The organism is Mycobacterium sp. BK086 (assembly GCA_004362315.1).
In the GTDB taxonomy this organism is placed as follows: Bacteria; Actinomycetota; Actinomycetes; order Mycobacteriales; family Mycobacteriaceae; genus Mycobacterium.
On the sequence record SNWL01000008.1, the window covers coordinates 1 to 57,671 of the forward strand.

The 57,671-nt window shown below is 66.9% G+C and carries 51 protein-coding genes, 1 tRNA gene and 2 pseudogenes (1 of these 54 running past the window's edge); 25 read left to right on the top strand and 29 right to left on the bottom strand.

The features are described 5' to 3' along the window. Window positions 1-351 (top strand): annotated as a pseudogene (locus tag EV580_RS26400) (ABC transporter ATP-binding protein); the annotation flags it as partial. A 6-nt stretch (window positions 352-357) separates the two neighbouring features. Beyond that, window positions 358-468 (top strand): hypothetical protein, encoded by a 111-nt coding sequence (locus tag EV580_RS26405; protein WP_133695084.1) that lies wholly within the window; start codon window positions 358-360, stop codon window positions 466-468. Between the two features lie 517 nt (window positions 469-985). Here EV580_RS26405 and EV580_RS26410 read toward each other — a convergent pair. From EV580_RS26410 to EV580_RS26450, 9 genes are all read right to left on the bottom strand, one after another. Continuing rightward, window positions 986-2,137, bottom strand: coding sequence for a nucleotidyltransferase family protein (locus EV580_RS26410; RefSeq protein ID WP_133695086.1), 1,152 nt, complete (start codon window positions 2,135-2,137; stop codon window positions 986-988). Then, a complete protein-coding gene (locus EV580_RS26415) occupies window positions 2,134-3,804 on the bottom strand; it encodes an ABC transporter ATP-binding protein (RefSeq protein ID WP_133695088.1) in 1,671 nt (556 codons plus the stop codon). The genes EV580_RS26410 and EV580_RS26415 overlap by 4 nt, the downstream gene beginning before the upstream one ends. After that, complete coding sequence (locus EV580_RS26420) at window positions 3,804-4,478, bottom strand: glycosyltransferase family 2 protein (RefSeq protein WP_166654910.1); 675 nt, start codon at window positions 4,476-4,478, stop codon at window positions 3,804-3,806. The genes EV580_RS26415 and EV580_RS26420 overlap by 1 nt, the downstream gene beginning before the upstream one ends. After that, window positions 4,471-5,154 carry a glycosyltransferase family 2 protein gene (locus EV580_RS26425; protein WP_133695092.1) on the bottom strand — a complete coding sequence of 228 codons (684 nt, stop codon included), beginning with the start codon at window positions 5,152-5,154 and terminating at the stop codon, window positions 4,471-4,473. Before EV580_RS26425 ends, EV580_RS26420 begins: the two co-directional genes overlap by 8 nt. Continuing rightward, complete coding sequence (locus tag EV580_RS26430; protein ID WP_133695094.1) at window positions 5,147-6,241, bottom strand: glycosyltransferase; 1,095 nt, start codon at window positions 6,239-6,241, stop codon at window positions 5,147-5,149. Before EV580_RS26430 ends, EV580_RS26425 begins: the two co-directional genes overlap by 8 nt. Next, window positions 6,238-7,224: a phosphoenolpyruvate carboxykinase (ATP) gene (locus EV580_RS26435; protein WP_133695096.1), complete on the bottom strand. Its 987-nt coding sequence runs from the start codon at window positions 7,222-7,224 to the stop codon at window positions 6,238-6,240. Before EV580_RS26435 ends, EV580_RS26430 begins: the two co-directional genes overlap by 4 nt. After that, window positions 7,221-7,622 (bottom strand): PqqD family protein, encoded by a 402-nt coding sequence (locus EV580_RS26440; protein WP_166654911.1) that lies wholly within the window; start codon window positions 7,620-7,622, stop codon window positions 7,221-7,223. Before EV580_RS26440 ends, EV580_RS26435 begins: the two co-directional genes overlap by 4 nt. 73 nt (window positions 7,623-7,695) lie before the next feature. After that, on the bottom strand, window positions 7,696-8,514 hold the full coding sequence (locus EV580_RS26445) for an SDR family oxidoreductase (protein ID WP_133695100.1): 819 nt from the start codon (window positions 8,512-8,514) through the stop codon (window positions 7,696-7,698). A 95-nt stretch (window positions 8,515-8,609) separates the two neighbouring features. After that, window positions 8,610-8,680 (bottom strand) — tRNA-Gly (locus tag EV580_RS26450). A 227-nt stretch (window positions 8,681-8,907) separates the two neighbouring features. On the opposite strand from EV580_RS26450, the gene EV580_RS26455 reads away from it, so the two are divergent. The 6 genes from EV580_RS26455 to EV580_RS26480 all read left to right on the top strand — a co-directional run bounded on the left by EV580_RS26455 (window position 8,908) and on the right by EV580_RS26480 (window position 15,734). Beyond that, window positions 8,908-10,659 (top strand): glycoside hydrolase family 64 protein, encoded by a 1,752-nt coding sequence (locus EV580_RS26455; RefSeq protein WP_133695102.1) that lies wholly within the window; start codon window positions 8,908-8,910, stop codon window positions 10,657-10,659. 20 nt (window positions 10,660-10,679) lie between these two features. Next, the gene (gene dcd / locus EV580_RS26460; protein WP_133695104.1) at window positions 10,680-11,261 is read left to right on the top strand and encodes a dCTP deaminase; all 582 of its coding nucleotides are present in this window, start codon (window positions 10,680-10,682) and stop codon (window positions 11,259-11,261) included. Between the two features lie 155 nt (window positions 11,262-11,416). After that, window positions 11,417-13,174, top strand: coding sequence for a DUF7159 family protein (locus EV580_RS26465; RefSeq protein WP_133695105.1), 1,758 nt, complete (start codon window positions 11,417-11,419; stop codon window positions 13,172-13,174). Between the two features lie 84 nt (window positions 13,175-13,258). Continuing rightward, a complete protein-coding gene (locus EV580_RS26470) occupies window positions 13,259-14,587 on the top strand; it encodes a UDP-glucose dehydrogenase family protein (RefSeq protein ID WP_133695107.1) in 1,329 nt (442 codons plus the stop codon). Between the two features lie 10 nt (window positions 14,588-14,597). Continuing rightward, window positions 14,598-15,362 (top strand): maleylpyruvate isomerase family mycothiol-dependent enzyme, encoded by a 765-nt coding sequence (locus EV580_RS26475; protein ID WP_133695109.1) that lies wholly within the window; start codon window positions 14,598-14,600, stop codon window positions 15,360-15,362. An 18-nt stretch (window positions 15,363-15,380) separates the two neighbouring features. Next, window positions 15,381-15,734 (top strand): nuclear transport factor 2 family protein, encoded by a 354-nt coding sequence (locus EV580_RS26480; protein ID WP_133695111.1) that lies wholly within the window; start codon window positions 15,381-15,383, stop codon window positions 15,732-15,734. 32 nt (window positions 15,735-15,766) lie between these two features. Here the strand turns inward: EV580_RS26480 and EV580_RS26485 are convergent, their stop codons facing one another. Next, the gene (locus EV580_RS26485; RefSeq protein WP_133695112.1) at window positions 15,767-17,011 is read right to left on the bottom strand and encodes a YibE/F family protein; all 1,245 of its coding nucleotides are present in this window, start codon (window positions 17,009-17,011) and stop codon (window positions 15,767-15,769) included. 31 nt (window positions 17,012-17,042) lie between these two features. Next, window positions 17,043-18,334: pseudogene (locus EV580_RS26490) on the bottom strand (pyridoxal phosphate-dependent aminotransferase). Between the two features lie 168 nt (window positions 18,335-18,502). On the opposite strand from EV580_RS26490, the gene EV580_RS26495 reads away from it, so the two are divergent. After that, on the top strand, window positions 18,503-18,925 hold the full coding sequence (locus tag EV580_RS26495; RefSeq protein WP_133695116.1) for a hypothetical protein: 423 nt from the start codon (window positions 18,503-18,505) through the stop codon (window positions 18,923-18,925). Window positions 18,926-19,037: 112 nt separating this feature from the next. Further along, window positions 19,038-19,946 (top strand): acyl-ACP desaturase, encoded by a 909-nt coding sequence (locus EV580_RS26500; RefSeq protein ID WP_133695117.1) that lies wholly within the window; start codon window positions 19,038-19,040, stop codon window positions 19,944-19,946. On the opposite strand, the gene EV580_RS26505 is transcribed toward EV580_RS26500, so the two are convergent. From EV580_RS26505 to EV580_RS26515, 3 genes are all read right to left on the bottom strand, one after another. Continuing rightward, window positions 19,943-22,876 (bottom strand): heterodisulfide reductase-related iron-sulfur binding cluster, encoded by a 2,934-nt coding sequence (locus tag EV580_RS26505; protein WP_502703947.1) that lies wholly within the window; start codon window positions 22,874-22,876, stop codon window positions 19,943-19,945. The genes EV580_RS26500 and EV580_RS26505 overlap by 4 nt on opposite strands. 240 nt (window positions 22,877-23,116) lie before the next feature. Next, window positions 23,117-25,609, bottom strand: a complete 2,493-nt coding sequence (gene iniR / locus EV580_RS26510; protein ID WP_133695120.1) for an isoniazid response ATPase/transcriptional regulator IniR — start codon at window positions 25,607-25,609, stop codon at window positions 23,117-23,119. Window positions 25,610-25,615: 6 nt separating this feature from the next. Then, the gene (locus EV580_RS26515) at window positions 25,616-27,502 is read right to left on the bottom strand and encodes an Hsp70 family protein (RefSeq protein WP_133695122.1); all 1,887 of its coding nucleotides are present in this window, start codon (window positions 27,500-27,502) and stop codon (window positions 25,616-25,618) included. A 204-nt stretch (window positions 27,503-27,706) separates the two neighbouring features. On the opposite strand from EV580_RS26515, the gene EV580_RS26520 reads away from it, so the two are divergent. From EV580_RS26520 to EV580_RS26530, 3 genes are all read left to right on the top strand, one after another. Then, window positions 27,707-28,255 carry an Rv0340 family IniB-related protein gene (locus EV580_RS26520; protein WP_183507360.1) on the top strand — a complete coding sequence of 183 codons (549 nt, stop codon included), beginning with the start codon at window positions 27,707-27,709 and terminating at the stop codon, window positions 28,253-28,255. Window positions 28,256-28,477: 222 nt separating this feature from the next. Then, window positions 28,478-29,461 (top strand): IniB N-terminal domain-containing protein, encoded by a 984-nt coding sequence (locus EV580_RS26525; protein ID WP_133695124.1) that lies wholly within the window; start codon window positions 28,478-28,480, stop codon window positions 29,459-29,461. Window positions 29,462-29,554: 93 nt separating this feature from the next. Further along, window positions 29,555-31,414 carry a dynamin family protein gene (locus tag EV580_RS26530; protein ID WP_166654912.1) on the top strand — a complete coding sequence of 620 codons (1,860 nt, stop codon included), beginning with the start codon at window positions 29,555-29,557 and terminating at the stop codon, window positions 31,412-31,414. Here EV580_RS26530 and EV580_RS26535 read toward each other — a convergent pair. Continuing rightward, window positions 31,386-31,826 carry a hypothetical protein gene (locus tag EV580_RS26535; protein ID WP_133695126.1) on the bottom strand — a complete coding sequence of 147 codons (441 nt, stop codon included), beginning with the start codon at window positions 31,824-31,826 and terminating at the stop codon, window positions 31,386-31,388. The two genes, EV580_RS26530 and EV580_RS26535, sit on opposite strands and share 29 nt — an antisense overlap. Before the next feature lie 57 nt (window positions 31,827-31,883). On the opposite strand from EV580_RS26535, the gene EV580_RS26540 reads away from it, so the two are divergent. Then, window positions 31,884-33,365 (top strand): dynamin family protein, encoded by a 1,482-nt coding sequence (locus tag EV580_RS26540; RefSeq protein WP_133695128.1) that lies wholly within the window; start codon window positions 31,884-31,886, stop codon window positions 33,363-33,365. Here EV580_RS26540 and EV580_RS26545 read toward each other — a convergent pair. From EV580_RS26545 to EV580_RS26560, 4 genes are read right to left on the bottom strand one after another with little or no spacing between them, the layout of a single operon-like run. Further along, a complete protein-coding gene (locus EV580_RS26545; protein ID WP_133695129.1) occupies window positions 33,362-33,943 on the bottom strand; it encodes a hypothetical protein in 582 nt (193 codons plus the stop codon). The two genes, EV580_RS26540 and EV580_RS26545, sit on opposite strands and share 4 nt — an antisense overlap. 18 nt (window positions 33,944-33,961) lie before the next feature. Further along, window positions 33,962-34,597: a hypothetical protein gene (locus EV580_RS26550; RefSeq protein WP_133695131.1), complete on the bottom strand. Its 636-nt coding sequence runs from the start codon at window positions 34,595-34,597 to the stop codon at window positions 33,962-33,964. A gap of 48 nt (window positions 34,598-34,645) precedes the next feature. After that, the gene (locus EV580_RS26555; protein ID WP_133695133.1) at window positions 34,646-35,578 is read right to left on the bottom strand and encodes an LLM class F420-dependent oxidoreductase; all 933 of its coding nucleotides are present in this window, start codon (window positions 35,576-35,578) and stop codon (window positions 34,646-34,648) included. A gap of 10 nt (window positions 35,579-35,588) precedes the next feature. Next, window positions 35,589-36,131: a hypothetical protein gene (locus EV580_RS26560; protein WP_502703948.1), complete on the bottom strand. Its 543-nt coding sequence runs from the start codon at window positions 36,129-36,131 to the stop codon at window positions 35,589-35,591. A gap of 172 nt (window positions 36,132-36,303) precedes the next feature. Between EV580_RS26560 and EV580_RS26565 the strand changes: the two genes are divergently transcribed. Beyond that, window positions 36,304-38,043, top strand: coding sequence for an acyl-CoA dehydrogenase family protein (locus tag EV580_RS26565; protein WP_133695137.1), 1,740 nt, complete (start codon window positions 36,304-36,306; stop codon window positions 38,041-38,043). Window positions 38,044-38,045: 2 nt separating this feature from the next. On the opposite strand, the gene EV580_RS26570 is transcribed toward EV580_RS26565, so the two are convergent. The 3 genes from EV580_RS26570 to EV580_RS26580 are packed head-to-tail and all read right to left on the bottom strand — an operon-like array spanning window position 38,046 to window position 40,997. Next, window positions 38,046-38,471, bottom strand: a complete 426-nt coding sequence (locus tag EV580_RS26570) for a protease inhibitor I42 family protein (protein WP_133695139.1) — start codon at window positions 38,469-38,471, stop codon at window positions 38,046-38,048. After that, complete coding sequence (locus EV580_RS26575; RefSeq protein ID WP_133695141.1) at window positions 38,468-39,325, bottom strand: SDR family oxidoreductase; 858 nt, start codon at window positions 39,323-39,325, stop codon at window positions 38,468-38,470. The genes EV580_RS26570 and EV580_RS26575 overlap by 4 nt, the downstream gene beginning before the upstream one ends. 31 nt (window positions 39,326-39,356) lie before the next feature. Continuing rightward, window positions 39,357-40,997 carry an alkaline phosphatase family protein gene (locus tag EV580_RS26580; RefSeq protein WP_166654913.1) on the bottom strand — a complete coding sequence of 547 codons (1,641 nt, stop codon included), beginning with the start codon at window positions 40,995-40,997 and terminating at the stop codon, window positions 39,357-39,359. 105 nt (window positions 40,998-41,102) lie between these two features. Between EV580_RS26580 and EV580_RS26585 the strand changes: the two genes are divergently transcribed. The 3 genes from EV580_RS26585 to EV580_RS26595 are packed head-to-tail and all read left to right on the top strand — an operon-like array spanning window position 41,103 to window position 44,150. Continuing rightward, window positions 41,103-42,122 carry a TIGR03617 family F420-dependent LLM class oxidoreductase gene (locus EV580_RS26585; protein ID WP_133695144.1) on the top strand — a complete coding sequence of 340 codons (1,020 nt, stop codon included), beginning with the start codon at window positions 41,103-41,105 and terminating at the stop codon, window positions 42,120-42,122. Between the two features lie 52 nt (window positions 42,123-42,174). Further along, window positions 42,175-42,927 (top strand): GAP family protein, encoded by a 753-nt coding sequence (locus EV580_RS26590; RefSeq protein ID WP_166654914.1) that lies wholly within the window; start codon window positions 42,175-42,177, stop codon window positions 42,925-42,927. Between the two features lie 5 nt (window positions 42,928-42,932). Then, on the top strand, window positions 42,933-44,150 hold the full coding sequence (locus EV580_RS26595; RefSeq protein WP_133695147.1) for an MFS transporter: 1,218 nt from the start codon (window positions 42,933-42,935) through the stop codon (window positions 44,148-44,150). On the opposite strand, the gene EV580_RS26600 is transcribed toward EV580_RS26595, so the two are convergent. Next, window positions 44,147-46,222, bottom strand: a complete 2,076-nt coding sequence (locus EV580_RS26600) for an alpha/beta hydrolase (protein ID WP_133695149.1) — start codon at window positions 46,220-46,222, stop codon at window positions 44,147-44,149. The two genes, EV580_RS26595 and EV580_RS26600, sit on opposite strands and share 4 nt — an antisense overlap. A 170-nt stretch (window positions 46,223-46,392) precedes the next feature. Between EV580_RS26600 and EV580_RS26605 the strand changes: the two genes are divergently transcribed. Genes EV580_RS26605 through EV580_RS26615 form a run of 3 tightly spaced genes read left to right on the top strand, consistent with a single transcriptional unit; the run spans window position 46,393 to window position 49,323 of the window. Continuing rightward, window positions 46,393-47,541 carry a lipase family protein gene (locus tag EV580_RS26605; protein WP_208114667.1) on the top strand — a complete coding sequence of 383 codons (1,149 nt, stop codon included), beginning with the start codon at window positions 46,393-46,395 and terminating at the stop codon, window positions 47,539-47,541. Beyond that, window positions 47,481-48,908 carry an alpha/beta hydrolase gene (locus tag EV580_RS26610; protein ID WP_286171865.1) on the top strand — a complete coding sequence of 476 codons (1,428 nt, stop codon included), beginning with the start codon at window positions 47,481-47,483 and terminating at the stop codon, window positions 48,906-48,908. The genes EV580_RS26605 and EV580_RS26610 overlap by 61 nt, the downstream gene beginning before the upstream one ends. Before the next feature lie 46 nt (window positions 48,909-48,954). Beyond that, window positions 48,955-49,323: a WXG100 family type VII secretion target gene (locus EV580_RS26615; RefSeq protein ID WP_133695152.1), complete on the top strand. Its 369-nt coding sequence runs from the start codon at window positions 48,955-48,957 to the stop codon at window positions 49,321-49,323. 30 nt (window positions 49,324-49,353) lie between these two features. Here EV580_RS26615 and EV580_RS26620 read toward each other — a convergent pair whose 3' ends face one another. Together EV580_RS26620 and EV580_RS26625 are read right to left on the bottom strand one after the other, a co-directional pair. Further along, the gene (locus EV580_RS26620) at window positions 49,354-49,638 is read right to left on the bottom strand and encodes a hypothetical protein (protein ID WP_286171866.1); all 285 of its coding nucleotides are present in this window, start codon (window positions 49,636-49,638) and stop codon (window positions 49,354-49,356) included. Further along, window positions 49,635-49,940, bottom strand: coding sequence for a hypothetical protein (locus tag EV580_RS26625; protein WP_133695154.1), 306 nt, complete (start codon window positions 49,938-49,940; stop codon window positions 49,635-49,637). The genes EV580_RS26620 and EV580_RS26625 overlap by 4 nt, the downstream gene beginning before the upstream one ends. 811 nt (window positions 49,941-50,751) lie before the next feature. Between EV580_RS26625 and dnaK the strand changes: the two genes are divergently transcribed. From dnaK to EV580_RS26645, 4 genes are read left to right on the top strand one after another with little or no spacing between them, the layout of a single operon-like run. Next, complete coding sequence (gene dnaK / locus EV580_RS26630) at window positions 50,752-52,599, top strand: molecular chaperone DnaK (protein WP_133695155.1); 1,848 nt, start codon at window positions 50,752-50,754, stop codon at window positions 52,597-52,599. Continuing rightward, window positions 52,596-53,228, top strand: coding sequence for a nucleotide exchange factor GrpE (gene grpE / locus EV580_RS26635; RefSeq protein ID WP_133695157.1), 633 nt, complete (start codon window positions 52,596-52,598; stop codon window positions 53,226-53,228). The genes dnaK and grpE overlap by 4 nt, the downstream gene beginning before the upstream one ends. A gap of 34 nt (window positions 53,229-53,262) precedes the next feature. Next, complete coding sequence (gene dnaJ / locus EV580_RS26640) at window positions 53,263-54,447, top strand: molecular chaperone DnaJ (RefSeq protein WP_133695158.1); 1,185 nt, start codon at window positions 53,263-53,265, stop codon at window positions 54,445-54,447. Then, a complete protein-coding gene (locus tag EV580_RS26645) occupies window positions 54,447-54,818 on the top strand; it encodes a heat shock protein transcriptional repressor HspR (protein WP_133695160.1) in 372 nt (123 codons plus the stop codon). The genes dnaJ and EV580_RS26645 overlap by 1 nt, the downstream gene beginning before the upstream one ends. A 79-nt stretch (window positions 54,819-54,897) precedes the next feature. Here EV580_RS26645 and EV580_RS26650 read toward each other — a convergent pair whose 3' ends face one another. The 4 genes from EV580_RS26650 to EV580_RS26665 all read right to left on the bottom strand — a co-directional run. Beyond that, complete coding sequence (locus tag EV580_RS26650) at window positions 54,898-55,800, bottom strand: aldose 1-epimerase (RefSeq protein ID WP_133695162.1); 903 nt, start codon at window positions 55,798-55,800, stop codon at window positions 54,898-54,900. A 9-nt stretch (window positions 55,801-55,809) separates the two neighbouring features. Continuing rightward, window positions 55,810-56,064 (bottom strand): hypothetical protein, encoded by a 255-nt coding sequence (locus EV580_RS26655; RefSeq protein WP_133695164.1) that lies wholly within the window; start codon window positions 56,062-56,064, stop codon window positions 55,810-55,812. Between the two features lie 70 nt (window positions 56,065-56,134). Then, window positions 56,135-57,307, bottom strand: coding sequence for an FAD-binding oxidoreductase (locus tag EV580_RS26660; protein ID WP_133695165.1), 1,173 nt, complete (start codon window positions 57,305-57,307; stop codon window positions 56,135-56,137). Between the two features lie 23 nt (window positions 57,308-57,330). Beyond that, on the bottom strand, window positions 57,331-57,671 hold the 3' portion of the coding sequence (locus EV580_RS26665; protein ID WP_133695167.1) for a GAP family protein. 328 nt of this gene lie beyond the right edge of the window; 341 of the gene's 669 nt are visible here — the last part of the coding sequence; its start codon lies beyond the right edge, outside the window; its stop codon occupies window positions 57,331-57,333.

Sequence of the window (57,671 nt, forward strand, 5' to 3'; positions counted from 1 at the left end):
CGTGAGGTGCTGTTGACCTCCGAGGAGCCGGTGGTGCGTCAGTTCCTCAACGGCCGCCGTATCGGTCCGATCGGTATGTCGGAGGAGAAGGACGAAGCCACGATGGCCGAGGAGCAGGCCCTCGTCGATGCCGGTCACCACGATGGTGGTGTCGAGGAGATCGAGGGTGTGCCCCCGCAGCTGACTGTCACCCCGGGCATGCCCGAGCGTGACGCGGTGCGCCGCCGCCAGGAACGGGTCCGCCAGATCCTGCACACCCTGCCCCCGGCCGCCCAGGAAGCCATCCGCGACGACCTCGACGGCACCCACGCACGCCCGAGTGCTGAGGCGGCACTCGGTGGAAGGAGTTAGAGAACAATGGATCCCAGTCCTGATTACGACGCCAGCGACGAAGTCGAGTATTTCTTCAACTGGTTGCCCTGGGCTCTTCGTGGCGTCTACCCACCGCCCGCGTATCCGCCCGTGTAGCCAAGTAGCGCCAATATGAGTAGCAGAGTGATGGCTGTATTGCCATGGGAGAGAGATGCATTCGTCGATATCGCACAAGGGGAGTTGTTGTAGATGCGCAAACGACCCGATCGCCTACGGATACCCCCACCACCAGTACCTCGCCCGAAGATCGATTTGAACCTACCCCGATTGGCCTGGGACCTGGTGGACCAGCGTCGCTCCTGCCTGGGCGAAGTCGATCTCGAGCGCGTGTTCATCCAGCTCGGCGTCGGGGAGTATGCGTGGGTCATCAGAGCCGTGCTAGAAGCCTCGAAATCGTCACGTGAGCCCTTGCCCAGACGATTGTTCGACGACGTCTTGAAGTGGGTCGACGGGTACGCCGCGCATGACGACTACCCTCGCCTCCGTCAGCTCGTGACCGGTGCGCTCTTACAGCCAACAATGTGACGGCGCCTGGGCTAGTTCAAAGACGACGAACCGCTGATGATCGCGGCAGGTGCTGTCGGTGAGCTTCAGGTGCAGATCATCGAATTCTTCACCTGAGTTGGGTGACCGGGGCTGGTGCCCGCAGCCGCTGGACGACGTCGCGTCGCCGTCCGGATTTCTTCCCGGTGACCTGCGCTAGATGTCCGAGGAGATCCCAGGGCACATCCGCGGGATATCGCAGGCGCCGGGCACGATGCTGTTCGAGGTGGTAGAGCAAGACGCGGCCTGGTCGTCGGCCATCGCACACCGCCCAGTGGTTTCCACGTTCACGCCAGCCGACGGGTCGTCGCCGCAATTCGGCCACGACGCGGCTCGGGACGGGAGCGGCGAACTCCCTGACCAAGAAGGCCAATCCGTCGGCCAGGGCCAGCGTCAGTCCGGGCCGTGCCGCTCGCTGCACTACATAGTCCCAATCGATCGTCGAGTTCTCGAGCAACAACATTGCATCGGCGATCCAGCGCAGCGGCGAGCCCGACCATCCACAACTGAATGCGCCGCCGACCGCGCCGACAAGGCACTCGGTCGGTGAGGGGACCAGGACACCACGACCCAGCAACGTTGCCGGGCAAGCGGTCTCGAAGACCGCCCGGTCGTCGCCGGCAACCTTGAACGCCCACCAGTGCAGGTCAATTTCGACGCCGGCCGCGTCTCGAAATCCGACGGCATGCTGGGCTCCGATGGCCGTATGGTCCGCCTGCAACGTCGGCTGGTAGCCGGCTCCGCGCATGATGGCCACGGCTCGAGCTGCGTCGGCTTCAGGGATCAGGACGTCCACATCATTGGTGCGGCGCAACCCAATCCGTCCGCCGGCCATGGCGATCATGGCCGCACCCTTGATGAACACCATCGGGATCCCGGCGGCGGCAAGCGGTTGCGACATCTCCAGGCCGGCGGCGAGGGTGACGGCATTGTGCGCGAGCGTCTGGCGATAGACGCCCTTGAGCAGTGCGAGGTCGTCGTCGCCAATCCCCGCCGACTCGTGGTTGATCCACAATTGCGAGAACAACCGGCCGGATGCTTCGTCAACCTCTTCCAAAGCAAGGCCGCGGGCCTTCCACCTGCGCCAGGCAGGTGCCGCGGCATCGGCGCGCAAAATTGCCGCCTTGGCCAGATCGAGCTGCGCTGCGGTCGGGAACGGCAACTCGGTGGGGGAAACTTTCGGGAGGTCCAGCGAGGCTAGTCGGGCTAGAGCGCTCCTCATGGCCGCTCGGCCATCAGCGACTCGGGTGTGACATCGCCGGATTCGAGGCGCACCACCCGGTCGGCCCACCCCGCGATGGCCGGGTCGTGGGTAATGATCAGGACGGCGGGTCGAGGATCCATCGCGTCCACCGCATGTTGCAGACGGGTGATCGAAGCCGAGTCGAGATGATTCGTCGGCTCATCGAGGATCAACAGGCGCGGATCGCCGAGCAGTGCACGAGCTAGCGAAATCGCTTGCCGCTGACCGCCACTGAGGCGGGACCCGTCGTCGCCGACATCGGTGTCCACGCCATCGGGAAAGCGGTGGTCGAGCATGTCGGTGATCCCGGCCAACGAGAGCGCCCGCTCAACCTGTGCAGTCGTGAGATCGGGTCGGCCGAAGGCGACGTTCTCCCGGATCGTGCCGGCCCGGATGATGGTCTCCTGCAGCACCACCCCGATCTGTCGGCGCAACGCTGCGACATCAAGCTCGTCGAGCCGGTGGCCGCACATGATGACCTCTCCGCTCCACGGTCGATCCAGCCCAAGTACCAAGCGCGCCAGTGTCGATTTGCCCGCGCCGTTCTCGCCGATCACCGCTACTCGCTCACCGGACGCGATCTCGAAGTCGAAGTCCCGCAGCACCGGGGCCGTGCGGTATCCGAAGGTCACGCCACGCAGTGCGACGGAGCCGTCGAACGGTTCGCGACGGCAACCGCTGTACACCGGAGGGAGCGGATCGGCGACGATCGCTTGGAGCGGCGACAGCGCCGCGGCCGCGACCATCAGACTCGAACCGGCGCCCGCGGCCCCGGTCACGCTGCGCAGCAGCAGTATCAGGACGGCGTAGAACGCCATCAACGTGCCGATCGACAATGCTCCGGTGGAGGCCGCGACACCCCCGACGACGAGGATGATGCTGCCCGCGATTCCGGCGATCGCTCCGTTGACGATGGTCGCGACGCTGGAAGCCCACGCCTTGCCGAAGCTGTTGGCCTCGAGCGCCAATACGCGCTTGTCGCCATCGGCTTGTTCGATCTCGTCGACGCCGCGGGTGCGAATGAGGCGCATCGACCTCAAGGTCCCCAGGACGTGTCCGGCGTAGGCCCGGTGCGTGCCCATCCAGCGTTTGATCGCTTCCTCGGTGCGCTGTTTCAGCCTGGAATTCAATACCAGCAGCGCTACGGCGATCAGGGCCGCCACCCCGGCGAGCAATGGGCTGACGACGATCGCGACGACCGTCAGCGGGACACCGACGACGATTGCTTGCGCCACCATCACGATGGAGGGGAGTGAGGCTTCCAGGCGTTCGCCGTCGAGCACGAGCGCCGCGTGCAGCCGTCCGATATCTTGGCGCTCATGCCAGGCCAGCGGCAGGTCATGCAGCCGTGCCAAGACCTGTCGTCGAAGTGTCGAGACACTCTTGAACAACCCGATCAGGATTATTCGCCGGGCGAGCAGAGACAACAGTGCGGAGGCGGTGAAAAGCGCCAGAACCCCCAGACCGCTGATCAGCACCGCACGGCTGTTCGCGGCCGGAATCTGGATGGCAAAGATGTTGTGCACCAACAGCGTAATGGGTAGCAGCGCGGCGGACTGTAGGCCCAGAAATCCGATGCCGGTTGCGAAGCGCACTCGGTGGCCTCGCAGCAGTGTCCACAGTGCTCGCATGTCGGTTCGGCCCATTACGAGCCTCCCGAGGTGTGCCGTTGGCCGGCAACCCGCTCTCGCGCCAGGCTGAGATAGGCCTGGTGCAACTCGGGGCGGTGGACCCGGCTGAGGTTACCGGCGTGCGAACGGCGGAACAGCATGACGTCGGACAGCTCCAGCGTGGGGACCCCGAGTTCTGCGGCTCGCAGCAGCCAGCGCATCTGTGCCACCAAACTGTTGCCGAACGGGCCGATGTGATCGACGGCGTCCCGTCGGGCCAGCACCGCGCCCAAAATCGGAGCGGGGGCGATTGCTGAAAGCAGGCAGCCATTTTCGTCCATCGCCTGCTGGCGACCGATGACGAGCTGAGTGCCCGGCGCCGCACCGGCGGCACGTAGGCCGGTGCTGATCCGCCCCGTCGGCCACCGGTCGTCCGCGTCGAGAAATGCCAACCACGGTGCAGTTGTGTGCAGCACTGCTGCGTCCAGATTCTCGCCCGCCGACGGGCCGTGAGAACACACCAGGCGAACCCGCGGGTCAGGGTGGTCCCTCACGAGTTGCGCTGTCGGCGAATCGGATTGATGCGTGGCGACGAGAACTTCGACGACCTCCGGTTGGGCCAGTGTCGATTCGATCGCCTCACCGAGGAATGGTTCCTTGGGGCGCGCCGGAATCACGGCAGCGACAGCTGTATGCGAGTCATCAGGCACGTCGAACCCTCTTCCTGGCCAGCGACGAACGAACGATCGCCAGGTGTTCGCGCGCCCGTAGCTCGGTGTCGCCGGAGGCATTTCGCGCGTGCACGCGGCGCTCGACAAGTACCTCATCCACGACTCCACTGCGAAGGCCCATGTCCTGAGCGCGTGCCGTCCACGCCATGTCCTCGGAAATCACGACTGGATCCGCTGTGAATCCTCCTGCGGTCGCGAAGGCAGATCGACGGTACAAGGTGGCGCTCGGCAGTAGCGACGGCTCTGGGATGCCGTTGTCCCAGGCCGGTTTCCACCACGCAGGCCGAGGTGTGCCCGGCTGGAGGAAGACCGAGCACAGGGCTCCAACGAAGCTCACATCGCGGTTGGCTGCGAGATAGTCGGTCTGGCGTTCGAGCTTCTCGGGTAGCCATCGATCGTCCTGATCGAGCAGGGCCAGCACGTCGCCATGGACGGCGGCGATCCCGTGGTCGCGGGCAGCGGCCTGGCCCACACGGTCAGTGTTGAGGATTCGCGCACCGAACGATCGCAACAGCCGTTGGCTGTCATCGGTGGAGCCATCGTCCACCGCGACGACGTCGCAGGGTTGGACGGTCTGGGAAGCGATCGAGTCCAATGCTTCGCGCAGGAAGCTCCCGCCGTTGAAGACGGGCAACACGACACCGATCTCAGCCATGACACTCCAGCGCGGCGCACAGGGCGGCTCGGTTGACGTCGTCGTTGAATCGTGCCCGTAGCAACTCGGCGGCGCGATCGGCGAGTTCGGTTCCCAGCGTTGGACTTTCCACTAGCTGGGCCACGCAGCCGGCCATGTCGCTGTCGCTCTGTGCGTACAGCGCGTGGACCCCGTGTACCGCGGGAATGCCGCGTAGGCCATCGGCGGTGGCGACCACCGGGAGGCGTCGCGCGAAGGCATGCAGCACTTTGGTTTTCACTCCGGACCCGCCGGTGAGCGGAACCACCATCACCGCCGCCTCCCGTAACGTCCGATCGATGTCTGCCAGCTGCCCGGTGACCGCGAGGCGCGGTCGGTCGGCTGCGGCGGCGAGCAGCCACGCGGGCGCTGCCGCGCCGATCACCGTCAACCTGGTGGGACCGGCGACGGACTCGATCAGCGGCCATACGCGATCGACCAGTCGGCGGACCGCTATCTCGTTCTCGGGCATACCCAGGTACCCGAGGAACACGATCCCGGTCCGCGGCCCTGTTGCGAGATCCTCACTGTCCCCGTGGGCGTGCACCGCCGGAACGATGTGGATGTTGGCCTCGGCGTCGAGCCCGCGCAGTTCACCCGCGTCTTCCTCGGAGACGGCGACAACCGCATCGGCGGCGGCGACGACCTTGCGTTCGGCTGACTTGTCCTGGACGGCGGCCGCCAGAAGCGGTCGATTGCCGGTGAGCTTGGCCAGGCGGTACTTGGCCAGGTACTCCACATGTGTGGCGTCGTAGACGAATCGGCTTGTCGGGCTGAAGGTCTTGACGATCGGCAGGACTTCGTCCGCCACCGGCAACCTGCTCGCGATGACGATGTCGGGAGTGTGGGTGACGAGCCAGTCGTCGATGGGGCACCGCACGGTGGTGACGCCAAGGCTGGCTAGCTGCTCCTCGGGCCCGGCCTGGCTGGATGCACGTGGCCGCCGACTCGCGAACGTGACGCTGTGGCCGTCATTGCGGAGTAGCCGCAGCAGAGCAACCATCCGGGCCGCGCCACCGTCCCGGCAGGCCTGCGGCGGTTCCTGGTCCACGACGAGTACCTGGCTCATGCCGCGACCGCTTCTGCGATGGCAGGGACACCACGATCGGCGCCGAGGTTCAGGTGATAAGCGGGCGCGGCACGTGCCAGGTCGGCGAGCAGTCCCAGACTCGGCTTTCCTTCTGCCGGGGCCTGCAGCAGGGTGGACGGTGCCAGAGCGCGGAGCGCCTCGGCGGGGCTGGTCGGGGTGAGAGTCGAGTGGCGGGCGTTCACGACGCGGGGGAGCAGGATGGCCGCGACGTCGAGAAAATCGGTCGTGGCACCGGGCAGGTCGTCCCCCACGATGAGGGTCCGGCGATCATCCCGATCTGCCGGTCCGCGTTCGCCGACCTTGATCGAGTTGTACAGATTCCAGGCACGCGCACGGCCGTCGTCGAGTTCGATAACCGAGTAGTCGTCACCGACGACTTGCAGCCCTGCCAGGAGGCAGGCCATGGTCGTCGTCGACTTGCCGGAGCCGCCGGGACCGGCCAGTAGAGCACCTCGCCCGTCGGAACCGACTGCGGCCGAATGGATGAGCTGATGCCTTCGGCCCGTCAACGCGAAGTGCAGGGCCGTACGAAACGGGGCTGCGCGGTCCCACCGAGTCACGCCGCGGGCGCCGGCGAACCAACAGCAGGCCAAGCGTCGCTCGTTGTCCCACAGGACCAGGCTGGTCTCATCGGGTGCCGCACAGGTCCGGACGGGCCCGTGGGAAAGGCCGGCGACTGAACCGCCACGGCCCAAATGTGAAGGGCCCCAGGGAAAGGGTCCTAGTGGCGTGCTCCACGCGACGAGCTGGACTATGGGGGCAGACGTCGGTTCGCACAGGTGATGACGTAGCGCAGGCATCAGCGCGCTATCCAACTCTGGGTCGGCAATGTTGAGTTGGATGGTGATTCCGGCGATGCGCAGCCATAGCGCCGGTACCGACGACGCCGCATGCAGGGCGCGGTTTACGACCATCCCCCGGAATGCCTGCGGGGCGGCGGCCAGTTGCCCCGCAGTCGTCACGGACTGCTTGGAACGGTCGGCCAGCCTGCGCCGCGCTCGACATCGTGGACGGGGTCGAGCAGGAGGTGCTCCCGCAGATCGTCATAGACACGCAAGGTCGGGATGGTGAAGGTGCCAAGCGCGCCGCCGCCGTCGGGCGCTGCGGGAGGCGACACCGTGAGCAATCCATGGTCGAAGAGTTGCTGATGGAACGCGACGATCGCCGCTGTCATCGCGACGGAATCTGCGTCGTGCGCGGTGGCCAATGCCGATGCCGACTGCGCAGGGCTCTCGCCGGTCAGGAGACGGGCCCACAAGTCGGCGCCCGAACCCTCCAGGCTGAAGTAGGTGCCGCGGGCGAGGTCGATGATGACCGTCTCTCCGTCGAGGGTTTCGTGCACCACCTGATCACTTAGCACAATTGCAAATTACACAGCATCCTGGCTGTTCAGGCATCTTTTATCGAAACTTTCCGCGTTGCCGGATTCGCGGTCAGGGTCTGCGGCCCCGGCTGACGACCCCGATGGCGCGATCGATCAGCCCGGGTCGGACAGACGTTCGGCTCGGCTGTGCCATCAACGCCATGCCGCCGTCGACGTGGTAGCGCGAACCGGTGACATACGACGCCTGCGGCGAGACCAGAAAACGGACCACTGCCGCGACTTCGGCGGGCGCGCCGTAGCGCCCCGTCGGAACGCCGTCATGCGGCAGAAGTTCGGCGTCCTCGCCGTCGTGGCCTGTCATCCGGGTGGCGATCGGCCCCGGCGCGACGGTGTTGACCGTGATTCCCTGTGGAGCAAGCTCCAGTGCGAGCCCCTTCGCCAGACCGCCCAGGCCGTGCTTCGCGGCCGTGTACCCGAGCGCGCTGCGAAGCGGAATCTCCTCGTGGACAGATGTCACCACCACGATGCGGCCACCGGTGCCCTGTTCGCTCAGTACGGCGGCGCCGGCGAGCAGGACAGCCGACATGCCCATCAGATTGATCTCGACGACCCGACGAAAAGACGCGAAATCCGTTGCGTACTCCGCGCTTTCGTTGTATCCGGCGCTGCCCACCAGGATGTCGAGACCGCCGAGGCGTCCAGTCAGGCCGGCGATCACGCCGGCGGTGGCCTCTGGTGTGCCGAGGTCGAGCCGTGCCAGGGCGGTCGACGCGCCGATCGACTGCAATTCGGCTGCCGTGCGGGTGGCCTCGCCTTCGTCGCGGAACCAGGTGAGGCCGATATCGCAGCCGTCGGCGGCAAGTGCGTGCGCAATCGCGTGGCCGATCCCGCCTTCGACCCCAACCAGAATCGCGCGACGACGGTTCATGGCGTCACCCTATCGGCACTGGGGCGCAAGGATTCGGCCGTTTCTTCGGCGCTGTCTTATCGGCGCGATCTCGGGGGCATCGCATTTTTCGTGAGAGCCGATGACGGGAATCGAACCCGCGTATTCAGCTTGGGAAGCTGATGTTCTGCCATTGAACTACATCGGCGATGGACACAGAGGTTAGCACTGTGGCCACCTGCCGTGTGAAACGCGTCGACGCGGCGGTTTCGGGGGAAGGGCAACGCCGTCTGGGTCGCGGCGCGCGGGCTTCGCCCGACATGATCAGCAAAGTGCAGTGCGCCGGCCATCACGCGAAAATGCCCACCATTTTGTGGTGCCAGGGCTAGATTCGGATCGAGATCAGTCGCATCCAGCTACGTCGAATGGAACCCGATGAAGTACGTCGCGCACGCTGGTTGGCTCGGGGGAACTGCGGTGGCCGTCGGGATCGGTGCCGCACTGCTGGCCAACCCTGCGACAGGTCATGCCGAAACCTCGGATTCCGGCACTGCTGGGAAGCCATCGGTGTCGCGTACTCATACCACTGCCTCCAGCGCGCGGGCGACCGTGCATACGACGGCGACAACGCCGAAATCCCGTGCCACCCCGGGCCTGCGCGCAGCCCAAGCGGCGCAACGCAATTGGTACCAACGCACCTTCGAAGCCGTCACTCCGACATTCCCACCACAGACCCAACCGGAAGCACTCGATCCGGGCGAGACCAGTGATCCGTTCCCGCTCGGCGGCGTCGACACCGACGGGCGCCGACTGACCTACACCGTCCGCGGCACGGGCTCAGGCGGCGGCACCCTGAACATCTCCGGCACCGACGCGACCTACACGCCATCGGCCAGCTGGACCGGTTCCGCCCCCTACACCGACACCTTCCAGGTCACCACCACCGACTTCTGGAGCGGACCGCACATCCACGGCCTCTCCGGTCTGGTCAACCTCCTGACCTTCGGCCTGCTCGGCTCCAGCGGCCACACCGCGACCGGCACGCTCACCGTCGCCGTCGAGCCGTACAACGCGGCGACCTTCCCGGTCGACTTCGTCAACAGCTCGCCCTACGCCAGCAGCCAGCTTTACATCACCGCTATCGGTCAGACCTCCAAGGACCAGTGGGCCTGGGTGGACCAGACCGGAACCACGCACGCCATCAACCACGACGACGCCAACGCGCCCGGCCATCTCGTCAAAGACGGCGTGAACTACGCCAACATGTCCTACACCCTGAATGCGGCCGGCAACCTACGGATGCCGCCCGAACTGCAGGGCGCCCGGATCTATGTCTCGGTCGGCCAGCCGCTCTACATCGCCATCAGCCCGGACAACACCGGCTGGACCGTGCCCGACCCCGTCGGCGTCACCAATCCCAACTACGGCACCGTCTACGACTGGTTCGAATTCGCCTACCAGTACGGCGGCGTGCCCTTCGGCGGCAACACCACTCAGGTCGACCAGTTCGGCCTGCCGCTGAGTTTTACCCTCGCGCAGGGCTCGTTCTCCGAGAGCCGCGGCACCACCGTCAGCCGGAACCAGGTGTTCACCACCTACCTGGAATCGGTGCCAACCGAATTCCAGCAGCTCGTCATCAACGACGGCCAGGGCAACCCGCTGCGCATCGCCTCGCCTCGCTCGACACAGCCCGGGGGATTGGCGCACTACCTCGACGACCCGATCGACGACTTCTGGAGCAAGTACACGACGCAGACGTTCACCTTCACCTCGCCTGGCACCTACACCGTCACCGGCCACGTCAACGCCAACAACCAATTCGCCTACATCGTCACCGCCCTCAACCCGGCCGGGGTCTCGGGAAGCTATGCGATGGACAAGCCGACCACAGGGCAGGTCTTCGCCGGCGACGGCCCGTTCGTCGGGACCCATGAGCAGGGCGCCTTCCTGGCTCAGCTCGACGCGGCGTTCAACCGCGGGGTCGCCGCCTCGCCGGATCAGTGGGAGAACGTGGCGGCGTACTACCCGGCTGACACGAAATACAACTCGTATGCACGGGTCTTCCACGAGCTCGGGCTGGACGGGAAGAACTACGGCTTTCCCTACGACGACGTGAACAGCCAGAGTTCGGTGCTCATCCTCACCAATTCGCAGCCGCCCGACGCGGTCACCATCACGATCAACTGATCCGCCGCTACGCTCGTCGCGTGCTGCTCTCCGATCGTGATATCCGCGCCGCCATCGCCGACGGACGACTGGGCATCGACCCCTTCGACGACACCCTGGTGCAGCCGTCGAGCGTCGACGTCCGGCTCGACAGCCTGTTCCGGGTCTTCAACAACACCCGCTACACCCACATCGACCCCGCCAAACAGCAGGACGAGCTGACCAGCCTGGTCGAGCCCGCCGACGGCGAGCCGTTCGTGCTGCATCCCGGCGAGTTCGTCCTCGGCTCGACGCTGGAGTGCTGCACCCTGCCCGACGATCTCGCCGGTCGGCTGGAAGGCAAGTCGTCGCTGGGCCGGCTCGGCCTGCTCACCCACTCCACCGCGGGCTTCATCGACCCCGGCTTCTCCGGGCACATCACCCTGGAGCTGTCGAACGTCGCCAACCTGCCGATCACGCTGTGGCCGGGCATGAAGATCGGTCAGCTGTGTCTGCTGCGCCTGACCAGCCCGGCCGAAAACCCCTATGGCAGCGCCAGCGTCGGCTCGAAATACCAGGGTCAGCGCGGGCCGACGCCGTCGCGCTCGTATCAGAACTTCATCCAGTCCAGCGCGGGCGAGTAGCCTCGGAGCTCCAGGGTCAGCTGTCAGCCACTAGCTAACCCGTTTGGCTGTAACGACGTCGCCACCTGCGGCGATGAACTTTCTAGTCGAGCGGCTCTATCAGGGTGGAGCGCAGCAGCGGGTCGGGGGACCCAGCAAACAACCTTGGAGGGGTAGTGGACATCGCACTCGGTGTGTCCATGACACCGACGACGGTGCGCATGGTGCTGGTCGAAGGCGAGAAAGCAGATGGCGTCACCGTCGACAACGACACCTTCGATCTCGCGACCGGCGACGGCGCGGCAACCGCGGCGGAGCAAGTCGTCGCAGCGATCCTCGGAACCCGGGAGAGTGCCACCGAAGGTGGGCACCGCCTGGTTTCGACCGGCGTCACATGGACCGACCATGCCGCGGCGGCCGGCCTGCGCGATGCGCTCAAGGCTCGCAAGATCGACGACGTCGTTCTCGTCTCTGAACTTCACGCCGCCGGTGCGCTGGCTCAGGCCGTCGGACAGACGGTCGGCTACGACCGCACCGCACTGATGCTCCTCGACCGCGACACGGCGACCGTGGCCGTCGTCGAAACCGCCACCGGCGCGATCGTCAAGGTGCAGACCGAAAGCCTGCACGCCGACGATGCGGTCGCCGAACTGCAGCGCATGATCGCCGGCCTGGAAGGCATCGAGGCGCCGCCGCAGGGCCTGTTCGTTCTCGGCACGGGTGTCGATGTCGCCGCGGTGAAGTCGCAGCTCTCGTTGGGCACCACGTTGCCCGTGCACGCCCCCGAGGAAGCCGGACTGGCCCTGGCGCGCGGCGCTGCACTGGCCTCGGCCGCCGCACCCCGCTATGAAGCCTCGACCGTCGGCCTGGGCTACGCCCGCGATCCCGACGGCACCACCGCCGGCAAGGTGTACCCGGCCGGCGAGGACACCCAGATGTCGGAAGCCGGGATGGCGGAAGCCGGCACCCAGATGGCCGCCGCGGGTTACATGGCCCCGCTCGGCTACAGCGAAGTGCCCGACGAGCTGGACGGGGAGCTCGGCTACGACTCGATTCCCGCCGATCCCGACTTCACCGTCGACGAGCCGGAGCGCAAGCCGTTCCTGCTGGTCGGCAGCTCACTGGCGTCGATCTTCGTGATCGGTGTGGTGGCGTTGGTGATCTCCCTGGCGGTCAGCATCCGCCCGACCGTCAATCAGCGGCCCAACCCGGCCGAGAGCGTGATCGTGCCCAGCAGCCAATCGGCAGCGCCCGTGGTTCCGGAGGCGGCTTCGCCACCGGCCCCGTCGCAGCCGTCGGTGCCCGACACCATCCAGGAGCCGGTCCCGGTCGTCCAGCAGGCACCGCGGACCGTCTACGTGACCCCGGCCCCGCAGGCCCCGGCACCCGCTCCCGCAGCTCCCGCGCCGGCACCCGAGGCCCCCGCGCCCGCGCCGGAAGCGCCGCCGCCAGCACCGGTTCCGGTTGCGCCGGTGATCCCGGCACCGATCATCGCGCCGCCGGTGATCGTCCTTCCGCCGCTGCTGCCGCCGTTCCTGCGGCCGCCGCGGGCTCCGCACTACCCGACGTACCCGTCGTCGCCGAGCTATCCGTCTGAGCCGTCGACGCCGTCGTACCCCACGACGCCCTCGACACCGTCGTATCCCTCTACTCCGTCCGTGCCGTCGACGCCGTCGGTGCCGCAGGAGCCGTCGTACCCCACGCAGGCCCCGCAGCAGCCGTCGTCGCCGGTCGTCACCCAGGCGCCGCAGAGTCCGCCCAGCGCGGCCGCCGGCTCGGGCGGGTACGGCTCGGGTTCCGGCGGCTACGGATCGGGCGGTTCGAGCTCGAGTTCGGGGTCTGACGGCGGCTCCCGGTCCAGCGGTGGCTCCGGTAGCTCTGGCCGTGGGTCGGGCAGTAGCCCGCTGTGGCCGTTCCCCAGCTTCGGCCACTGACTTCAGTTCCGAGTTCACCGGCCGTTAGCCTCACGCTCAGTGTCGCGATGCAGCCAGATCATCGGGGCTGCGTACAGAGGCAGTATGCGTTGCACTGTCTTTGGCACCGGTTATCTGGGAGCAACCCACGCCGCTGGAATGGCCGAGCTGGGTCATGAGGTGGTCGGGATCGACATCGATCCCGGCAAGATCGCCAAACTGTCCTCCGGCGATATCCCGTTCTACGAGCCCGGACTGGCAAAGATGTTGCGGGACAATCTTTCTGCCGGTCGCCTGCAGTTCACCACCGACTACGACGCGGCCGCCGACTTCGCCGATGTGCACTTCCTCGGCGTCGGAACTCCGCAGAAAAAGGGCGAATACGGCGCCGATCTGCGCCATGTCAACGCCGTGATCGACGAGCTGGTGCCCCGGTTGACCCGGCCTTCGGTGATCGTCGGTAAGTCAACGGTTCCCGTCGGTACGGCCGCGGAACTGGGCCGGCGGGCTAAGGCACTGGCCCGTGACGGAGTGGACGTCGAAGTGGCCTGGAATCCGGAGTTCCTGCGCGAGGGCTTCGCCGTGCAGGACACACTGCACCCGGACCGGATCGTCGTTGGCGTACAGCCCGATTCGACGCGCGCCGAGGCGGTGCTGCGCGACATGTACGCACCCCTGCTCGCCGAGGACATTCCGTTTCTGCTGACCGACCTGCAGACCGCCGAACTGGTCAAGGTATCGGCCAATGCGTTTCTGGCCACCAAGATCTCGTTCATCAACGCCATTTCCGAGGTATGTGAGGCCGCCGGCGCCGACGTCCGGGTACTGGCCGATGCGTTGGGCCACGACCCGCGCATCGGGCGCCGATTCCTCAACGCGGGACTGGGTTTCGGCGGCGGCTGCCTGCCCAAGGACATCCGCGCCTTCATGGCTCGCGCCGGTGAGCTCGGTGCCAACCACGCGCTGACCTTTCTGCGCGAGGTGGACAGCATCAACATGCGCCGCCGCACCCGGATGGTCGAATTGGCCACCACCGCGTGCGGAGGCTCGTTGCTGGGGGCCAACGTCGCGGTGCTCGGTGCGGCGTTCAAGCCCGAGTCCGACGATGTGCGGGATTCTCCTGCGCTCAACGTGGCCGGGCTGTTGCAGCTCAACGGCGCCACCGTGAACGTCTACGACCCCAAGGCGATGGAGAACTCGCAGCGGCTGTTCCCGACACTGAACTACTCGACGTCGGCGCTGGAGGCCTGCGACCGCGCCGACGCTGTGCTGGTGGCCACCGAATGGCAGGAGTTCGTCGACCTCGACCCCGACGAACTGGCCCAGCATGTTCGGGCCAGAGTCATTGTGGACGGCCGTAATTGCCTCGACGCCGCACGCTGGGCCGCCGCCGGATGGAACGTTTACGCGTTGGGCCGCCCGGTGGTGACGTAGGTTCGGAGGCGTGGACTTCACCAGCGCGCTGATCGCCGAAAATGCCGCCTTCGCTGAGCTTCTGCGCAACGCCGACCTGTCGATCCCGGTTCCGACCTGCCCGGAGTGGACACTTCAGCAGTTGATGCGTCACGTCGGTCGTGGTGACCGGTGGTGCGCCCAGATCGTCGCCGAACAGTCGATGGATTACATCGACCCGCGCACCGTCGCGGGCGGCAAGCCGCCGGAAGGTCGTGACAACGAGATCGATTGGCTGCTGGCAGGTCCGCGCCAGCTCGTCGACGCCGTCGCGCAGACCGGCCCCGACACCGAAGTGTGGACATTCCTGGGCCCCAGGCCCGCCACGTGGTGGATCCGCAGGCGCCTGCACGAGGTACTGGTCCATCGCGCCGACGCCGCGATCGCCCTGGGCGTCGAGTTCGACGTCGACCCGGCCCTGGCCGCCGACGCCATCACCGAATGGTTGGAGCGGGTGGTGATCCAGGCCGACGAGGAAGGCCCCGCCGGTGGCGACCGGCCGCTGGGTGACGAGCAGTCCCTGCACCTGCACGCCACCGAGACCGACCTCGGGGAGGCCGGTGAGTGGACTCTCCTCGGGCGTCCCGACGGCATTGCGATGGTGCATGAACACGGCAAGGCCACCGCCGCGCTGAAGGGTCCGGCGCGCAACCTGCTGATGGCCGTCGTACGGCGCGGCACCGCGGCCGCGGAAGGGCTCGAGGTATTCGGCGACGCAGGTGTCTGGGACACCTGGTTGGCCCGCACGCCCTTTTAGACCGGTAGTTTTAGCCCAATGAGCACTTCGGAGATCGCCACCGTCCTGGCCTGGCATGACGCGCTGAGCACCGCGGACCTCGACACCCTGGTCTCGCTGTCCAGCGACGACATCGAGATCGGCGACGCCGGTGGCGCCGCCCAGGGCCATGCCGCGCTGCGGGACTGGGCGCAACGCTTCGCCGGACCCGTCGAAGTCGGCGAGATCTACTACCGCGACGGCGTCGTCGTCGTCGAAGAGCGGCGCGATGCGGGCACCGTGGCATCGGCCTTCCGGGTGGTGCACGACCACGTCACCTCGGCGTTCCGCCACGACGACCTGGCGTCGGCCCTGGCCGCCACCGACATGGCCGAGGAAGACCTGCAGGCCTGACCGACTGGCGCGGGATCAGCCTGACCGGCGGGTCAAGTCGGGCTGTGGCGATTACCCGATGAAGCTGCTGGACCAGGGGTAGCCAGTACCGCGGCGATCGCGGTGGTCAGCGGCACCGACAACGCCAGCGCGATACCGCCCACCGCCGACCGCGCGATCTCGATGGCCACGCTCTCACTGGTCAGCACGTCGAACAGCGAGCGGTTGGCCACGCTGAACAACAGCAGCAGCGGAAGCGAACTGCCGGCGTAGGCGAGCACCAGGGTGTACACCGTGCTGGCGATGTGATCGCTGCCAATTCGCATGGCGCGCACGAAGATCTGACGACGTGTGGCATCACCGGCGTTGGCGAGTTCGAACACCGCCGACGCCTGGGTGATCGTCACGTCATTGAGCACACCCAGTGAGCCGATGATGAACCCGGCCAGCAGCAAGCCTTGGATCGACACGTGCCCCATGTAGGCCGCGACCTCGTTGTTCTGATCCTCCGACAGGCCGGTCAGATGCGCGAGTTCGATTGCCGCCCAAGACAGTCCCGCCGCCAGCAGCATCGCCGTCAACGTGCCGAGCAGGGCCGCACTGGTGCGCAGACTGACCCCGTGCGCCAGATAGATGACGGCGAACAGGATGACCGCAGAGGCGACCAGTGCGACGGGAACCGCTGGGGCGCCGTCTCGTAACGCCGGAAGCAGGAAGGCCACCAGCACCACGAAGGCCACGACAATCCCGACCAGAGCCCGCAGGCCGCGCCACCGCGCCACCGCCACGATGACGATCGCGAACACCGCCGCCAGCGCAATCAACGGCCAGGTGCGCTCGTAGTCGTAGAACGCGTAGCTGGTCGTGCCCTGCTCGTCGACCTGCCGAAAGATGCGAATTGTGTCGCCGGCCAACAGGTTCGGCTGACCCGGCCCGGGGGAGAACTCCAGCATCGTCGACGCGCCCTGGTTCGGCCCGCTGTCGATCGCCACCACCGTCTGCACGCAGCTGCCGCTGCCGGCTATCCCAGGGGCCGGCGATGCGGTGAGCACCTGGCCGGCTGACGGACTGCCACAGTCGGCCAGACTGCTGGACGTCACGTGACCACCCTCGGTGGTAACCGCGCCGCCAGCGCCGTTCTGGAACGGCAACGGAATGTCGACCTTCGAGCCGCTCGGCCACAGCAGGACCGCCCCGATCACCGTCGCCAGACCGATCACGGCCAGTGCGATCACGACGATCCGCGCGGCCAGCGGACTCAGCGGGGCCGGCCCGGTGTGTGAATGCGAATGCGACACCGGTGACAGGGTAGTGGCAGTGCTTGTGGGCTTACTGCCGGTAGCTGGCCAGGAAGTTGCCCAGCCGTTCGATGGCGCGGGTCAGATCACGGGCCCACGGCAGTGTCACGATCCGGAAGTGGTCGGGAGCCGGCCAGTTGAAGCCGGTGCCCTGGGTGACGAGGATCTTCTCTTGCAGAAGCAGATCCAGCACCAGCTGCTCGTCGTCGTGGATGTCGTGTACTTCGGGGTCCAGGCGCGGGAAGGCATACAGCGCGCCGGTCGGCTTCACGCACGACACCCCGGGGATTTCATTGAGCTTGGTCCACGCGACATCGCGCTGCTCGAGCAGCCGCCCACCGGGCAGGACCAGATCGTCGATGCTCTGGTGTCCGCCCAATGCGACCTGAATGGCATGCTGCGCAGGCACATTCGGGCACAGCCGCATATTGGCAAGGAGGCTGATGCCCTCGATGAAACTGCTGGCGTGTTCCTTGGGTCCGGTGATGACCAGCCAGCCGGACCGGTAGCCGGCCACCCGATACGCCTTGGACAGACCGTTGAACGTCAGGGTCAGCAGATCCGGCGCCAGTGAGGCCAGGCTGATGTGCTTGGCGTCGTCGTAGAGGATCTTGTCGTAGATCTCGTCGGCCAGCAGCAGCAGCTGATGCTTGCGCGCCAATTCGACCATCTGCTCGAGGACTTCGCGGCTGTACACCGCGCCGGTGGGGTTGTTCGGGTTGATCACGACGAGCGCCTTGGTGCGGTCGGTGATCTTGGATTCCAGGTCGGCGACGTCGGGCATCCAGCCGTTGGTCTCATCGCACAGGTAGTGCACCGGGGTGCCGCCGGCCAGTGCGGTCGACGCCGTCCACAGCGGATAGTCCGGCGCGGGGATGAGTACCTGGTCGCCGTTGTCGAGCAGCGCCTGCAGGGTCATCGTGATGAGTTCGGAGACACCGTTGCCGAGGTAGACGTCGTCGATGTCGAAGCGGGGGAAGTTCTCGACCAGTTCGTAGCGGGTGAAGACCGCGCGGCGGGCGCTGACGATGCCCTTGGAGTCGGAGTAGCCCTGTGCGTCGGGCAGTGAGGCGATCATGTCGCGCATGATCACGTCGGGCGCCTCGAAGCCGAACGGGGCCGGGTTACCGATGTTCAGCTTGAGGATCCGATGACCCTCGTTCTCCAAGCGATTGGCGTGCTCGTGGATCGGTCCGCGGATCTCGTAGAGAACGTCCTGCAGCTTGGTCGACTGCGTGAACGTGCGCGGCCGAGGATGCTGGCTCGTGCCGTGCCACGGTAACTGGTGAGTAGTCACTGCACGATTGTCCCATTCCGGTGCAACTTCGTTTCTTCCGTGACCGATTGTGGCTTTGCTGTGACGCGCGGAAGTCACGATTGAGGGACACCTCGGATACAACTGTGACTCTGCTGTGTAGTCGGGGCTATTGGGGTCGAAATGACTGCTAGCTTGAGCCGTTACCAACGGTCCGACGGCGCAAAGGGATGAACGTGAAGATCACCCGCACATTGACGACTGCTGCTGTGCTGGCGGCATCTGCCGCACTGGGCTTTGCTGCTTCGGCGGTTGGCGATCCAGGATCCATCACCGGCACCTACGCCGTGCGGGGTGGGGACGACGGAGCGGTCGTCACGGCGGCCTCGTCTTGCGTTCCCGTGGTCAACGGCTGTACCGCGAACCTGACCAGCACTGTCGGCTGGACCAGCGTCGCCACCTATACCGACGGGCGCTGGAACTTCACCGTGACCAAGCCCGACGGGATCGTCTGCGACAACGGCAGCTACGCGCCGGTGCGCATCGCCTACTCGGTGGACGCGGCGACGATGAACGGGACCATCACGGCGGACTCCAACGGTGACTGCCCGGGAGGCCAGATCACCCAGGCGCCGTTCCAGCTGGTCAAGGTCGGCTGAGCCCACTCCAACAGCAGAGCCCACGTCGTCGCCGGCGTGGGCTCTCTTGTCGTCTGCGCTAACCTACGGTACCGTAACCTACGCTACCGTAGGTTGCCGGGAGGGATGCCCCATGGACGCACAAGTGGCTGTGTTGCACGAGCTCGAACCCGTCGTCGCCGAGAACATCGACCGCCATCTGTCGGTGGCGCGCGAATGGTTCCCGCACGACTACGTCCCGTGGGGCCGGGGGCGCGATTTCGCGTTCCTGGGCGGGGAGGACTGGGCGCCGGAAGACTCGCCCCTAGATCCCGTCGCCAAGGTGGCCATGACGGTGAACCTCCTCACCGAGGACAACCTGCCGTCCTATCACCGGGAGATCGCCACCCGGTTCACCCGCGACGGAGCCTGGGGCACCTGGGTGGGGCAGTGGACCGCGGAGGAAGGTCGCCACAGTATTGCGCTGCGCGACTACCTGGTGGTGACGCGCGGCGTCGATCCTGTTCTCCTGGAACGTCTTCGCATGGAACACACGGTTGCCGGCTACGACTCGGGTGACAAGGACCCGTTGGCCGTGCTGGCCTATGTGTCGTTCCAGGAACTGGCCACCCGCATCTCGCACCGCAACACCGGCCGGGCGTCTGGCTGCCCGATCGCCGACCAGCTCCTGGCCCGCATCGCGGCCGATGAGAACCTGCACATGGTCTTCTATCGCAACCTGATGAGCGCGGCCCTCGACATCCATCCCGACGCCGCGATGGTCGCCATCCGCGACGAGGTGTTCAACTTCGCGATGCCCGGCCAGGGCTTGACCGACTTCGCCAAGAACGCGATCACCATCGCCAAGGCCGGGATCTACGACCTGCGCATCCACCATGACGACGTGCTGGTGCCGGTGCTGCGGTTCTGGAACATCTTCGACCGCAACGACTTTGGCCCGATTGGCGAGAAGGCCCGCGAGGAACTCATCGGATTCCTCGGCCTGGTCGACGAACGGGCGCGCTACTACGAGGAGAAGGCCGAAAGCCGCGTGTCGGCTTAGCGCTTACCCGGCGGGCGTGCGCCCTTCGCCATTCCCAGACCCTTCACCGGCGGCTGCTCGGCCTTGGGCTCCTCAGCCTTCGGCTCGGGCGCGGCAGCCGCTGCAGGCTCAGGCTCAGGCTCGGCCGCGGGTGCGGCGGCTTCGGCCGGAGCGGGTGCGGCAGCCGGGGCCTTCTTGGCGCCCGGACGACGAGCGCCGGCAGCGATGCCGAGACCCTTCACTTCCGGCTCGGCCTTGGCGGGCTCGGCAGGGGCTTCCGCGGCAGGAGCGGCAGCCGGAGCTTCGGCGGCAGGCGCGGCGGCAGCCGGTGCGGCAGCCTTCTTCGCTCCCGGGCGCTTGGCGCCCGCGGCGATGCCGAGCCCCTTGACGGGAGCCTCTGCGGCCGGAGCTGGTGCCTCCGCGGCGGGTGCCTCGGCAGCGGGTGCTGCCGAGGCGGGTGCGGCTGCCTTCTTGGCGCCGGGTCGCTTTGCGCCCGCAGCCATTCCGAGTCCCTTGACCGGGGCGGCTGCCGGAGCCTCGGCGGCCGGGGCTTCAGGGGCAGCGGCGGCCGGCTCGGCGGCCTTCTTCGCGCCGGGACGCTTGGCTCCACCCGCGATACCCAGACCCTTGACCGGAGCGGCTTCCTTGGCGGGCGCCGCCGGCGCGGCTGCCTCGGCGGCGGGAGCCTCCGGCTCGGCCTCGGGCTCCGGGGGAGCCTCGGCCGGTGCGGCCGCGGCAGCAGCTTCGGCGGCAGCCTCCGCTTCCTTTGCGGCGGTGCCCTTCTCCGGCAGCTTCACGCTGCTCAGATCCAGCGAGCCCAGCAGCAGCTGTGCGACGTCGAGCACCTCGACCTTTTCGATATCGCGTGCCGCAGCGACCTCGTCGACGCCGTCGGTGATCATCACGCGGCAGAACGGGCAGCCGGTGGCGACCTTGGAGGCACCGGTGTCGATGGCTTCCTCGGTGCGCTCGGTGTTCACGCGCTTGCCGATGTGCTCTTCCATCCACATCCGCGCACCGCCTGCGCCGCAACACAATCCGCGGTCGGCGTGGCGGGGCATCTCGGTCAGCTTCGCGCCGGACGCACCGATCAGCTCACGAGGCGCGTCGTAGACCTTGTTGTGCCGGCCCAGGTAGCACGGATCGTGGTAGGTGATGTCCTGCCCGACGGGCTTGACCGACACCAGCTTCTTGTCCCGCACCAGGCGGTTGAGCAGCTGGGTGTGGTGCAGCACGGTGAAATTGCCGCCCACTTGCGGGTATTCGCGGCCCAGCGTGTTGAAGCAGTGCGGGCAGGTGACCACGATCTTGCGGTCGACGCGCTCGACACCCTCGAACAGATCGTTGAGGGTTTCGACGTTCTGCGCGGCCAGCTGCTGGAACAGGAACTCGTTACCCGAGCGGCGGGCCGAGTCGCCGGTGCAGGTCTCGCCGGTGCCCAGCACCAGGAACTTCACGCCCGCGACGGCCAGCAGCTCGGCGACGGCCTTGGTGGTCTTCTTGGCGCGATCCTCGTAGGCGCCCGCGCAGCCGACCCAGAACAGGTACTCGTAGCCGGCGAAGCTCTCGACGTCCTGGCCGTAGACCGGCACGTCGAAGTCGACCTCGTCGATCCAGTTGGTGCGATCGGAGGCGTTCTGGCCCCACGGATTGCCCTTGTTCTCAAGGTTTTTGAACAGCACACCGAGCTCGGAGGGGAACTCGGACTCCATCATCACCTGGTAGCGGCGCATGTCGACGATGTGGTCGATGTGCTCGATGTCCACCGGGCATTGCTCGACGCACGCACCGCAGGTGGTGCACGACCACAGCACGTCGGGGTCGATGACGCCGCCCTGCTCGAGGGTGCCGACCAGCGGACGGGTGGCCTGCTCGGGGCCGGAGCCCATGATGCGCTCGAATCCGGATTCCGGAACGGCGTGATGCTCGTCGTGCTTGGACTCGAGGAAACCGCCCTCGGTGGAGACGAGCTGCTCGGCCTCGTTCTCGCCGTCGGGCATCGGCTTGCCGCCGATGATGTACGGGGCCTTCGCGAACAGGTGGTCGCGCAGGTTCATGATGACGAGCTTGGGAGACAACGGCTTTCCGGTGTTCCAGGCCGGGCACTGCGACTGGCAGCGGCCGCACTCGGTACAGGTGGTGAAGTCGAGGTAGCCCTTCCAGGTGAAGTCCTCGATCTTGCCGCGACCCAGTACCGCATCCTCGGCGGGATCCTCGAAATCGATCGGCTGGCCCTTGTACTCGACGGGCAGCAGCGGGCCAAGGCCATTGGGCAGCCGCTTGAACGTGACGTTGATCGGTGCCAGGCCGATGTGCAAGTGCTTGGAGTGCAGCACGATCAGCAGGAACGCCAGCATGACGCCGATGTGACCCATCAGCGAGATGGTCTCGATCCACACGTTGGCGGTGTGCCCCAGCGGGGCCAGCAGCGCGGCCATACCGTGCGAGAAGAAGGCGCCCCAGCCGTAGGGGAAATCTTCACCGAGCGCATTGACCGAAGCGCCGCGGAAGAAGGCGAAGGTCAGGATGACCAGGAAGATCATGAACAGGATCAGCCAGGCGCCGCCGGTGTGCGAGCCGTAGAACCGTGAGTCCCGGCCGTACTCCTTGGGCTCGGACCGCAGCCGGATGATCGAGAAGACGATGATGCCGAGCAACACGGCGACAGCGAAGAAGTCCTGCAGGAAGCCGAGCGCATTCCACCGGCCGACCAAGGGAATGTGGAATTCCGGATTGAACAGAACGCCATAGGCCTCGAGGTACACCGAGCCGAGGATGAAAAAGCCCCACATGGTGAAGAAATGCGCGAGGCCGGGGATCGACCATTTCAGCAGCTTCTTCTGCCCGAAGACTTCGGTGAATTGCGCCTTGATCCGGTCGGGGATGTCGTCCTTGCGGCCGCTCTCATCGCTGATCGGCTGACCTGACCGGATCAGGTTCGTCAAGAACATCACGCGCTTGGCGGCGAACAACAGCACGATCGCGGTGGCCAGCAGGCCAACAATCAGCCTGCCCCAGTCGAGAGCGGTCACGGACTGCCTCCCTGTCGTAAGTTACCCGATGGTAACTTAGTACAAGTTACCGACCAGTAACTTGACTCCAATCCAGCTCATAGTTGCATCCCGACTATTAGCGCCGCTACAAAGGCTGACCTAACTTGGGTGGACGGCCGCTCTGATGTGTCCGGAATCTCAGCTCTCGGTCGTCAGAATGGCCCGCAGCATCGACAGCATTTCCGATCGGGATTCCGCACCGAGCCGGCGCCGAATACGGGCGACGTGATGCTCGACGGTCTTGGCGGAGATAAACAGCTGTGCGCCGATATCGCGGTACGGCATGCCCAGCAACAGAAGCTCGGCCACCTCGCGCTCGCGGTCCGACAGCGGCGACGACACCTGTCGTGCGCCGGCCGGCATGGCCGCGCCGGGTTCGGCGGCGTGGGGCGGCCCGTCGTCGGTGCTGTCGCCCACCGACACCTTCAGATCGCGTGCCACCTGCAGCATCAGTCCGGACACCTTTGGGTCCGAGGTCTGCAGCGCCGCCTGCCCGGCCAGGCGGGTTCCGTCGGCGGTGAGGCCGTACTGGGCGAGCCCGCGAGCGGCGGTGCCCACCTCGTCGGCGTCGACCTGCCCGGCGAGCACCCGCAGCCAGGTCCGCCCGGCGACGGCCAGCGACCTGGCGAATGGGCTGTGCGCGGCGGCGGAGGCCAGTGCCTGTCCGTGCGGGGCGACCGCAGCGGGATCGCCGGCCAGGATCCCGGCGTGCACGCCCGCCCAGCGCAGCGGTACCGACCAGGTGAGCGGATTGCCCAGCGAATCGAGCAAGCCGAACGCCTGCTCGAGTGCGGGCGCCAGCCGGTCCTGCTGGCCGAGCCGGGCTGATGCCACCCACAACTCGCCCAGCGGCAACAGCGAGAACAGGTCGACGGAGTATTCGACCAGTACCTCCATCGCCGCATACCAGTGCTTCTGCAAGGCACCGGCGTCGCCGCCGCGGCGCGCCAGCGCGGTCCGCAGTGACTGCGTCCACAGCGCATCCCGGCGGTACGAGCCGTCGATCCCGTTGATCTCGGAGGCGGCGGCGGCCAGCTGGCCGTCCTGCATCTTGGTCCACGCCAACAGCAGCCGGTGGCGATGGCCGAACAGCGCGTCCTCGGTATCCCGGTCGGTGCGCACGGCCCTGGCGATGACGCTGCGCGCGCGGACCGGATCGCCGCCGTGCAGCGCCGCGAGCGTGACCAACGCCGCGGGACTGTCCGGCAGAACCTGCGCCGCCGAATACTCCGCGGCCATGGCCGCACCGAGTTTGACCGCCGCGGTCGCGTACGGCGCCTGCAAGGTCGACAGCAGGCCCTCAGCGAGGCTGCGCGCGGCGCGCGATGCCGCGGTCGGGGGCCCGGTGCTGGTGACGGACAGCGCGCGTTCGGCCGCGGCGGCGTCGCCGGCCGCGGTGAGCGCGATCGCCGCCGCGGCGCTCACGGCCGCGTCGGGGTAGGGCCCCAGCCAGCCGAACAGCTCGGCGGCCTGCGCCGAGTTCCCGTTGTGCATCGCCACGCTGGCGGCCACCCGCACGGCCGCAGCGCGCTCGGCGGGATCCTCGGAGGCCAGCAGATCGTCGGCCGCGGTAGCGGCATCCGAACACTCACCGGCCAGCGCCAGCGAATCCGCCAGCCGCGCACGCAGTTCCACCGCGCCGGCGTCGACCGCGGCCCGGTAGAGCTGTGCGGCCGAGGCCGGGTCGGTGCGCCCGCCGACGGCTTGGCGGCGCAGCACCTCGGCCAGCTGCTCGTCACGCACACCGTGCTCGGCCAGCCGCAGCGCGAGATCCGGTGACAGCGTGGCCATCGCGATCTGCGAGCGCAGCAGTGCGGTCTCGATGTCGTGATGGCGGGCGTTGCCCAGGATCTGCGCGGTCGCGCGATGCACCGAGCGCAGGAAATGCGGGCTGTGCGCGGGCTCGACAAGCCCGGTGGCCCGGGCCCGGTCGATCAGAAGCCGGGCCTCGTCCGTCGGAATATCCAGTGCCGCAGCAAGATCCGCGGCGCCCAGGTCGCGGCTGAGCGAGGTAATGAGGAGCGCGTCGAGTTCGGGCTCACCGAGCCTGCGCAGTCGCTCGATGAGAGCGAACACCGCGGCCTGCGCGATCGACCCTGCCGAATAGGGGCGAGCCGAGGCCAGCGCGGCGTCGACGAGAAACGGGACGCCCGCCGTCGCGACGAGAATGTTGGTGACCAACTCGGTGCGCGGCGGGTGCCCGGACGGGTCGGTCATCGTCCGCGACAACTCACCGGCTTGCATGGGCACCAACGTGATTCGCGGCCGTTCCCGCTCGATCGTGGTGATCAGCGCCTGCAAGTCCTCGTCGTGGTCACGCGGTTGTACTGCGACGACCACCGTCGCGGACGGATCCCCGGCCAACTCGGTGAGTTGACGTAGTTCCGTGCCGGCCAACAGATGTGCATCGTCGACCACGACGGCAGCGTCCGCGGGATCGCCTGGCGCGGGTGGCCGCGTCAGGACGGTGGCACCGGCATCGCGCAGCGTGTCACGTGCCGCCGCCAGTAGCGTGCTCTTACCCGTGCCGATGCCACCGGTCACCAGCAGTTTGACCGGCGCCGACCCCAGGGCGCCGACCGCATCTCTGGCGGTCTGCGAAAGACTGTGCGCGGGAACGGTATCGGCCACTGTCGCTCAGTTTGTCGGCGGTGCCGTCACGCCGGTGAGAATTGCCTGCGTCGTGGTGGGCGGTGCGACCGTGGTGGTCGGCGGAGCCACCGTCGTCGTGGGTGGCTGCGTCGTCGTGGTCGGCGGCTGAGTGGTGGTTGTCGTCGGCGGCTGCGTCGTGGTGGTTGTCGTGGTCGGCGGAGTCGTCGTCGTAGTTGTCGTCGTGGTGGTGGTCGTTGTCGTCGTGGTGGTCGTCGGACTGGTGGTGGTGGTCGTCGTCGACGGGGTTGTAGTTGTCGTAGGCACCACGGTGGTGGTCGCCGGGATCGTCGACTCGGTCGGAACCCCGTCGGAGCCGGTGACCGTAACCGTCTGCGGCGGAACGACGCTCGTGACCGAGGCGTCGGTGGGATCGCCGGGCTTCGTCACCCGCGTTGTCGTCGTGGTGGGCGCGCTGTCGGCACTGGTCAACGTGATCGCCAGGCCGCCGACCGCCACCGCGGCGAGCGCCGCGGCGATGCCGAACAGCAGCGGCGGGCGCCGGTACCACGGCACCGGTGTGTCGACCAGTTCGGTCTCGGCGTCCTCCTGCTCGAACTCGATCATCGGGCGTTGGCCGGTGGCCCCCTGCGCCTGCTGGGCGTAATCGAAGGTGTAGTCCTCGCCCGAATACGGCACCGGCTCCTCGCCGGGCACATCGTCCTGCGACCACGCCAGCGCGCGGAACGTCGCCGACGGCGTACCGTCGGTCGCCGACTCCGTGGCGGCTGCGCCCGCCGTCCCCGCGGCCCAGGCCGCCGGGGCCAGCCCGGTCGGCGCGTCAGCGGCGGCCACCGCCATGCCCGTCGGCGCATCCGGTGCGCCGCCGCGCGCGGCGATCACAGCGGACCCGATGGCCGCATTGAGCCCCGCCAACGGAGTGGTGATCACCGGAACGCGCAGTTCCTCGGAAAGTCGTTGGGTGAGAAGCGGTATCGCGGCACCGCCGCCAACAGTGGCGACCGCCGCCAGATTGGCCGCTGGAATCCTGTTGTTCTCCAACGCATCCCCGAGCGCGTCGAGGAACCCCGCGAGCGGCTCGGCGATCAGGGCTTCGAGTTCCGGACGGGTTATCCGGATATCGGAGCGGAAGCCGGGCAGTTCGGCAGGCACCACGGTTGCGGTCTCCGAAGACAACCGCTCCTTGGCCTGCCGGCATTCGTCGCGCAACCGGGTCAGGGCGCCAACCGCGTTGGTGCTCGCCGGATCGAGATTGGCGGCATCGCGGATACCCGCCAGCACGTGCGTCAGGAGGGCCTGGTCGATCTGGTCGCCGGAGAACTCGGCGAACCGCACGGTCTCGCCGATCTGCTGGAGGTTGGCGCCCGCATCGGCCAGGGTGATGTTCGCGCCGCTGCCGCCGAAGTCGCACAGCGCGATCACGCCCTGCGCGGGCAGCCCCGGGTCGGCCTGCAGTGCGGCCAGCGCGGCCGTCGCATCCGAGATCAGCGTGGGCGGTACACCGTTGGGCGACAGGGTGGGCCGCGTGCGCAGCACCCCGCGCAGCGATCCGACCGCTCCTGGGCCCCAATACGCCGGGACCGCGACCACCAGGCTGGACGGCGGCGACCCGTCGTCAACGGTCCGGGCCATCGCCTCGAGCGCCTCGGCGATCAGATCATCGCTGCGATGCGGCGATCCGTCGGCGGCCACCAGCGGTACCGGATCGCCCACCCGCTCGACGAACCCGCGGAAGACTTGACCTGTCTCGGTCAGGTTCGGGCTGGTCAACTCCGGATTCTGGGACGGCACCCCGACCTCGGCGGGCCGGTTGCCCCACAACGTGAGCACCGATCGGCGGGTTACCGGCTGCCGGCCCGGGCGCGCCGCACCCAGGTTGGTCGCTCCGATCGACAACCCCAGCGATTCGCTCAATTCGCACATCCCTTCGCCGCCGCCTCGGCGGGCGGCCTTCACCATATCCCCTAATGACTGCAGAACCCCTAAGGCCACACCCCCTAACGGTGCCGCTGATCGGGTGGCTTCGACACCGATCACGACGGCCCCGCCCGCCGATAGCATTCTTGGCAGCAGCTGGGATTCCACTGTGACTATCGGCGGTAGGGGAGAAGGCGTTCCATGGCTAACACGTTGCTCGACTTCGTGATGTCGCTCGTGCGAGATCCCGATGCCGCCGCGCGGTATGCCGCCGACCCGGCCGGGGCCCTCGCCGACGCGCATCTGCCCGATGTGACCAGCGCCGACGTCAATAACTTGATCCCGATGGTGGCGGACTCGCTGAATGGTCCGGTCTCGGCAGGTGGGTTCGGTCCCGGTGCCGGTGCCGGTGGGGATGGCAACGTGTGGGCGAGCGGGGCCGCAACGGCCGCCTTCGACGCGTTCGACGCTCACCTGCCCGCCGCGACGGTCTCCGATGCGCATTCGGTCATCTCCGATGTCGCCCAGCACGCCGGCGCCGATTCGGGGCTGATCACCGATCCCGGTGTCGATCCGGGTGTGTTCGACGCGTCGCTTCCGGATCCGTCGACGCAGGTCACCGATGTCGGCTTCGAGCACGACACGGCCGCCGACACCGGACTGGACTGGGCGGACCACGCCGTCGTCGACCACACTCACGTCGTCGACCATCCGACTCCGGAAGACCACGCCGGCTTCGACCTGTTCTGAGCCCCTCCTCGAAACCCCACGTCCCTGTGACGTGGGGTTTCTTTGTGTCTTAGGGCAGCCCTAGGGTTCCCCTAATCCCCTAGAGGACCACCCCCAGTGATCCCTAGCGGGGGCTTTGTGACGACGGGTTTCGGCCCCGTTTTCGGTTGACGGCGGCGTCCATAACGTGGTCTGCAGATCGCCGGACAGGCCGGCGAGCACCTTCACCGAAAGGTCTCTGCCATGCTCACTCTCCTCGACTGGATCCTCGACCTGTTCCGCAACGAAGACGCCGCCCGTGCGTTCGTCGCCGCACCGGACCAGACCATGCGCGACGCCGGCTTCGCCGGTGTGTCGGCTGCTCAGGTGTCGACGGTCGCCGCCACCGCTGTCCCGGGCCTGGTGCTCGGCGACGGTGACCCGATCTACGGCCTGCAGCGCGCGGTGTCCAACAACTACGGGTTCGCCCCGGCCTACGAGCCGACGTTCCAGCCGGTCTACGCGCCGTCGCCGACGTTCGCCCCGCAGACCGACACCTCGCTGCTGAGCCCCGACCAGAACGCCGGCGCGAACGCCCAGCAGGGTGCCTTCAACCTGGGCTTCGGGGACATCACCTTCGGCAACAAGACCACGAACACCGCCACCAATGGCGGCGTGGTCGTCGACGGCCACAGCCACGGCGACATCGTCACCGGTGACGGCGCGGTGTTGGGCAACGGCAACGAGGTCAACAACGGCGATGTGATCGCCGGAACCGGATCCAATGTTGCGGTGGGGCACAGCCACATTCACGACAACGGCACCACCGCCACCGGCGGCAGCACCGTGATCAAGGACAACGGCGCACCCGTCTTCAACGACGTCGACGCCAGCGGCGGCAACGGCGGCGGAGCATCGGCCGGCGGCAGCCTGATCGGTCTGGGCGGCGGTCACGCCTCGGGCGGCAATGCCGGTGGTGGCGGCATCACCATCATCGACAGCCAGACGTCGACGAACAGCGGCAACCACGCCAGCTCGCCGGCCTATGTCGACACCCACGCGACGACCACCGCCAAGACCACGGTGGTCGACCACAGCGACAACTCGGTGCACCAGGACAGCTCGACGCACGATTCGTCCAGCCACACGTCGCTCGACGCCAGCCACGACACCACCCTGGTGAACAGCCACCTCGACGCCAGCCACGACCTGGCCCTCGCGTCTGGCAATCACCTGCTGGGTTTCTGAGCAATCCGGCTGCGGCGGGGATCTCCAGGATGTCTGGAGGTCCCCGCCGCTCGGGTGCGCATACGGTGTTAACCGGGAGAATTGGGAGGGCACGTGACGCAACCGGAGGACCCGCGCCGGGTCAACGTGATCGTCGAGCTGATCGATCACACCAGCGCGATCGCCGACCTCAACGACCGTGGCGACCTGGTGGCGCGGTTGGCCGTCGCCAAAGAACGCATCACCGACCCGCAGATCCGGGTGGTGATCGCCGGCCAGCTCAAACAGGGCAAGAGTCAGCTGCTCAACTCGCTGCTCAACATGCCAGTGGCCCGCGTCGGTGACGACGAGACCACCGCGCTGGTGACCGTGATCAGCTACAGCGAGCAACCGACAGCCCGGTTGATCGTCTCGGTCGGCGAAGGGGTGCCGCCGCAGGAGATCGACATCCCGATCGACGACATCCGCCACGACCTGCGCCGCGCGCCGCAGGCGCAGGGTCGCGAGGTGCTGCGGGTCGAGGTCGGTGCGCCCAGCCCGCTGCTCAAAGGCGGCCTGGCCTTCATCGACACCCCCGGCGTCGGCGGGCACGGCCAGCCGCATCTGTCGTCCACCCTCGGATTGCTGCCAGACGCGGACGCGATGCTGATGATCAGCGACACCAGCCAGGAATTCACCGAGCCGGAGATGCGGTTCATCCGCCAAGCCCACGAGATCTGCCCGACGGGCGCGATCGTGGCCACCAAGACCGACCTGTATCCGTTCTGGCGCGAGATCGTCGCCACCAACACCGGGCATCTGCAGCGGGCCGGCCTTGGGTTGCCGGTCATTCCGGCGTCGTCGCTGCTGCGCAGCCACGCCATCGAGCTCAACGACAAAGAGCTCAACGAGGAGTCGAACTTCCCCGCGATCGTCGCCTTCCTCTCCGAGAAGGTGCTGTCTCGGGAGAGTGACCACACACGCGATCATGTGGTCGCTGAAATACGTTCGGCCGCAGAACATCTCAGTCTGGCCGTGAACTCCGAATTGGCCGCTCTCAGTGACCCCGACGCTGCGCGTAAGCTCACCGACGACCTGGAACGGCGCAAGATGGAAGCCCAGGACGCGCTGCAGCAGACCGCGCTGTGGCAACAGGTCCTCAATGACGGCATCGCCGACCTGACCGCCGACGTCGAGCACGACCTGCGCGCCCGGTTCCGGGCCATCACCCAGCACATCGAGGGTGTCATCGACGGGTGCGACCCGACCCAGCACTGGGCCGAGATCGGCGCCGAGGTGGAGGACAGCGTCGCCAACGCCGTCGGCGACAACTTCGTGTGGGCCTACCAGCGGGCCGAGGCGCTGGCCGACGAGGTCGGCAGAACCTTCATCGAGGCCGGCCTGAACGCTATCCAGATGCCGGAGGTCAGCGCGGCCGAAATGGGAGCCGGTGTGGGCCGGCTGAAATCGATGGCACGACTGGAGGCCAAGCCGATCGGCAAGGGCCACAAGGTGATTACCAGCATGCGGGGCTCCTACGGTGGCGTGCTGATGTTCGGCATGCTCACCTCGGTGGCCGGCCTCGGCATGTTCAATCCGCTCTCGCTCGGCGCGGGCCTGCTGCTCGGACGCAAGGCCTACAAGGAGGACATGGAGAACCGCATGATGCGCGTGCGCGGCGAAGCGAAGACCAACCTGCGCCGGTTCGTCGACGACGTGCTGTTCGTGGTTTCCAAGGAATCCCGCGACCGGCTCAAGAACGTTCAGCGCCAGCTGCGCGATCACTATCGCGGCATCGCCAACCAGACCACCCGTTCGCTCAACGAATCGTTGCAGTCCACCATCGCCGCGGCGCATCTGGAAGAGACCGACCGCAACAACCGCATCCGTGAGCTCGAGCGGCAGGCCAATATCCTGGGTCAGGTGATCGACAACGCCGAAAAGCTGGTTCCCGCAGCACTATCGGCTAGGGCGAGGCCGTCCGAGTCTCGTTGAGCCGGGGGCCGGGGCGGCTGGTCCGCGGTCCCGGCGGATTGGTGACGCGGGTCGGGAACGTGCCCGGGAACGTCGGGGCGGTCCGCTCCGCAGGCGGGATAGCGGACTGGTCGCTGGTCGTCGTCGGCGTACCACTGGTCGTGGTCTCGCCGGGCAGGCCGATATCGGTGGTGGACAGCCGCACAGGCGGATACGAGGTCGACGTCGAGCCCGTCGTGGTCTTGCCCCCGACTTGGGGCGGCGCCGGAAGATGCGTGCCGGGCGGCAGCACAGTCTCGGTCTCGGACGTGCTCCACTTGCTCGACATCGTCACCACGGCGTAGACGAGAATCGCGATCAACGCCAGCCCGAGCAGCCCCGCGGCGGACGTCGCGGCCGCCGAGCGGTACCACGGCGTGTTCTGCGGAGGCATGGCGGCTGATCCTAGCTGCGATGCGGGCAGCCCGCCGAACCGTAGACTCGTCGTTCGATGAGCACCAGCGATCAGGTTCGCGCCATCCTGGGCGGCACCCGTCGCGCATACCAGGGTGAACCGGCGTACCGCGAGCGGCCCGACGTCTTCAACGAGCTGGACCGCATCGCCGGGCGGCTCAACCAGCCGATCCGCATCGCCCTGGCCGGCACGCTCAAGGCGGGGAAGTCGACCCTGGTCAACGCCCTGGTCGGGGAGAACATCGCGCCCACCGACGCCACCGAGGCCACCCGCATCGTCACGTGGTTCCGCAACGGGCCGATCCCGAAGGTGACCGCCAACCACGTCGGCGGGCGACGCTCCAACGTTCCGATCGCCCGCGACGGCGGACTGACCTTCGACTTCGGCCGCCTCGACGCCAATGACATCGTCGACCTCGACGTGGAGTGGCCGGCCGCGGAGTTGATCGATGCCACCATCATCGACACGCCCGGGACGTCGTCGCTGTCGCGAGACGTCTCCGAGCGCACGCTGCGCCTGCTGGTGCCCGAGGACGGTGTGCCCCGGGTCGACGCCGTGGTCTTCCTGCTGCGCACGCTCAACGCGGCCGATATCGCGCTGCTCAAGCAGATCGGCGAACTGGTCGGTGGCGCGTCCGGGGCGCTCGGTGTCATCGGGGTGGCCTCGCGGGCCGACGAGATCGGTGCGGGTCGCCTCGATGCGATGCTGTCGGCCAAGGACGTCGCGCAGCGATTCACCGGTGAGCTGGACCGCACCGGCATCTGCCAGGCGGTGGTTCCGGTCTCGGGTCTGCTGGCGCTGACCGCCCGCACGCTGCGGCAAAGCGAGTTCGCCGCGCTGGAGAAGCTGGCGGCCGTCGATACCGCCGAGCTGAACAAGGCGATGCTCAGTGTGGATCGCTTTGTCCGCGAAGACAGTTCGCTGCCGGTGGACGCGACGACGCGGGCCCAACTGCTTGACCGGTTCGGCATGTTCGGCATCCGGATCTCGATCGCCGTATTGCGTTCGGGGATCAGTGATTCCGTACGGCTGGCCGACGAACTGCTGGAACGCAGCGGACTCGTCGCGCTGCGTGATGTGATCGATCAGCAATTCGCGCAGCGATCCGAACTGCTCAAAGCCCATACCGCGCTGGTCTCGCTACGTCGGTTCGTCGAACTGCACCCGATCGCCGCCACGCCCTACATCATCGCCGACATCGACCCGCTGCTGGCCGACACCCATGCCTTCGAGGAACTACGGTTGCTCAGTCAACTTCGTTCGCGCCCAACCGGTTTGACCGAAGATGAGATGGTGTCCCTGCGCCGCATCATCGGCGGGTCGGGGACCGACCCCGCCAGCCGGCTGGGCCTGAGTCCGGAGACACCGGACGACGGACCGCGCGCTGCCTTCGCCGCTGCGCAACGCTGGCGCCGCCGTTCGGAGCATCCGCTCAACGACCCGTTCACCACTCGGGCGTGCCGGGCAGCGGTGCGCAGCGCCGAGGGTCTGGTCGCGATGTACGCCGCGCGGTCCTAGCCGGCCGGCCGCGGGAACGGCAGCGTCGGCAGGAGTCGCTCCCTGGTGGTGGTGACCGTCTCGGTCACCGTGCTCACCGAAGTGGACACCGTCGTGCTCGTACTGGTGCTCGTACTCGTCGACGGGGCCTCGGTGGTCGTCGTGGTGGTCGGCGCCTCAGTCGTCGTGGTGGTCGTCGGTGCCTCCGACGTAGTCGCCGGGGACTCGGTCACCGTCTGGGTGACGCCGGGTTCCGGGGCGACCGTCGCCGACGTCACCGCCGAGGTGGACGTCGTCGGGGCTGTCGTCGTCGTGGTCGCCGGGCTGGAGCCGCCGCTGCCGGTGAACTTCACGATCGCGTAGACGAGCAGAGCCAGGATGACCGCGGTCAATACCCCGAGACCGACTAGCGCGGCCGGCTTCTTGTACCAGGGGGTGGGCTCGGGCGGCGGCGGGTAGTCGCCGTAGCCGGTCGGCGCTGCGTATTCGGACTGCTGATAGTCGCTGTAGGCCTCGCCGCCGGTGCCGCCGTAGTTCGCGTACTGCGTCGGCTCACTGTCGGAATAGTTGTTCGGGTCGTCAGAACCGTCACGTGCCATGGGTTCTGATCGTAGCCGTCAGCCTCCGCCGGGCTGGCCGGGGAAGGCCGGGCGATGGCTGGGACGCACGCTGATCTGCGGCGGCCTGGTCTGCGGCGTGGTCACGTTCGGACGGTCGCCGCCATTGCGCGGGTACTGGGGGTACTGCGGGTACCAGGTGTTCTGCGTCTGCGCGGGAGTCTCCGGCGGGGGAGGCGGCGGTGGTGGCGGCTCGGGCGGCTGTGAGCTGGTCAAAGCGGTGGTCGTGGGCTCGCTGGTCACGGTCGCCGACGGCGTGTTGGTAGACGGCTCGGAATCACCGGACCCCAGCGACACCAGCAGCACGGCTGCCACCACGATCGCCACGATCGCAGCGCCGATCGCCCCCATCGCGAGCGTCGCCTGCTTCTTGCGGTACCAGGGCCGTTCGGGAAACCAGAACGCATCCGGAGCGAACGGGTCGAAGCCCTCGTCGAGGACGATCGCGGGCAGCTCAGGGTCGGTCGGCGGGTCCAGATCGTCGCCGTGGGCCACCGCGGCGCCGTCGGTCGGACCTGGCTCCTCCGATCGTGCCGAGCCCGGATACGGCTGCTCCGGATAGGGACCGAACGGATCCCCAAAGGCGACGGGCGCTGCAGCCTCGTCGATGTCCCCGGCGGGGTCCTGCTTCCGCATGGCTATCAATGCTAAAGGGCTTGCCAGGGCGGATGCAGCTTTCCGCAATCAGGCGAGCTGGCGCGTCACCTCGGTGGCGAACAGTTCCATGTGGTCTATGTCGGACATATCCAGCAGCTGGATGTACACCCGCTGGACACCCGCGGCGATGAAAGGCCCTAGCTGGTCGACGATTTCGGCCGGAGTGCCGACCAGCGGAGTGTTGGTGCGCAGCTCGTCGCCTTCCCGGGAGATCGCGTCGGCGCGACGGCTGATCTCGGCGTCGTTGCGCCCGGCGCAGACCACGAACGCTGCCGAGTACACGAAATCATCGGGATCGCGGCCGGCGTCCTGCAGCGCGGCACGGACCCTGCCGAGCTGGGGTTCGACAAAGTCCAGACTCGGGAACGCGAGGTTGTACTCCGCGGCGAACTGCGCGGCCAGCGCCGGGGTGCGCTTCGCGCCGTTGCCGCCGATGATGATCGGCGGATGGGGCGTCTGCACCGGCTTGGGCAGCGCGGGTGAGTCCTTGACGGTGTAGTGGGTGCCGTTGTAATCGAAGGTCTGGCCGGCCGGAGTGGTCCACAGCCCGGTGATGATGTCGAGCTGTTCATGCAGCCGATCGAATCGCTCGCCCAGTGGTGGGAACGGGATTGCGTAGGCCAGGTGCTCTTCGTCGAACCAGCCCGCGCCGATCCCGAAGTCGACCCGGCCCGAGCTCATCGCGTCCACCTGCGCCACCGAGATCGCGAGCGGTCCCGGATGGCGGAACGTCGCGGAGGTGACCAGCGTGCCGAGCCGGATCGTGGACGTCTCGCGGGCGATGCCGGCCAGTGTCACCCAGGAGTCGGTGGGCCCGGGTAGCCCGTCACCGCTCATCGCGAGGTAGTGATCGGATCGGAAAAACGCGGAATAGCCCAAGGATTCGGCGGCTTGAGCCACCGCGAGCTGGTCGGTGTAGCTGGCGCCCTGCTGGGGTTCGACGAACACACGGAAGTCCATGGCAGCCAGCTTAGAAAACCTTGACCCCTTCGGTACTGATGAACAGTCCGTGACTGGTGCCGTCGTTGGTGAACGTGGTGCCGTCCGGGCTGGCGTCGATGGTCCAGCCGACCGCGTGATAGGTCGCGTAGTCCAGCGGCGTGGTCGGGATGTCGCCGAGATTTCCGGCGATCCACCGCACGCTGCCGCTGGCCGTCACCTCGACGCCGTTGGCGGGCTCGCCGTTGACGACAGGCGGGTTGGTGAAATCGGATTCGCAGCCGACCGTCTGGGAGTTGATCTGGCAGCGGGTCTGGCCGGATTTGGTTTCGATGTAGACGTAACCGGTGTCGCTGGGCGCCAGTGTCTGGGCGCCGCCGGGCGTCGGAACCTTCGTGGGTGTCGGAGTGGCCGGTGTCGTCGGCGTCGAGACGGTCGGCTTGCTGGTGGGAAAGCTCGGCTCACCGCCGGGACCGCAGCCGGGACAGCGGGCCGCGCCGTCGGTGGTGGTGCTGCAGCCTGCGGCAGCGGCACCAGCGGCCACCAGCCACAGCACCGCGACGCCGGCCCTCATGCCGTTGGATATCCGCACACCGAACTCCTGCCGTCGAGTGTCAGCGTACGCATTCAGTGACGGAAGTGACTTGAGTGACTCGCGGACTCGGTGTTCGCCGGCAACCCGCGAACCGCCGATCCGGCTGCGACGATCGCGTTAGATTCGACGCCTGCATATGGGAGGGCACGCCATGACGCACACCGGCGAGCTGTTGTTCAATCCGATCACCTACGACCCACGACAGTTCGACCCGGGAACGCGGCGCCAGCTGCGGGCGCTGATCGACTGGTTCGAGCAGCGCGGCAAGACGCGGCTGCTGCAAGACGATCTGGACGCGGTGTGGGTGGCGGACTTCCTCGATTTCATCAAGCGGGAGCGGATCCTCGCGACCTTCCTCACCCCAACGGAATTCGGCTTGGGTGACGACAACAAGCGTTGGGACACCTCCCGCAACGCCGCGCTCAGCGAGATCCTGGGGTTCTACGGGCTGGCCTACTGGTATGCCGAACAGGTCACCATCCTCGGTCTCGGCCCGATCTGGCAGAGCGACAACATCAAGGCCAAGCAGCGCGCCGCCGAGCAGCTCGAAGCGGGTGGAGTCATGGCCTTTGCGCTTTCCGAGCGCGAGCACGGTGCCGATATCTACAACACCGACATGATCCTGACTCCTGCCGACGAAGACGAGGAAGGCGTCGTTTTTCGCGCGACCGGCCAGAAGTACTACATCGGCAACGGCAACGTGGCGGGCATGGTGTCGGTGTTCTCTCGCAGGGCCGATATCGACGGCCCCGATGGCTACGTGTGGTTCGTCGCCGACAGCGCGCACCCCGCCTACGAGCTGATCGGCAACGTCGTCCATGGCCAGATGTTCGTGAGTAACTTTGCGCTGCATGACTATCCGGTCCACGAGGAGGACATCCTGTGCTCCGGACCTGAGGCGTTCTCGGTGGCGCTCAACACGGTGAACGTAGGCAAGTTCAACCTGTGCACCGCGTCGATCGGGATGTGCGAGCATGCGTTCTACGAGGCGATCACGCACGCCAACAACCGCATCCTGTACGGCAACCCGGTGACCGAATTCCCGCATGTGCGGGCCAGCTTCGTCGACGCCTACGCCCGGCTGATCGCGATGAAACTGTTCAGCGACCGTGCGATCGACTACTTCCGCACCGCCAGCCTCGACGATCGTCGCTACTTGCTGTTCAACCCGGTGACCAAGGCGAAGGTGACCTCGGAGGGTGAGACCGTGGTGAGGATCCTCTGGGATGTTCTGGCTGCCAAGGGTTTCGAACGCACCACGTATTTCTCTGAAGTGCGGCAGATGATCGGTGCGCTGCCACGGCTAGAGGGGACGGTGCACGTCAACGTGGCGCAGATCCTCAAGTTCATGCCGAATTTCCTGTTCAACCCGGGCACATACCCCGAGGTCGGCACGCGCGACGACAGGTGCGACGACGTGTTCTTCTGGGCGCAGGGGCCGGCCAAGGGGGCGTCGAAAGTGCAATTCGCCGATTGGGTTCCGATCTTCGAGAAGGCTTCTGGCATACCGAACGTGGCACGCTTCACCGAACAGGTGCGGGCACTGCAGGCGTTGTTGACCACCGCGGCACCCGATGCCGAGCAGCAGCGCGATCTGGATTTCATGCTCGTCATCGGGCACTTGTTCACCCTGGTGGTCTACGGTCAGCTGATTCTGGAACAGGCCGAATTGCGAGGGCTGGACCGCGATCTGGTGGACCAGATCTTCGACGTTCAGGTGAGGGATTTCTCGGGCTATGCGGTGGCGCTGCATGGGAAGGCGAGTTCAACTGCAGCCCAACAGGAATGGGCGATATCGGCGGTGCGCAAGCCGGTGGTCGACACCGAGCGCTTCGACCGGGTATGGCGGCAGGTGAGCGCCTACGACGGCGCCTACGAGATGCGCCCTTGAGTTCAGCGAATCGTCACTGCCGCGGTGAATGACCACGAATCTTTGACCCCGCCCGGCCACGGCTGGCTGTAGGTGGTGGCGACGGTGGCGGTGCCGGCCTTGAGTGCCTGGAAGGTCCAGGTCGTTGTCCCCGGTGCGCCCGGCAGGTGGACCCCGGACGGTCCGGAGTCGAAATGGTCGCGTTGTGCGATCACCGCGGGATCGCTGATCTGGGCTTGCGGCGCCCACTGGTAGCCGGTGGAGGGGTTGGATGCCAGCACGAGCCGCAACGTGTCACCCACGCCGAGGGAGATGTCGAGCTTCAGGTGCTTCTTGTTCAGCAGGTCGTCGTAGGCCACGTCGATCGTCGTGGTTCCCGGAGGCTTCTTTATGCCGCCGCACCCGGTCAACGCCAGCGCCAGTGCGAGCACCGCGATCAGCCGGATCATGGCGCGCCGCGCTTGTATCGCATGAACCGGCGCAGGTAGGGCACCAGCCGTCGGGCCGGCACGGGCCCCGGCCAATCGTCGGCGCGAAAATAGGCGTCGGACCCACCGTCGACGAAAACAACGCTGCCGCAGAGGAAATCGGCCGCATCGGACAGCATGAAGACCACCCAGTCGGCCAGCTTCCCGGCGTCGCCGAATCCGCCGATCGGCACCGGGAAGGAGTGGATCGCCTTGGCTTCGGCGGGGGTGGAGAGCTGCTTTTCCAATAGTGGGGTGAGGATCGCGCCGGGGGCGATGGCGTTGAGCCGGATGCCCGCGCCGGCCCAGTCGCGGGTCACTGCGTGGCGCCGGACCCAGCGGCTCACTGCGACCTTCGAGGCGCCGTAGGCCATCGAGGATGCGGCCTTGCCGACCCATCGCAGTGTCCGTGCGGCTTTGTCGCCGTCGCCGGCCAACAGGGCGCGGATGGCGCGACCGGGTATCGCCGGTATGGTCGTGGTCGAATTACTGGAGAAAACAACGACTTTCGCGCGTTCGCCGGCGGCCAGCGCGGGTCGCCACGCCTGCAGCAGTTCCACGACGCCGAAGTAGTTGACCTGGGTGATCAGCCTCGGCTGCTCGGGCCCCGGCGTGGGACCCAGGCCGGCCGCCAGTACCGCCCCGTCGAGCCGCCCACCGCACGCGCTCCGCACGGCGTCGGCGGCCGCCCGGCGACCGATCGGGGTCGATAGATCGGCCACCACGTCGGCGGGCTGGATGTCGACCCCGATCACGGTGTGGCCGTTGGCTCGCAGCCTCTCGACGACGGCCTTGCCCATGCCCGATGCCGAGCCGGTGACGGCGTAGGTTCCCATCGAAGCGAGTATGGCCTACCGGGGTCGGTTGTCAGGCCACCAGCACCGCGGGTGTTTCGGGTTCGGTCGCCACCGAGGGCGGCGGCAGCGGATGGCCGGGGTTGAAGATGTCCACCCCGGTTGTCCAGGCGATCAGTTGGGCCAGTGCCTGAGTGGCCGACACCGAGACGTTGCCGAGGACCTGGACGACGACCTTGGCCACCTCGGCCAGCTGACTGATCAGGAAGATGTTGTCATCGACGATGCCCTGCAGTGCCGCGGTGATGCTGGTGATGCCGCCGTTGAGGAAGTACGGGATGCTGGCGAAGATCGTCCGCACGCTCAGCGCCACATTCGTTTGGATATCCGGCCAGCCGTTGCGTGCGATGGCGTCCAGAAGTGCCTGATCCAGGTCATCCGGGAGGACGTTGCTCGATCCGAGCGTGGTCAGTGACACCCCGGGCGACCCCGTCGCCGGCGGTGCGCCGAACAGGTCCAAGACGGTGGGCGTGACATCGATGATCGAGTAGGCAAGGTTCATCCGGCCCGGGTCGAAGCCGTCGCCGTTGGCGATGACCCACGTCGATGTCTCGTCGGGGGATTGGAAGCCGTGCCCGAAGCCCAGCTGCGGCTGGTGGCCGTGGTCGGTGACCACAATGACGGTCCAGTTCTCACCGGAGGTGTTCACCGCGTCCATGATCGCGCCGATATTGGTGTCGGTCCGGTTGATCGCCGCCGCGTATTCCGGTGAGGCTCCGCCGTATTGGTGGCCGGCCTCGTCGACCTGGACCAGATAGGAGAACAGGAAGTTCGGGGGTTCCCCGCTCTGGATCGCGGCGACCGTCTGCGCGGTGACCTCGGCGTCGGTCAGCGACCAGTTCGCGTCACCGGGAACCTGCGGCACCAGCGAGTACGAATCGACGGGGTACGCCCCGGCGTTGGCGATATCGGTGATGACATCCCAGTCCGCGATCACCATGGTGTCGATGTCGGAGTTGAAGTACTCGAGCTGGTTGATCACCGTCGGCCACTTCGTATAGGTGCCGGGCGTGAAAATGTTGTTGATGACGCCGGTCTGGTTGTCCCAGGCCCCAGTCAGGATCGCAGTCCACGACGGGTTCGAGATGGTGGTGTGGCCGACGATGCTGGCCACCCCGGTGACGCTGTCGCCCATCAGCGCGTCGAAGTTCGGATTGTCGCCGGCGATGACGCGGCGCAGGTTGGTGCCGTCGACGCCGATCACCAGCACGTGGACGTCGGTCGGGTTGGCCAGGTCGTTGACGACGTTGATGACGGTCGCGGCGCTCCGGGCGCGCAGCGAGGCGCCGGTGGTGATGCTACCGGCCGGGGCCAGTGGCAGCGGCGGTGCGGGAAGCGACACCGGAAGTGACAGTGCCGCCGCAAGTTTCAGCGGTGCGATGGTCCGGCGCGCCGTCGGTTTAGCTGTCGACGCCGCCGCGGGCGTGCTGGCGGCGCTGCTGCGGCGCGGCCCGGTGACGACACCGGTCTTGGCCGCCGGCTTGCGCGAGCGGGCTGTCGATGACGAGGGCGACGAACTCGACGACTTGGCCGCGCTCTGCGAATCCGGTGACCCGGTATCGGCGTAGGCCACCGCGGTCGCGACCGCCGACCCACCGCCGGCGACCACGCCGGCGACCGCAACTCCTAGACACACCTGTTTGATCGTCGCCACGTCGTCGTCCCCGATCCTTCACACAGTTATTTGACAGCTGTGTCACAGACTAGATCCAGGAACAGCCCGCGCATGGCGTTTTTGCGTGCCAGCTACATTCGTTCGATGGACGTCGACGTCATGACCACCGCCCTTCCGCTGGGACAGATCGGCGGGCTGGCGGAGCGCACGCTGGCCGCCGGATTCTCCGGAATGTTGTTCACCGAGACCGGCCGCACTCCCTACCTCAACGCCGCGGTGGCAGCCCAAGCCGCGCCGGGGCTGCAGCTGTCGACCGGTGTCGCCGTTGCGTTTCCGCGCAGCCCGTTCATCACCGCTGCGACCGCGTGGGAACTGCAGGAAGCGACCGGCGGGCAGTTCCGGCTCGGGCTGGGCACCCAGGTCCGTACCCATGTGACGCGGCGCTACGGCGTGGCGTTCGAGCGTCCCGGTCCGCGTCTGCGCGACTACGTTCTGGCCGTCAAGGCCTGCTTCTCCGCGTTCCGCACCGGCACGCTCGATCACCACGGCGAGTTCTACAACCTCGACTTCATCACCCCGCAGTGGAGCGCGGGCCCCATCGATGAGCCGGACCCGAAGGTCGACATCGCCGCGGTGAACCCGTGGATGCTGCGCATGGCCGGTGAGGTGGCCGACGGCGTACATGTCCACCCGATCGGCGAACCCGGTTACCTCGCGCGCCACGTGGTGCCGAAAGTGGCTGAGGGAGCCGCGAAGTCGGGACGGTCACCAGCCGACGTCGCCTTGATCGTGCCTGTGATGACGATCGTCGGCGACACCGATGAGGAGCGCGCCGCAGAACGGGAGCGGGTCCGGTTTTCCATGAGCTTCTACGGCAGCACACCCAACTACGCCTTCATCTGGGACGAGGCGGGTTTCGAGGGCACCACCGCGCGGATCCGGGAGAAGCAGAAGGCCGGCGACATTCCGGGGATGGCTGCCCAGATCACCGATGACCACATCGCCACCTTCGCCACCGAGTCGACCTGGGACGGGCTGGCCGACGCACTCGCTGCGAAATACCAGGGCACGGCGAGCCGCATCGTGCTGTACAACGCGCTTGGCGACCCCGAGCGTTTCGAACGCTACGGCGAGGTGGCCCGCCGGCTTTCCCGGGCCGCTTAGCGGCAGCGCGGTCGGCGCGTTAACCTACGGCCATGCCAGCGCGGAGGTCCCTGTGAGCGCGCATCTCGTCGTCATCGCGACCCTCGCGCTCGCGTTGCTGTTCAGCCCCGAGACGTTGGTTCTGGGACTGGTCGTTGCCAGTGACAAAGTGGTGCCTCGGCAGGCGACGCTGGCCTTCTCCGGTGGCGCCATCGTCGGGATCGCGTTCGCCACCGGAATCGGGGTGGGGATTGCGGCGCTGTCCGGGGCGGCAGCCGGAGCCGACGCTCACCACACCTCGTGGCCGGGCTTCGTGGTGCGCCTCCTGATCGCGCTCGCACTGCTGGCGATCGGTATCCGTCGCGCCCTCGGCGCCATCCGGCACAAACCGATTGCCGACGTGTCCAAGACCGAGCGGCCGCCGAGCAGGCTGCGGACGCAACTCGTCGCGCGTTTCCCGAAGCTGAACCCGAGCGCGGATCTGCCTCCACGCCAACGGATTACCCGAGCCGCATCAGCCGGTTTCATCATCACCGGGGTACATCCGAAGGTTTTCCCGATCGCGATTGCCGCCGGTCACCAGATCCTGGAGATCGCCGGCCGCGGCGAGCGCACGCTCGGCGCCGTCGTATTCGCGGTGATCGCCGTGATCCCCGCTGTGGCGCCGACGGTGATCGAGATCGTGCGGCCGGGGGCTGCCGGTGAGATCAAGGAAGGCTATGAGCGCATCATGAAGGTTCACGGCCGCTGGATCGTGGCCGTGCTCCTGCTGGCCGCCGCGGTCTTCGTCGGCCACGGGGCCTTCGATCACATGCCAGGTCACTGACGTCTATGAGCGCCACGACCGATACCGACTCGGTCCGCCTTGGCGGCTTGCTCAGCGGTGTGCTTCTGACCCAGATCGTCAACAGCGCCGTACATCTGGCGCAGCCGTTGCTGGTCGCCGACATGTCCGGATCGTTGGGCAGCGCCGCGTTCTTCGCCGCATTCGGCACGGGAATCCACATGCTCGGTACCTACCTGGGCGGCTGGCCGACCGATCGCTGGGGCGCCCGGCTGGTCTTGGTGGTCTCGACACTCCTGCGCGGGGTTGTCCTGGCGGGCATCCCGGTCGCCATGGTTTTCGGGATCGCCACCCTGCCCGTAGTGATGGCCTGCTACACGCTCGAGGCGCTGGTTCGCGGATATGTGGATACCGCCGTGCACACCGTTCCTCTTGATCTGGTCGGCCATCGGCGAGATCTGTTGGACCGGATCAACTCTCGGTATGAAGTGGCGTTCGAAGTGGGTGCGGTGGCCGGGCCGTTGATGCTCGGCGGACTCATGGTGTGGGCCGATGGCATCGTCCCGCACATCGTCATCCCGATCGGATTCGTCATCTCGGCAGGCTGCTATCTGCTGATCCCGAAAACGACAATTCCGGCGACCGATTCCGGCGTCAAGCCGCACGGCGGATCCTGGGAGGGGCTGAAATACATTGTCGCCCATCCCTATCTGTTGCTCGTCGTCATCGGGCTGATGCTCTTCCACCTCTACGAGCTGCGCAAGATCCTCAGTGCGTTCTTCGCCAAGGGCCTGCTGCATCACCCCGCCGATGTCGGTCACATCGGGTCGGCGTTCGCTCTCGGCGGTGTGGCCGGGGCGCTGTTGTACGCGGTGACGCGGCACCGGGGCACCGGAATCGGCTGGGTAGTCGGCGGCGCGCTGGGGACGGTGGTGCTCGCGGTGGGCTGGATACCGGTGAACCTGCCCGTCATGGTCGTCGCGGTGTTTCTGTTCGGCGTCAGCAACGTGTGCGCCCGGCTGGTCATGACCAGGTGGCGGCAGGAACTGACCCCGCTCGAATACGCCGGCGGCGTCACCGCCGCCTCGGAATTCGGTCGCACCGCTGTGTCGGTCGGTATCAACAGCGCTGTGGGCGGGGCGTTTTCGTCAGGCGCGAGTGTCTATGGGGCATTCGGGATCGTCGGCGGCATCCTCGGGGTCTTCGCGGTCGCGCAGCTGGCGCTGGCTCGCGTCTATGCCCGAAAAGGCGACCCGGAGCTCTAGGCCGCGTTGACGGTGATGGTCGACGGGTCGACGGTCGGCAGCGTCAGATCGATGTTCGACACGGTCAGCTGGCCCTGCGACCCGACCGCACGGTACGAGGCCGACGACGAGAACAACTGCAGTGTGACCTTCTGGCCGGGCTTGAGCGTCTGCGCCACCATCTCCAGGTCGACGTCGGCGGTCTGCTGGGTGCCGTCCAACGTCACCTTGATTGGGGTGACCTGGTTGCCAAGCACCTGGCCCGTGGAGTTGTCCACGAGCTGGGCGTAGAGGTGATCTCCGGTGCCCGTACCCGAGTAGGTGAACGTGAGGTGCGGTGTGCCAACGACATAGGTGGTCGTCGTGACCGCCGGCGTGGTGAGGTTGATCGCGTTGATCGCCCGCGACGACCCGATGGGCAGCACGCCCAACAGGCCACCGGCGCCCACGAAGGGCACCATTGTCAGGGTCCGGGTCTTGGTGCTGGTGGCGACGACCGGGTCACTGGGCGTGAGGTCGTAGGAGGCCGTCGAAAGATGTTGGCCCCGTTGGTCAACCCACTCGAACTGCGGACCGGTAGGTACGGCGGGATCGCCCTTGACGTACCGGTCGAGCCACTGAATGGTGCGCTCTTGAATCAGGACGCCGCCGGTGTTGAACAGGTCGTTGGTGCACACGCCGTGCCCGCCGCAGAACCAGAGCACCTTGGTCGCGACGTTGTTGTCCATCAACACCTGCGCATTGGCGTTGGCTTCGGCCAGGGTGAACAGGGTGTCGACGGTGCCTTCGACAAACATTGTGGGAGCGGTGATCTGGTTGAGCAGGTCGGTCGGCAGGCCGGGACCGCGCTCGCCCAACAGGTCCTGGTCGGCCTGCGTCAGCGACCCGGTGAGATCGCCGTAGATGGTCGCGGGAATGATGGCCGGGTTGGTCCGCGCGAGCGTAAGCACAAGCACGCCGGCAAGAATCGTTCCCCAACCGCTCTTGAAGGACTGGGCTTTGTAGAGCGAGGTGTTCAGGCTGTTCCATGCGATCGTCGGGACGATCGCGTCGACGCGGTGGTCGATCGCGGCCGTCACCAATTGGATGCCGCCGCCGTAGGAGGCGCCGACCATACCGATCTTCGGGTCGAGGTTGGCCGGGTCGCCGTCGAGCGCGACTTCGGGTTGGGTGGCGAGCCAGCTGATGATCGCCGAGACGTCGCGGGCCTCGTAGTCGGGTGAATCGATCTCCAGTTGGCCGCCCGAGCTGTATTCGCCGCGCGGATCCCACGTGACGACGTTGTAGCCCGCATTGCGTAGGGCCAGGATGCTCGGCAGCCCAAGCGCATTGGTGAGCACGCCGTCCAGCGGGCTGCCGTCGATACTCGTCTGCCCGGGCATCCCCAACCCGGGACCGTCCAGAACGGTCGGCGCCTGCTCGCCGGTCTTGAGTCCGGTGGCCGGCATGAAGTGGACGTAGATTTCGGTGCCGTCGAACGAGACGACCTTGACGTCCCGCGGCCTCGCCGCGTTGGCGGGGGTGCCCGGGTACACGGGGTAGCCGACCAGCGGATGAAGGATGTCGCCGAGCACCGGGATCTGGTGGATGAAGGCCACGATCGGGGTGAACAGCACCGGTCCGACCACCGGGATGCGCTGCAGGAAGGCCAGCGGTGCGGTCTGCGGGATGGCGACTACTCCGGTCGGGATGCTGGGTACGTCGGCGGCGGGCGCCGGAGCCGCGGCCGCGGTGAGCGTCCGCTGGGCAGTGCCCGGCGCGTCCCGGCGTGATGCGGCCGCCAGTGCGAGTGTCACCGAGGCATCGGTCGGTGCCGAAGGATCATCGGTGACACCGGTGCGGGCCGCGGTGGCTGTCGCGGTGGTGCGGGGCAGTGCCACTGCCCGCACGCTCGCCTTGGGGGTGGCCGGCTTGCCTGCCACCTTGGTGCCGTGCTGAGCAGCAGGTCGCGGCGCCGCGCTTCCTGTCGACGACGACCCGGTGGAGGGAGATGGCGCGGCCGCCGCCTCGCCGGCTCCGTACGCGATCGCGACCCCGATTCCCAGCGCTACCGCAAGCCCACCGATTCGACCGACAAACGCCCCTGCACCCATACGTCTATAGGTAGCTTGGCGCGCCTGGTGTGTCTGGCGGTTGGCTCAACCTGTGACAAGTCTGACGTTCCCGTCAAAAACTCGACTCGCAGGTATGGCGCGGTAGCGCCGCTACGATCAGTCCGGAGACGAGACAAGGGAGTCTGATGGGGCGTCGGGGGTTGGCGGTCATGTCTGCTGGGGTGTTTGTTCTCGCTGCATGCGGCGGGCACGCGGAGACGGGACCGGCGAAAAGCGCGGCGCACAATCTCGGTTCGGCCCCATTGACGAACGTCGTCGACTCATTGCGCGACGCAGCCGCGTCGATGAACATCGTCACCCACATCTCACGCTCGGGCATCAACGACTGGGAATCGCATCCCACCGCGTCGGTCTTCGTCCCCAAAGGCAGTCCCCCAGGCGGCGGATTTCCCATCGTGGTGCTGGGTCACCGGATCACGGGCTTGAGTCCGGAGTGCGCCCCGTCGCTGTCGCCGACGCTGCTCGATGCGGCACCGACGGTCGAGGCTTTGTTGAAGGCGGGTTACGTCGTCTCGGTGCCGGATTTCCAGGGCCTGGGTAAGGCGTCGGCCCCCACGACCCCGAGCGACAAGTACCACCCCTATCTGGATTCGACGACGCTCGGATACAACATGATCGACGCGGCGCGGGCGGCCCACGAGGCGGTGCCGCAGTCGTCGGCATCGTGGTTGGCGATGGGGGTTGGTGAGGGCGGGCAGGCCGCATGGGCGGCAAATGAATTGGTCGCCAACTACAACAACGGTGAACTCAAATTCGTTGGTTCGGTGAGTGTTTCGCCGGTTACTGATGTCGACGGGCTTGCCGATGCCGCGCAGAACGGCACTTTGAGCGACGATCAGAAGGTCGAACTGGCCCGCCTCCTGGCCGCACTGCATACCGAGTATCCGGACGTCGTCAACCTGGACGACTTCCGTCGTGGCGCGGCACAACAGCAGTGGGACGCGCTGCTCGGCTGCCAACCCGCCCCTACCGCCCTGCAGATCGCCGCGCAGATTCCGGCCACCGACCTGCAGCCCACAACCGACGAAGCGGCAGCCACTCTGCGCGGGTTCCTGAAGAAGATCGATCTGCCTCAGGCGCCCGCACAGGCCCCGTTGATGGTCGTCTACGGCGATGCGGATCCGCTGAGTCCAGCCGCGTGGACTGACGCGGCCCTCGATGCCGCGTGCAAGTTCGGCGACACCATCACCATCCAGAAGGACCCGCAGCCACAGCTGGCATCCGAGGCTCAATTGACATGGGCCGCAGATCGATTCGCTGGCAATCCGGCCCCGAACGACTGTGGTGGCCGCCCATGAACATGTCGCTGACCAGCGGTCTGATCCCGCTGACGCTGCAGCTGTTGGCTCTCGTCGCGATCGTGGTTGCGATCGGCCGCGGGCGGTCGCGACAGTGGCTACTGCGCTGGCTGCTGGTCGCGGTGCTGGTCGGAGTGGCCGTCGCGGCCGCGGTGGCGCTCTATGTCAGGAACCAGGGTTGGTCGGCCCAGCCCGTCTCGGTGGGCACCGTGTTCTGGACAGGCATGGTCGGCTTCGCCGTGACGGTCCTGATCGCCGGCTGGGGCGGAAGTGCCTGGTGGCGAAGGGGAGTGGCGCTGCTGTCGGTGCTACTGGTTCTCGTGTGCTGCGCGGCTGCAGTCAATACCGCGACGGGTTATCTGCCGACCGTGCGCGCGGCGTGGCTGCGGGCGACAAACAGCCAGCCCGCGCAGTGGATCGACGAAACCCAGCTCGCCGCGTTGCAGAAATCAGGGGAGATTCCGACCCGCGGCACTGTGGTGCGGATGAGCAGTCCTTCGGACGCATCGGGATTCGCGCACCGGACCGAGGTGGTCTACCTCCCGCCGGCGTGGTTCGCCAGCAACCCGCCGCCGCCGCTGCCCACGGTGATCATGCTGGGCGGCGAATTCGGCCATGCCGACGACTGGCTGCTGTCCACCAGTGCGCTGCAGACGTTGGACACCTTCGCGGGATTGCATCATGGCAACGCGCCGGTGGTCGTCTTGCCCGATATCGCGGGCCGCTTCAACAACGACACCGAGTGCGTCGACGGAGTTCGTGGCAACGCCGCGTCGCATCTGACCAAAGATGTTGTGCCCTACATGATCTCGCGGTTCGGCGTCAGCCCGAAGGGTGAGAACTGGGGCATAGTCGGCTGGTCTTCAGGCGCGACGTGTGCCCTGCTCACCGCGGCGCGCAACCCCGATATGTTCCGGGCCTTCGTCTGGCTCGACGGCACGCTCGGCCCGAACGCGGGTACCAAGGAACAGACCATCGCGCGACTGTTCGGGGGTGACCAGGACGCCTGGGCTGCCTTCGATCCCAAGACGGTGATCACCAATTACGGGCCTTACCCGCATCTGTCGGCATGGCTGGCCGGCGCCGAGGACACGGCGACCGTGTATCGCCCGGCCAGCACCACACCACCCTCGGCGGATGCGATCGCCGATTGGGACTCGTTCTCGGAGAACCACGCCACCAACGCCAATAAGCTGTGCACGCTGCTCAGCGGCTACAACATCGAATGTTCGGTGGTGGGCTATCAGGGTGGCCACGATTTCCCCTCTGCCGGGGCCGGATTCGCCGCGGCGTTGCCGTGGCTGGCCGGCGTGCTGGGCACTCCGGACGTCAAACCGAGGGCGCTACCGGGGGCGGACGGAAGCTAGCGGGGCGAGGCGCGGGTAGGCGGCCGCACACTGACTACCGCGGGCCGTGCACGCGGCCAAATATTGGCTGATCGATTTTGCCGTGGAGGGGCGCATGGCTGACAAATTGAAGGTAGATATCAACGGCCTGATCCGTGGTGGATCCGATATCACTGAGCAGTCAACAGCGCTGTCGGCTTCTCACCGGCAGTCGATGATCGACCTGAGCGATTCTGAATCCGGATGGGTCGGCGCTTCGGCCGACGCGTTGGTACGCATGTCTGCCGCCTGGCAGCAGGTCGCCGACAAGCACCACACCGAGCTCACCGAACAGGCGGCGCACCTCGAACAAGCAGCCCGGACGTTTCAATCGACGGATGAGCTCGGCGCTGCTGAACTCAAGCGGGTCGGAGACCAATCGGACGCCGTCAGTTAACGCGCCATGTGCTTTCTGGGTGTGCGTCTGTCAGCGCAGTAGGAGAATCGCGACGAATACGGCTTCGAACGCCACGACTCCCAGGCACGCATAGAACGCGCCTCGGGCGACACACGAATGATTCTTGAATGGGAGCACCGCTGCCAGACCCGCAATCACAGCGGGAAACAACGGCGCGAGTGGCCATAAGTAGCCGAGAGTTAAAAGGATCGATGCAAAGCCGAGGAACAGTCCGGTCAGCAGGGCAACCGGATGCTGATCCTCGACTCCTGTGAGTTCGGTTGTCGCGCGCGGCGGTGTACCGATGGTCGTCACCCTCTCCACGAAATCGCGTGTGTCAACAGACCGGGCAGCCAAACCACGAGCACCGGCGTCACACCGGTGAGCGGAGCCAGAATCAACCCAATCCCAAAGGCGCCATTACGCGGATTTCCGCCGCGGCGGTACACAAATGCTCCGGCGATCACCATGACCGCCGCGGTGACGCATATCGAGACGACTGCCGTTGCAGATGCCTTCCAAGCCAGGATGGCACCCGCTGCGAGCCCCCAGAACACGCCACCGACGAGCGCCCCGACCAATGTTGCTCTCCGCCAATCGACGACCCGGTCTGCCATGTCAGTGCCTCCAATATTCAGCGAGCGATGAATGTCTTGGCGTCCGCGGACGATTCACTGTTGAACTTGCCATTGTCGTTACTCCTCACTCTCAGCGTGGGGTAAGGAACTCGTCGCCCCGCAATGGCGTGTACGTCCGTATGACGGGGACGTCACCGGCAATCGCTGGTCCGAAGGGGGTGAAGTTGCCCCGGGGGCACAATCGACAGCGGCGGCGTGATGGGCACCGCTTGTGGTCCGTGCACTGGCTCGATCTGCGGTATGACGCTATTGAAACTGGTGATGATCATGGGGTCTCCAACGTCCTTATGAGGAAGTAGACCGACCATCGGCCCTGAAGCGTCGTCGGTATAGCTTGGCCAAGTTTGCAGCAACGGCGTGGTGGCTCCGTTCCGGTCGCTGTAGACCTCAAGCGCAGGGAAGGAAGTGACGTTGCCACCCACCCGTGGCCCCTCAGCAGCGACCGCGAGAATGGAACCCCGCCTCCCACCGGTCCAGATCCGCCAGCGAAATCCCCACAGTCAGCAAACCTACTGGCATCAGGGTGCGGCCGGTATTCACTCGGGCTCCAGAATCGAAGTCGACGCTGGCGCGAAAAAGTGCGAGAACAGGTCACGCTGACGTCGATCTCGGCGCCGAGATGTGCGATCGACAATCCGCCCTGGGAACAAATCCGGAATCCCTGCCGTTGACCGTCTCGATAACTTGAGTGGATCAGACTCAACTATGGCTTGACAGCCGCCTACCGGCGGAGGCAGGCTTGAGCCTGGTTCGCTCAGACCCAAAGACGTAACTATCAGGAGGATTCATCATGGCTCGTGCGGTCGGCATCGACCTCGGGACCACCAACTCCGTCGTGGCGGTACTGGAGGGTGGCGACCCTGTCGTCGTCGCCAACTCCGAAGGGTCCCGCACCACGCCGTCGGTGGTCGCCTTTGCACGCAACGGCGAAGTGCTGGTCGGCCAGCCCGCCAAGAACCAGGCAGTGACCAACGTCGACCGGACGATCCGTTCGGTGAAGCGGCACATGGGCACCGACTGGTCCGTCGAGATCGACGGCAAGGACTACACCGCCCAGGAGATCAGCGCCCGCGTGCTGATGAAGCTGAAGCGGGACGCCGAAAGCTACCTCGGCGAGGACATCACCGACGCGGTCATCACCGTGCCCGCCTACTTCAATGACGCCCAGCGCCAGGCCACCAAGGAAGCCGGCCAGATCGCCGGCCTCAACGTGCTGCGCATCGTCAACGAGCCGACTGCCGCGGCCCTGGCCTACGGCCTGGACAAGGGCAGCAAGGAACAGACCATCCTGGTCTTCGACCTCGGTGGCGGTACCTTCGACGTCTCCCTGCTGGAGATCGGCGACGGCGTCGTCGAGGTCCGTGCGACCTCCGGTGACAACCACCTCGGTGGCGACGACTGGGACGACCGGATCGTCGACTGGCTCGTGGACAAGTTCAAGGGCACCAGCGGCATCGACCTGACCAAGGACAAGATGGCCATGCAGCGGCTTCGTGAAGCCGCCGAGAAGGCCAAGATCGAGCTCAGCTCCAGCGGGAGCACCTCGATCAACCTGCCCTACATCACCGTCGACGCCGACAAGAACCCGCTGTTCCTCGACGAGCAGCTGACCCGCGCCGAATTCCAGAAGATCACCCAGGATCTGCTCGACCGCACGCGGCAGCCGTTCCAGTCAGTGATCAAGGACGCCGGCATCTCGGTGGGCGACATCGATCACGTGGTGCTGGTGGGTGGTTCCACCCGCATGCCCGCGGTGACCGATCTGGTCAAGGAGATGACCGGTGGGCAGGAGCCCAACAAGGGCGTCAACCCTGACGAGGTCGTGGCCGTCGGTGCCGCGCTGCAGGCGGGCGTGCTCAAGGGTGAGGTGAAAGACGTTCTGCTGCTTGACGTCACACCGCTGAGTCTCGGTATCGAGACCAAGGGCGGCGTGATGACCAAGCTCATCGAACGCAACACCACCATCCCGACCAAGCGGTCGGAGACCTTCACCACGGCCGACGACAATCAGCCGTCGGTGCAGATCCAGGTCTACCAGGGTGAGCGCGAGATCGCGGCGCACAACAAGCTGCTCGGCTCTTTCGAGCTGACCGGCCTGCCGCCGGCTCCGCGCGGTGTGCCCCAGGTCGAGGTCACCTTCGACATCGACGCCAACGGCATCGTGCACGTCACCGCCAAGGACAAGGGCACCGGCAAGGAGAACACGATCAAGATCCAGGAAGGCTCCGGCCTGTCCAAGGAAGAGATCGACCGGATGATCAAGGACGCCGAAGCGCACGCCGAAGAAGACCGGAAGCGTCGCGAAGAGGCCGACGTCCGCAACCAGGCGGAGTCGCTGGTCTACCAGACGGAGAAGTTCGTCACCGAGCAGCGTTCCGCCGAGGGCGGGTCGAAGGTCCCCGAGGACACCTTGACCAAGGTTGAGGCCGCGGTCACCGATGCCAAGACCGCACTGGCCGGATCCGACATCGGCGCGATCAAGTCCGCCATGGAGAAGCTGGGCCAGGAGTCGCAAGCTCTGGCTTCGGCGATCTATGAGTCCACGCAGGCCGAGCAGGCCGGCGCGGCGGGCGGCCCATCCGACGACGACGTCGTCGATGCCGAGGTCGTGGATGACGAGGATCAGGAGCGCAAGTGAGCGACGGTCGCGAGGACGAACCGGTAACTGTCACCGACAAGCGCCGAATCGATCCCCAGACCGGCGAAGTTCGTGAGCCCTCCGGCCCGGCCCCCAGTGGGTCGGCGCCGGAGGCTCCGAGCCCCGGCGGGGACGCCGACAAGGTCGCCGAACTCACTGCCGATCTCCAACGGGTGCAGGCCGATTTCGCCAACTACCGCAAGCGCGCATTGCGCGATCAGCAGGTGGCCGGCGAGCGTGCCAAAGCCACGGTGGTGAACCAGCTGCTCACGGTGCTCGACGATCTCGAGCGCGCCCGCAGCCACGGGGACCTGGAATCCGGCCCGCTGAAATCGGTCGCCGACAAGCTGACGTCCGCGTTGGCCGGGCTGGGCCTGACGTCATTCGGCGCCGAGGGCGACGAGTTCGACCCGTCGCTGCACGAGGCCGTGCAGCACGAGGGCGAAGGCTCCAAGCCGGTGCTCGGCACCGTGATGCGGCAGGGCTACAAGCTCGGCGACCTCGTGCTGCGGCACGCGCTCGTCGGGGTGGTCGACACCGTTGACGATGGACCGGCTGGACATGCCGGATCAGCCGACACGCCCGTCAACGGCGAGCAGAGCGGCGCACAGAACGCAGAATCGAACTAACAACATGACGAACGGTGAGAGGAGGTGACGCGGCATGGTTCAACGTGAATGGGTTGAGAAGGATTTCTACAAGGTGCTCGGCGTCTCCTCCGACGCCAGCGAGGACGAGATCAAGCGGGTGGCTCGCAAGCTGCTCGCCGAGAATCACCCCGACCGCAACCCGGACAACGCCGCAGCCGACGAACGCTACAAAGAGGTCGGCGAGGCCAGGGATGTGCTGACCGATCCGGCCAAACGCAAGGAATACGACGAGACCAGGCGGATGTTCGCCGGCGGTGGCTTCGGCCGCCGCGGCAACGGCGGCGGCGGTGGTTTCGGCGGCTTCAGCAGCTATGGCTCCGACGGCGGCGAGTTCAACCTGAACGATCTGTTCGACAACGCCGGCCAGACCGGCGGGACGAACATCGGCGACCTGTTCGGTGGCCTGTTCGGGCGTGGCGCTCCGCCGCGACCCAGCCGGCCGCGGCGCGGTAAGGACCTGGAGACCGAGACCGATCTCGATTTCCTGGAGGCGACCAAGGGTGTCGCGATGCCGCTTCGGCTGACCAGCCCTGCGCCATGCACGAATTGCCATGGCAGCGGCGCACGTCCGGGCACCAGCCCGAAGGTGTGCCCGAACTGCAATGGCTCCGGGGTGATCAACCGCAACCAGGGTGCGTTCGGATTCTCCGAGCCGTGCACCGACTGTCGCGGGAGCGGCTCGATCATCGAGCACCCGTGCGACGAGTGCCACGGCACCGGCGTGACCACCCGGACCCGCACGATCAACGTCCGGATCCCGCCGGGCGTCGAGGACGGTCAGCGTATTCGGCTGGCCGGCCAGGGTGAAGCCGGGCTGCGCGGTGCGCCGTCGGGCGATCTGTATGTCACCGTGCACGTGCGGCCGGACAAGGTCTTCGGCCGTGACGGTGACGACCTGACCGTGGCAGTGCCGGTCAGCTTCACCGAACTGGCTTTGGGGACAACGCTTTCCGTTCCCACCCTCGAGGGAAAGGTCGGAGTGCGGGTGCCCAAGGGCACCGCGGACGGCCGGATCCTGCGGGTGCGCGGGCGCGGGGTGCCCAAGCGCGACGGCGGCCACGGCGACCTGTTGGTCACCGTCAAGGTCGCGGTGCCACCCAACCTCGAAGGCCAGGCGCTGGAGGCGTTGGAGGCCTACGCGACCGCCGAGCGGGTCAGCGGTTTCGATCCACGGGCGGGATGGGCGGGTAACCGCTGATGGCTGCGTCAGATGAAGCACGGACGTTTTTGATTTCGGTGGCCGCCGAGCTGGCCGGTATGCACGCGCAGACCCTGCGGACGTACGACCGGCTCGGCCTGGTCAGCCCCCGGCGCAGTTCCGGTGGCGGACGGCGCTATTCGGAACGCGATGTCGAGCTGCTGCGCGAGGTGCAGCGGCTGTCGCAGGACGAGGGCGTCAACCTCGCCGGGATCAAGCGGATCATCGAACTGACCAATCAGGTCGAGGCGCTGCAGTCCCGCGTCGAGGAGATGATGGGCGAGCTGGAGTCGTTGCGCGCCAACCAGCGTCGTGATCTGGCGGTCGTGCCGAAGAGCACGGCGCTGGTGGTCTGGAAGCCGCGCCGCTGAGTCGCTTCGGCCTCCAACGTCACACCAGAGTGATGTTCGGCGCCGAGCGTGACTCCAGTGTGACGTTCGGTGAGCAAGATCAGGAAACGCGGACGGTGAACACCGAGACGTCGGGTCGGCCCGGGTCTGCCGCGCGGTGACCACCCGCGCGTAATGCGTTGGTGGGTGCTGTCATCGGCTCGATGGCCACCAGATCGTCACTGGCGGGCGCGTAGATCTGCGCCGCCGGGTAACCCTGGTCGTAGACCACATCGATGTGGCGGTCGCCGCCCGTGAGCGTGAAGACCGCTCCGGGCGGCACCTCGTCGAATCCGTCGTCAAATGTCTTGTCGCCCAGCTTGTCCGAGTATGCGGGCCACTCGTCGGTGAGCCCGGTCGGAATGCCCCGCTCGTCCACCGATAGATGGCGAAGCCGTGGCGTCTGCAGCACCCACTCCGATCGCGGCACGCCGGGCAAGACGAAGTACGGGTGGAAGCCGTAGCACAGCGGCACCGATACCTCCGTCGTCGCCGCGACCGTGGTCGTGACCGCAAGCGTCCGGTCGGCCAGCGTGACATCGAGCGTGAGGACGTGGGGGAACGGGAAGCTCGCCAGTAAGCCTGGCTTGCTGCCGAAGTCGAGTTCGGCCGTCAACCGGTTCTCGGATTGTTCGGTCACGGCCCAGCCCGGGTAGGCCGACAGCACGCCGTGAATCGGCAGGCCGTGGTTCTCGGAGTGGACACCGCCTACACCCGCCGTCAGGGTCACCGAGCCGCCGTCCACGCCATATCCGTTGGCACTCAATCGATTTGCCCACGGGTACAGGATCGGTATGCCCATCGTTTTCGCGTCCGACAGGTAGGCCGCCAGTCCACGGCGTTGGCCCAGGTATTCGACGCCGGCCTCGGCGAGCGAGGTGCAGATCATGCCCGCCGACGGCACGTACGTGGCGGTCAGTGGTGAGGACGGATCACGCAGAACGACGGACGCAAGCTCGACCATCGTCGGAGTTTAGCGGTGCAGCGGAGACAGAATTCCGTCGCGGCGAGCCCGACTCAGATTGGCCATCACCCGGTCCACCACTGTTGCGTAAGCGGCACCGTTGTTCAGGATGTCGTCACGATCTTGGTGGTGCAGGTAGGTGTCGAGTCGGCGTTCCAGGGACCAATCCCAATAGGTTCGTCCGGTGTACGGAGAGCAGAGAAACTCCCATGCGATGGAGTCGAGTTCGCGAGCGTCGGTCTTGACCGGACCGGCAGACGTCATCTCAGCCCCTCACTGCCACCCCCCTCACGCCATGTTCGTCGCATTCACCGCCGATGGGAAGAGGCAAATTTCAGACGGGGTCGTGCTGGATGCGCTCGGGCGGCGCGCCCTTGGCGACGAGCGCGTCGTAGGTGGCTCGCACCATCGCGGGGCCGCCGCAGATCAGGATCTGGCGATCGCCCCACGCGCCGTACTTGGTCACCACATCGGGCAGTCGCCCGGTCTGGCGCACGTGCAGGCCGCGCGGTGGCTGGACGTCGGGATAGTCGGCGGCCCACGGCGGGTCACCGGCGTACTCCGACACCGGGGACACCGACAGCCACGGGTTGGAGGCCGCGATTTCCCACAGTGTCCGCAGGTCGTAGAGCTCGCAGGGGTACCGGGCGCCGTAGAACAGGTGCACCCGAGGGTTCTCCCCGAACCGGCACATGTCCATGATCAGCGCGCGTAGCGGCGCCAGCCCGGTGCTGCCGGCCACCATCAGCACGTCCTCACCGGCGCGATCCACCTCCATCGCGCCGTGGGGACTGGACAGGCGCCACCGGTCGCCGGGCCGGGTCTCGGCCACCATCGCATTGCTGACCATGCCGCCGGACACGGCGCGCACGTGGAACTCGATGAGGCCGTCCGGATCGGCAGGCATGGCCGGGGACAGAAATCGCCAGCGCCGTGGCCATTGGGGAATCTGGACGTTGACGTACTGCCCGGGGTGATAACTCATCGGCCGGTCCAGGTGCAGGCGGACGACGGCGATATCGCGCGACACCCGGTGATGTTCCAAGACGGTGCCGTCCCACCAGGCGGGGCCGTCCTCGGCGTCGGCGGCACCGGCCATGATGCCGGTGATCAGGTTGATGGCCTGCACCGCGGCATCGTCGACCGCGCCGGTCCAGCGGTCGATCAGATGGCTGCGCATCGTGGAGTACCAGGCCTGCCGCATGGTGTCGTAATGCCGTTCGGTGACACCGTATTTGCGGTGGTCGCGTCCCAGCTGCGCAAGGAAGGCCACCGGTTCCTGGGCGCGCTGCGCGACGAATTCGCCGAACACCCAGTGCATGGCCTGGCCGAACGCGCTGCGTTGGGGTGCCAGCTCGGGCGGAAAGAGATCACGCACTTCACTGTCGAGGGCGAACCACCGGGTGTAGATGCGGCGCAGCAGTTCCTCGGAGTCGGCCTCGGCGGCACCCGAATTCTCGAAGGCAGCCTGGAGCACGCGAAGCGCGTCACGATCCTCCAGGCCCACGGCCGCGATCTTAGGCCGGTCGGCTAGAGGCCGTGAATGCCCTTGTACAGCACCATGGCGCCGATGACGATCAGGATCACGGCGACCAGCGTCGCGTGCTGGGCTTCCATCCAGTTCTTCAGTTTGGTCAGCGGTTCATCGAGCTTCTCGCCCGCCACCAGATAAGCCAGCACCGGCAGTGCCACCGACGACGCCGCCACCGCGGTGAACACCACGTCGGCGGTCCAGGCCCCGGTGGTGCCCAGCCCTGCCGAGCCGATCGCCAGACCCGCCGCCGCACACATGAACAGGACCTTGGGATTGATGACCACCAGCACCACTGCGGTGGCGAAGGCGCGTCCCGGGCCGATGGTGGTCATGGATT

Excerpts from the sequence above, each read along its gene's own strand:
- EV580_RS26470 (WP_133695107.1), top strand. The coding sequence starts at position 13,259 with ATGCGTTGCACTGTCTTTGGCACCGGTTATCTGGGAGCAACCCACGCC.
- EV580_RS26605 (WP_208114667.1), top strand. The coding sequence starts at position 46,393 with ATGTCTGCTGGGGTGTTTGTTCTCGCTGCATGCGGCGGGCACGCGGAG.
- EV580_RS26555 (WP_133695133.1), bottom strand. The coding sequence starts at position 35,578 with ATGGACTTCCGTGTGTTCGTCGAACCCCAGCAGGGCGCCAGCTACACC.
- EV580_RS26600 (WP_133695149.1), bottom strand. The coding sequence starts at position 46,222 with ATGGGTGCAGGGGCGTTTGTCGGTCGAATCGGTGGGCTTGCGGTAGCG.
- EV580_RS26500 (WP_133695117.1), top strand. The coding sequence starts at position 19,038 with ATGGACGCACAAGTGGCTGTGTTGCACGAGCTCGAACCCGTCGTCGCC.
- EV580_RS26545 (WP_133695129.1), bottom strand. The coding sequence starts at position 33,943 with ATGGCACGTGACGGTTCTGACGACCCGAACAACTATTCCGACAGTGAG.
- EV580_RS26570 (WP_133695139.1), bottom strand. The coding sequence starts at position 38,471 with ATGATCCGGCTGATCGCGGTGCTCGCACTGGCGCTGGCGTTGACCGGG.
- EV580_RS26550 (WP_133695131.1), bottom strand. The coding sequence starts at position 34,597 with ATGCGGAAGCAGGACCCCGCCGGGGACATCGACGAGGCTGCAGCGCCC.
- EV580_RS26405 (WP_133695084.1), top strand. The coding sequence starts at position 358 with ATGGATCCCAGTCCTGATTACGACGCCAGCGACGAAGTCGAGTATTTC.
- EV580_RS26535 (WP_133695126.1), bottom strand. The coding sequence starts at position 31,826 with ATGCCTCCGCAGAACACGCCGTGGTACCGCTCGGCGGCCGCGACGTCC.
- EV580_RS26610 (WP_286171865.1), top strand. The coding sequence starts at position 47,481 with ATGGGCCGCAGATCGATTCGCTGGCAATCCGGCCCCGAACGACTGTGG.
- EV580_RS26425 (WP_133695092.1), bottom strand. The coding sequence starts at position 5,154 with ATGGCTGAGATCGGTGTCGTGTTGCCCGTCTTCAACGGCGGGAGCTTC.
- EV580_RS26455 (WP_133695102.1), top strand. The coding sequence starts at position 8,908 with ATGAAGTACGTCGCGCACGCTGGTTGGCTCGGGGGAACTGCGGTGGCC.
- dnaJ (WP_133695158.1), top strand. The coding sequence starts at position 53,263 with ATGGTTCAACGTGAATGGGTTGAGAAGGATTTCTACAAGGTGCTCGGC.
- EV580_RS26480 (WP_133695111.1), top strand. The coding sequence starts at position 15,381 with ATGAGCACTTCGGAGATCGCCACCGTCCTGGCCTGGCATGACGCGCTG.
- EV580_RS26595 (WP_133695147.1), top strand. The coding sequence starts at position 42,933 with ATGAGCGCCACGACCGATACCGACTCGGTCCGCCTTGGCGGCTTGCTC.
- EV580_RS26525 (WP_133695124.1), top strand. The coding sequence starts at position 28,478 with ATGCTCACTCTCCTCGACTGGATCCTCGACCTGTTCCGCAACGAAGAC.
- EV580_RS26445 (WP_133695100.1), bottom strand. The coding sequence starts at position 8,514 with ATGAACCGTCGTCGCGCGATTCTGGTTGGGGTCGAAGGCGGGATCGGC.
- EV580_RS26505 (WP_502703947.1), bottom strand. The coding sequence starts at position 22,876 with ATGTTCTTGACGAACCTGATCCGGTCAGGTCAGCCGATCAGCGATGAG.
- EV580_RS26650 (WP_133695162.1), bottom strand. The coding sequence starts at position 55,800 with ATGGTCGAGCTTGCGTCCGTCGTTCTGCGTGATCCGTCCTCACCACTG.
- EV580_RS26585 (WP_133695144.1), top strand. The coding sequence starts at position 41,103 with ATGGACGTCGACGTCATGACCACCGCCCTTCCGCTGGGACAGATCGGC.
- EV580_RS26540 (WP_133695128.1), top strand. The coding sequence starts at position 31,884 with ATGAGCACCAGCGATCAGGTTCGCGCCATCCTGGGCGGCACCCGTCGC.
- EV580_RS26565 (WP_133695137.1), top strand. The coding sequence starts at position 36,304 with ATGACGCACACCGGCGAGCTGTTGTTCAATCCGATCACCTACGACCCA.
- EV580_RS26645 (WP_133695160.1), top strand. The coding sequence starts at position 54,447 with ATGGCTGCGTCAGATGAAGCACGGACGTTTTTGATTTCGGTGGCCGCC.
- EV580_RS26625 (WP_133695154.1), bottom strand. The coding sequence starts at position 49,940 with ATGGCAGACCGGGTCGTCGATTGGCGGAGAGCAACATTGGTCGGGGCG.
- EV580_RS26655 (WP_133695164.1), bottom strand. The coding sequence starts at position 56,064 with ATGACGTCTGCCGGTCCGGTCAAGACCGACGCTCGCGAACTCGACTCC.
- EV580_RS26415 (WP_133695088.1), bottom strand. The coding sequence starts at position 3,804 with ATGGGCCGAACCGACATGCGAGCACTGTGGACACTGCTGCGAGGCCAC.
- EV580_RS26560 (WP_502703948.1), bottom strand. The coding sequence starts at position 36,131 with ATGAGGGCCGGCGTCGCGGTGCTGTGGCTGGTGGCCGCTGGTGCCGCT.
- EV580_RS26575 (WP_133695141.1), bottom strand. The coding sequence starts at position 39,325 with ATGGGAACCTACGCCGTCACCGGCTCGGCATCGGGCATGGGCAAGGCC.
- EV580_RS26430 (WP_133695094.1), bottom strand. The coding sequence starts at position 6,241 with ATGAGCCAGGTACTCGTCGTGGACCAGGAACCGCCGCAGGCCTGCCGG.
- dnaK (WP_133695155.1), top strand. The coding sequence starts at position 50,752 with ATGGCTCGTGCGGTCGGCATCGACCTCGGGACCACCAACTCCGTCGTG.
- EV580_RS26410 (WP_133695086.1), bottom strand. The coding sequence starts at position 2,137 with ATGAGGAGCGCTCTAGCCCGACTAGCCTCGCTGGACCTCCCGAAAGTT.
- EV580_RS26520 (WP_183507360.1), top strand. The coding sequence starts at position 27,707 with ATGGCTAACACGTTGCTCGACTTCGTGATGTCGCTCGTGCGAGATCCC.